The organism is Yaniella soli, from assembly GCF_054782375.1.
This window is the reverse complement of sequence record NZ_BAAGSP010000001.1, coordinates 172,655-214,255: the sequence shown is the minus strand read 5'-3', so window position 1 is coordinate 214,255 and position 41,601 is coordinate 172,655. Positions and strand designations below refer to the sequence as shown.

Sequence of the window (41,601 nt, the reverse complement as noted above, 5' to 3'; positions counted from 1 at the left end):
CACGTAATTCTTGAGGGTATTTATAATTGGCCATAGTCCAATCAGCTTATCCTTCCGGAATATCTGGCACACCCTCCATCAAACCAAGGACGATTCATTTGACGCGTTTATGGAACGCGTTGAATCCATGCACGGGTGAGAAACTTTTCCTCTGCTAGAGCTTCGGCACGTGCTAGTTCATCGTCTGTCACCTCGCGTGTTGTCGCACCATAGCGTTCGGTGAAGGTTCGAACCATGACATCCCAGATCTCGGCTCTGGCCATCCCCGTTTGTCTCCGGAGTGGGTCCACTCTGGATTGGGCTGAAGTAATGCCCTTGTCTGAGACTTTTTCTCGTCCGATACGCAGCACGTCAGTCATTTTCTGTGCGTCAATGTCATAGGACATGGTCACATGGTGCAACATCGAACCAGCGGCCAACCGCTTTTGTGCAGCACCGCCAATCTTGCCTTCCGGGGTCGAAATATCGTTCAACGGTTCATAGAACGCTTTGACTTGCATGCGATCGAGTGCCTCCATGAGCCAAGCGTCCAAAAACGGATATGAATCAGTAAAACTCATACCGTCGACTAAAGAGGTTGGTGTGTAGAGGGAATACGTGACTGCGTTATCTGCTTCCATGAACATAGCCCCGCCACCAGAAATGCGGCGTGCAACCTTGATACCGTGTTTTGCCACTGCATCGGCATCGACTTCGTTGCTATAACTTTGAAATGATCCGATGACCACTGAAGGGTCTTCAATCGGCCAACGCCATAAGCGCATAGCAGGCTGTGTACGACCAGCGGCCACATCTTCGGTGAGTATTTGATCCAAGGCCACCTGAGTGTAAATTGGGATCTGGGTTGGGAGGATAACCTCCCACTCGTGGTCTTCCCATCGCGTCGCAAATCCCGTCGCACGCCGTACAGCAGTCGCGATCGAATACGCGTCAAAACCAAACATGACTGTCGACTCGTCGACGGAAGCTTCTACAGCTTGCGTGATCGCGCCGTGTCCAGCATCATAATCTAGCCCGGTCAGTGCCCTGTTAATGTCATCGAGTGCTTCATCGGGTTCTAAGAAGAAATCGCCATTGATATTTGCTCGACTAATTTTTCCTTCTGTCACATCCAGGTCAGCGACCACGAGTTTCCCGCCGGGGACCTTAAACTCACCGTGTAATTGCTTGGCATCGAACGTATCTTGAGCAGTCATGTTCCCAGTTTACGTCTGCTAAACAGCTCGCTGTGCGTTTTTCTTCATACGAGTCAGCATCCACGTGAAGACGACGCCTCGGCATGTCATAGAGATCACGCAGCCGCTTCATCCACGGATCGTTCAGGCTACGCTAGGACTATGGGAGTTTCAGAACAGTCTGTTCCAACCGGCTTGCATAAAGTCGCGATCTATGGCGGCTGGGCTGCCACCTTTATACTGGCGGCTTGGATTGTCTTACCTCGGGTCATTATCGGGAACACCGTCCTCGTCGCTTGGGTTATGACGATCCTTTTGCCGTTGATTCTTATTGCAGTGGGATTAATCATTCTCGGGGTACCAGCGGCCAGAGGTCTCACACCGACAAAACGGTCTGTTGCCTGGCTGTGGATCGCCTTATTCAACGCGTTCATCGTAGGGCTCTTTTTGCCCGACGGGACCATCTTCTCCGCGGGCTCTCATGACCATGCGACGTCCTTGGTAGCGGTCCTGTTTGGCTCCGGTTGGGAAGGTGCAGGCTCTGCGATCGCGAATCCTGCAGCGATCATTATGAGCGTCTCCGGCATTATTGGAGCGGTGTTCTCCGTGCTCGATTCTCGCCAGGGCGGTCCGATCCGTACCGAGGACGAAGATCACTTTCAAGGACAGGGCTACTTCGGGATCTTAGGAGAAGACGAATATTACCAACGCTAAAAACAATCTCTTCGGTGCGCAGACTTCTCCACTCCGAAAGACCCGTCAATCCGCACTAGCCTTTGGGCCCCACGCTGGCGCACACCGCGTTGCGCTGCGTGCGGCGACCTCGATCGCTGTACCGCTGATCACTTTGTTCTTACTGGGTCGCATGGATTTGTCCATCTATGCGTCGTTCGGAGCGTTAGCCTCGCTGTACGGCCGTTTTCATTACTACGGTGACCGAATTCGTATGCAATTGGGTGCCGGCATCATATTCATTACTTCGATGTTGCTGGGGACCCTATTATCTGTGCTGGATACAGACATCACCGTGCGAATCATGGTGGTGGCACTGTTAGCCACGTTGGTGACCGGCGTGGTGAGTGGGTACAGGTGGCACCCAGGTGGGGCAACCTTCGCGGTATTTGCTGCAGGGGCCGTGGCAACTATGCCCGCTGAGTGGATCAATGTAGCCCAGGTACTTGTCGTGGCCAGCGCATCGGTGTTGTTCTCATTGCTGTTGACCGCTGTGCTTGGATTGCTTCGAACCCGAAGTTGGACGAAGGTCTTTCGGCCATTGCAACCGGCGGTGTTTCGTGCTGACTGGTCTGTCCCAGTAACCGTGGGAGTGGGAGCACTTTTAGCCGGACTCATCGGACAGACATTCGATGATGACCACTGGTACTGGGCCATGGTCGCGGCAAGCGTTGTGCTGGCGGGTGCAGCGATCGACTCACGGCTTATCCGCAGTCTGCAACGCTTTACGGGCACGTCGTTAGGCGTCCTGGTTGCGGCTGTACTGTTGTGGCTGGAGTTACCTACGTTGGCTATTATTGCAGCCGTAATACTGCTACAGGCCGCAGCTGAATTACTTATTGGGCGAAACTACGGCGTGGCAATGTTGGCAGTGACTCCCCTGGCACTGTTGACGGTCAGCCTTGCGAGCCCAACACCAGCCGAGATACTGGTGGTCGATAGGGTCTTTGAAACATTCATTGGTTCCCTGATCGGGACCATCGTGGCGTTGATTTCAGCAAGAACGCGTCGTGAACAAGAACAGCTGTAGTCCGTAGATCATCCCAACAAACAAACAGCGCCACACCAACAGGTGCGGCGCTGTTCTAAAGCTTAGATAGAAATACCCTTCAGGCTACTTCTTGCCACCGAAGCCTTTGAAACGAGCATTGAAACGCTCGACGCGGCCAGCGGTGTCCAAAATGCGCTGCTTACCGGTGTAGAACGGGTGCGAAGCAGCTGAAATTTCAACATCGATTACCGGGTAGGTGTTACCGTCATCCCACTCAGCAGTACGCTCAGAAGTCGCGGTGGTACGGGTCAGGACGCGTTCGCCTGATGCCAGGTCATTGAAGATTACGTAGTTGTAATCAGGGTGAATATCTTGTTGCATGTCTAGTTCCTTCGTTGGTGCCACTGGATTTTGCCAGCAGCACGAAGACAGAATGGTATATTTCGGTCTGGAGACCAAAGCTACATATTACATGTTTTTCGCCGAACTATCATCTCTTTGCTGCAGCGAGTCTACGCCAGGTTCTTACCCGTTGAGTAGTCGCAGCACCATGGTGAACAGCCCCGCCAGTCCAACAACAACGATGACCCCGCGTAGCAAGTTTGGCCTAATGCGACGTCCAATTCGGGCTCCTAGGGACCCACCGATGAGTGAGGACACCGCAATGAGCAATACCGCAGTCCAATCGATACGGTCGAAGGCAAACACCAGATAGCCGGCTGCAGCAATGAGATTCACGGCAAGTGATAACCACGTTTTGATGGCATTGGCGTGCACTAACGTACCCGATGTCAGGAACACGCCGAGAATGCCCATGAGCAGCACGCCTTGAGCGGCCACGAAGTAGCCGCCATAGATACCGGTCAGAAACACCAGAATGAACAGTGTGGGCGTTACAGGGCCGGTTGGGATTGGCGAGACCTCTGGATGGATCGGTTCATCGCCATCTGCCTCGCGACGTCTCCGGACCCACCCATTGAGTTTCGGTTGGAATACGACAAACAGGATTGCCGCCACGATCAAAATCGGTGCCACATAGTCAAATACCGTGGGCGGCAAGGACATCAGCAGCGTGGCACCAATCACGCCGCCGACAAGAGAGGCCCATGTGAGCCGCTTCGCTATAGAGCCGGCTTCGCGGAGCTCTCGTCGATATCCCCAGGTGCCTGAGAAACCGGCGGCAACTAAGCCAATGGCGTTGGACATTTGTGCGGTAACCGGTGGAAAACCGACTGATACAAGTACCGGAAACGTGACCAGCGTGCCTGATCCGACGACCGAGTTGATCGTCCCGGCCCAAAACCCTGCGAGCAGCACGAGCAGCGCCTGCCACCACTCCAAGCCCAAAAATTCCATGGGACTCCTTGAACGTGTTTAGGTGCGAGCAAATGCCGTAAAACGACCTTCGGCATTGCGAGACACGTTCAAGGGCAGACGGAACGCATCCGAGAGGGTCTCTTCGGTCAGCGCCGTCTCGATAGGTCCGGCAGAAACGACGTCACCGTCACGCAAGAGCATGGCGTGGGTAAAGTTGGGTGGCACTTCTTCAACATGGTGGGTCACCAAAATTTGCGTCGGCGAGAATGGGTCTGCTGCCAACTGCGACAACGAACGTACCAGTGTCTCACGTCCCGCGAGGTCGAGCCCTGCGCCTGGCTCGTCAAGAATCAGGAGTTCGGGGTCGGTCATCATCGCCCGGGCGATGAGACCGCGTTTGCGCTCACCCTCTGACAGGGTGCGGAAGCGGCGTTCAGCATAGTTGGCAAGCCCCCACCGTTTGAGGAGAAATTCGGCCCGCTGTAAATCCTCCGGTTCGTATGCTTCACGCCACCGACCGGTAACACCATAGGCGGCAGTCACCACCAAGTTGCGGATAGTTTCATTCCCCGGTACTTGCTCTGCCAGTAATGTGGAAGACAACCCAATAGATGGCCGTAAATCAAAAACATCCACAGCACCCAAGGTTTCGCCCAAGACCGCTGCATTACCGACTGTAGGATGAGAACGCGCTGCTGCAATATTCATCAGGGTGGATTTCCCTGCGCCGTTCGGGCCCATCACAATCCAACGCTGACCTTCTTCTACGATCCACGACACATCATTGAGTAACGTATTGGGGCCTCTGCGAAGGCTCACACGTGACATGTGTACGACAGAGTCTTCCATGGGTTCAAATTCGTGTGGTGAGACGATGGGGCGCTGTGCGATAGTTGCAGATTGGGTCAGATCGGGTGAACTCATACGATCCAGACTAGGCTAGATGCAGGACGATTTGGTGAAAGGAACCGGTATGCCGACAAATACAGCCAACATGAAGATCGGTGATCGTGTGGTGGTCTATAACAGCATGGGGTACGCACGGTTAGATGGTGTTCCTGCACATGCAGAAATCGTCGAAGGTGTGGGATTCACAGGTCATCGGTGGATCTCGGCGGCTCACCGCCTTAAAGACCTTCCGGAGCACTGGTTTTCGGCCATTATGTCGGCTCAACAGGTTGAAGTGTTTCAGCAACAGGTACCACTGGTCGTATTCGACGTCGATTCCACACTGATTCACGAAGAAGTCATCGAACTCTTAGCAGCGCATGCCGGGAAAGAACGTGAGGTAGCCGAGGTGACTGAACGTGCGATGCGTGGGGAATTAGATTTTGCCGACTCGTTGCATCACCGTGTTGCAACGTTAGAAGATCTTCCGGTCGAGGTACTTGACGAGGTAGCCTCCTCAGCGACCCTCCATGACGGTGCAAGAGAACTCGTCAGGGCCGTGCAAGCCGCTGGTGGTTATGTCTATGCCGTCTCAGGTGGTTTCACCCACGCATTGGAACCATTGGCCACACAACTTGGGCTCGACGGCTTCGCTGCCAATACACTCGAGATCGTTGAAGGAAAGTTAACCGGTCGAGTCACCGGCCAGGTTATTGATCGTGCTGCCAAGGCTGCTATGTTGCGCCGTTGGGCAACCGATCATGATATCCCGTTAGAAGCCACCGTTGCGGTGGGTGACGGTGCAAATGACTTAGACATGCTTGAACTTGCTGGCTATGGTGTTGGGTTTTGTCCGAAACCTATTGTTCGAGACCACGCAGATTGTATTGTTGAGGTTCCCACCCACGAAGTCCTTCGCGTGGTGCTTGGATTCTGACGACTGTTAAACGCTCAACGGCGCCGGCTAATATGTCCGGCGCCGTTGCAAGTGCGGTGATGGGCTAGTTCTTTTCGAGCTGTTCGAAGTAGTCTTTTGCCCCACCAACATATTCTGTGTGACCAACCTCGAGGTCGTCTCGACCCACGAGGGCAGCGATTTCTGTGGCGAATTCGTCTACTGTGTAGAGTTTGCCAGCTGCCTCACGACGTGATTCGATGGCGTCTGGATTCATTCGGTTGAGGAGTGTGGCTGTAATCGTGCCTTCGATCATGTCTGCGGTGACAACAACGAAACCGATCCCCTGCTCCGCTAGGTCGGGAATGCGTTCGCGTAGGGCCACCTCACCGGCGCGTTTGGACTTTGCGACTGGCTCGTACTCGGGCATGGTTGGAACATCATCTATGAAGTGCGCTTGGTGGCTGGTTACATACACAATTTGGGCGCCCCGTGGCATCACGGCTGCTGCCTCGTCCAGCATGGCGACCTGGGCGTCTCGGTTCAAGCGAAGCGCGTAGTCTTCGCCGAGGTCTGACTCCATGCCGCCTGAGGCATTGAGGACGAGCACATTGAGACCACCGAAGGATTCCTTCGCGGCGTCGATCATTGCCGTGCGACCTTCTTCGGTCGTGATGTCTCCACCAACAGCTACAGCCTGGCCGCCGGCTGCTTCGATCTGTTGGACGACTTTCTTGGCGCGGGGTGCTTTCTGACGATAATTAATGACGACGCCGGCACCACGTCCAGCTAATAACTGCGCGGTCGCGGCGCCGACACCGCGCGATGAACCGGTCACGATCACACCGGTCTGTGCTAAGTCTTGAGTCTGTGTCATGTGTTTAGTGTCCCATCCCTAGGCCGCCATCCACCGGGATGACTGCTCCTGAAATATAGCTAGCTTCATCCGATGCGAGCCAACGAACCACGTTGGCTACTTCGTCTGGATCCGCAAAGCGCCCGGCTGGAATAGCTTGCTTATATTGCTTCTGCAGATCCTCGTCCAACGCTTGTGTCATTTCCGTATTGATGTAGCCGGGAGCGACCACATTTGCGGTGATGTTGCGAGAGCCCAGCTCTCGTGTCAGAGAACGGGCCATGCCCACGAGACCGGCTTTTGATGCCGCGTAGTTGATCTGGCCAGGAGAACCGTACAGGCCAACGACGGACGAAATGAAGATGACCCGGCCCTTCTTGAGCCGAATCATCCCGCGAGTCGCGCGTTTCAGCGCGCGGAACGAACCCGTCAAGTTGGTGTCCAGCACCTGCTCGAAGTCTTCTTCGGACATCCGCATCAGCAATTGGTCGTTATTCATGCCAGCGTTGTTCACTAACACTTCGACAGGACCGTGGACTTGCTCGATCTGTTCGAACGCCTGGTCGATCGATTCCATATTTGTCACATCAGCTTTGACAGTGAGCGCCCCCTCGGGCCCGTCACCAGAACGTGACGTGACGGCCACTTGATCGCCTTCAGCAAGAAAGGCTTGAGCGATTGCTAAGCCTATCCCCCGGTTCCCTCCGGTCACCAATACACTTCGGCCTTGCGCCACATTTACTCCTCTAGATTGATCACGATGTTTTGCCCCTACTCTAGGCGGGAAAATGAGACAATGGAGACTGCAACCCCTAAATGCAACGAAAAAATTCGTGCCTGAAAACTAAGCGGCGTGAAAGGAGACGGTTTGACGGATCAATCGAAAACCTCCTCCCCGCACCACCGGCGAAGTCATCGTGGGTCTACCCGTCAGTTCAAAAAACACGATGATCAAGTGTATTTGATCACGGGCGCATCTGAATCCGTTGTAGCCGATGCGAAACGCAAGAACGGTTTCTACGCCATCACCATCGGAGTGCGGATTGCCTCGTTGTTCGTCGTACTCATAACCGATGGATGGTTGCAGATCGCCGTATTCGTTACCGGAATGATCGCCCCGTGGATCGGTGTGCAAATCGCCAATAATATTCGACAAGTGGATGGACGTTCTATTGAGCCGATTCCTCCACAGCAAGCCGCACTAGAGGCAGCCTCGCAAGACGCGGAGCCATCTGACGACGATACCGTCATTGTTGGCGATGTGGTGCATGACGATACCGACATCGGAACCTCGCCTTCCGCGGAATCGGATGCCCGAGCGGCCGATGTGGGCGAAAATGAGAAGGATAATGATGACACACGGTCCTGATCTTCTCGGTAACCTTATGCTAACCGGTTCTGCCACGGTCGAACCGCAGGCAACCGAACTGCAATGTTCGCGCAAGTCCTGCACCGAAGGCGCCGTGTGGCAGTTACTGTGGAATAATCCCAAAATTCACGACACAGAACGTCGTAAAATATGGTTAGCCTGCGACGAGCACCGTGAATTCTTGGCAGACTTTTTATCCTCACGAGCATTTCTCAAAGAGATCCAACCGTTATCAAGGTGACATAGTTTCCATGACAAATGAACACAACCCAGGCGCAGTGACAAAACCGAAGTTGAATTTCCGGTTTCTGTTGTCTGGTCCTTGGATCGGTGGATTTGTTTTTTGCATTATCTTTGCCATAGCCACCGTGTTCTTGGGCGAATGGCAAATGGATCGCCGCATGGACAAAGTCGACGAGATCAATACAATCGTCGCCAACTATGATGCCGAACCCATCTCGTATGCAGAGGGCGGTCACTTCTTTGATGACATGACCGAGCAACAGAAATGGACACCGGTGTCCGTTCAGGGTGAGTATCTCGAAGAAGACACGTTGGTTGCTCGAAACCGACCGCGCGCTGGACGACCTGGTTTCGAGGTTCTCGTCCCATTTGTGACGGATACAGGTGATCGGGTGATCGTAAACCGTGGTTGGTTGCCGCTCGGTGCGGATGCCTCGGCTCCGGAAAACGTTCCGGCACCTCCACAGGGCCAAACTCAGATCACCGTTCGGGCGATGCCCGGCGAAGAATCGCTTGATCGAGGTGCTCCTGATGGGCAGGTCGCCTCAATTAATCTGCCGATGATAAATGACCAGCTGGACTACGAGATCGCAGACGAGGCGTATGGGTTGATGGCTTCAGAAACCCCAGCTCCAGCTGAATCTCCGCAACAGATGCCTGAACCACAACGCGATGAAGGTCCGCACTTATCGTATTCAATGCAGTGGTTCACGTTCGGGCTTATGGGGTTTGTCGTGTGGGGCTGGTTGGCGTATCAGAAAGCCGTCCGCAATCGTGAAGACGAGATCTACGGCGAACGAGAAGAAGATGGCTTCATCTCGGCGCATCGCGTTGAGCGAGCCAAACCCGTCAAACGGCGTAAAGGCCGCATGACGGATGAGGAAATCGAAGACTCGATGCTCAACAGCTGACCGCTGTTGAATAGACGATGACTCTCGCCAGCTTTTAGGCGAGCTCTACTAGCTCCAGATAGTCGTCAGACCAGATATCTTCATCGGCATCAGGAAGAATGAGGACACGGTCTGGATCAAGTGCTTGAACCGCACCAGCATCGTGAGTCACCAAAATGATTGCTCCCACGTAACTACGAATGGCCGAGAGAATCTCTTCGCGGGACGCCGGATCCAAGTTGTTGGTCGGCTCATCCAAGAGGAGTACGTTGGCACCGGAGACTACCAGGGTTGCTAATGCGAGGCGGGTCTTTTCCCCTCCGGACAGCACACCTGCTGATTTATAGACGTCATCGCCAGAAAACAGGAACGAACCCAAGACGGTGCGTGCCGTTGTGTCATCGAGATTGGGTGCGGCAGACATCATGTTGTCCAGGACCGACTGGTTAATATCTAAGGTCTCGTGTTCTTGAGCATAGTAGCCAAGCTTGAGGCCATAGCCTGGTTCGACCTGACCAGAATCGGGTTCGTCTTGGCCAGCTAATAAACGCAGGAGCGTCGTTTTTCCGGCACCGTTGAAACCAAGAATCACAACGCGTGATCCTTGGTCGATGGCGAGGTCGACACCGGTAAATACTTCCGTTGAACCATACGATTTCGTGAGCCCGGATGCGGTAAGTGGCACCTTGCCACACGGTGCCGGCGTTGGGAAACGGAGGTTTGCGACCTTTTCTTCAACGCGGGCTTCGGACAGACCGGCCAGCATGCGGTCGGCCCGTTTGGCCATGTTCTGAGCAGCTACGGCTTTGGTTGCCTTAGCACGCATTTTGTCGGCTTGCGCATGAAGTGCCGCAGCCTTCTTTTCAGCAGACGCCCGTTCGCGGCGACGTCGGCGTTCATCAACCTCTCGCTGCTTCAGGTAGGCACGGTATCCCATCGAATATATATCGATGACCTGTCGTGTGGCATCAAGGAAAAAGACTATGTTGACGACCTCATCAATGAGATCAAGGTCGTGAGAGATGATCAGCAACCCACCTTCGTAGGTCTTGAGATAGTCTCGTAGCCATATGACGGAATCCGCATCCAAGTGGTTGGTCGGTTCGTCCAGGATCATGGTGTCTGGTTTTTCAAACAAAATCCGTGCCAGCTCAACGCGTCGACGCTGACCGCCGGATAAGGTGTCGAGCGAACGGTCCATGATGCTCGTTTCAAGACCTAGGTTTGATGCAATCGAGGCCGCTTCGGCTTGTGCCGCATAACCACCTGCTGCGATGAACTCTGCTTCTGCCGCTGGGTAGCGTCGCATGCCACGTTCCATGAGCTTTGTGTCCGTGGAGCTCATTTCTTCTTCGGCGCGTTGCATACGACGTGACAGTTCTGAAAGATTCCGCGCCGATAGGATACGATCTTGGACCGACTGTGTGAGGTCGCCGGTGCGCGGATCCTGAGGCAGATAACCAACGGTTCCAGAACGCATCACGGTACCAGTCGCTGGGATGAATTCATCCATGAGCACTTTGGTCAATGTGGTTTTGCCGGCACCATTGCGTCCCACGAGGCCAATGCGGTCGCCGGGGTTGATGTGAAACGTGACGTCGGACAAGAGCGTCCGGGAGCCGACCACAACAGACAGCTGTTGTGCTGAAATCATGTATGTACTACCTCAAAGAATATGGTTTAGAAGTTGGGCAACCTCAGTTTAGGCAAGCCCGGCGATTTTGACGATTCTGTTCACTCACCGATGCCGTATGTAGTTTTCATACCGGCTTGAATGAGCGCTGCGAGTTCTTGGTGTGGTGTCACGCCGCGTTGTTGAGCGCGTGTCACGATCTCATCGGCCAGCGATCGATCCAGGGATGTATGCACGGTGACCATTGCCGTTGAACCGGTTGATGTCGTGTCGGCGCGTCTATCTGGTTGAAGAGAAGGTTCGGAGTCATCAATTCGCTCGGCGAGGCCTTCTGCGTTGTTGTCCAGTGTGAGCCCCGGACCGGTTTTTACTGGCTTGCCGGCTTGGAACGCCTTGGCCGCCGCATTGGCTCGGGAGTCAGCAGCTTCATTCAGTGGATGACCGTCGTGCCCTTTGACCCACTGATACGTTATTTTGCGCCCGGCTGCTTTGGCTGCACTCATCAGTTCATCGAGTTGAATCATCAGGTCTTGGTTGTTCACCGGTTTACCGTCGGCTTTTTTCCAGCCCTTCTTCTTCCAACCGGGCAGCCATTTGGTAATGGAGTTGATGGCGTATTGGGAGTCGGCCAGAATGCTGAGGTCGTGGTCTGTGTCTGCGGTAGCTTCCAAGAGCTTGATGATCGCCGAGAGCTCGCCTCGATTATTGGTCGAATTCTCCCATCCACCTGCTTGCCAATTGGAGTCGTCGATGTACCAGGCCCAGCCTGCTGGTCCTGGGTTGCCGAGTGCCGAGCCATCTACGCCAACTGTCAGCATGAGTATCCCTTCAAGGTGTCGTGGTGGGCCGTATCTAGTGTAGGTGGTTAAACGACCAACCGGTCGCAAACCACCAGGTGGTTTGCGACCGGTTGGTAAAAACCGTTTGGTTTATATGTTGAAGCCGAGTGCGCGCATTTGTTCGCGGCCGTCTTCGGTAATCCGTTCCGGACCCCATGGTGGCATCCATACCCAGTTGAGGCGCCATTCATCGACCATGGTCTCAATTGCACGGCCAACCTGGTCCTCGATCACATCGGTGAGCGGGCAGGCGGCAGTGGTCAGTGTCATGTCCACGATGAGTGCGCCGTCGTCGGCGTAGTTCAGACCATAGAGCAAGCCCAGGTCGACGATGTTGACACCGAGTTCGGGGTCAATGACGTCTTTGAGGGCTTCCTCAACGTCTTCCAATGGTGTTTCTGCAACAGTATCGGTCATGGTACCTCCTGATCCGTGTGCTGTGCACAATATCAGAAATGACTTAGGCGGGTGCTTGAGTCGTTTCGTAGTTGACGTAGCCTTCGTCTTCTAGGCGGTCGGCAAGTTCTTCGCCCCCGGAGTCAACGATCTTTCCGTCGACGAAGACGTGGACGTAGTCCGGCTTGATGTAGCGCAGGATACGGGTGTAGTGGGTAATGAGTAGGCTACCCATGTTGTTATTTTCCTGTGCACGGTTGACGCCAGCAGAGACAATGCGAAGTGCATCGATGTCCAGGCCGGAGTCTGTTTCGTCGAGAATGGCGAATTTTGGTTTGAAGAGTTCGAGCTGCAGGATTTCAGCGCGCTTCTTCTCACCGCCGGAGAATCCTTCGTTCACGTTGCGGGTGGCGAAGGTTGAGTCCATTTCCAGCCAGTCCATGGCACCACGTACGTCTTTGGTCCAGGTACGGATCGATGGGGCTTCGCCGTCGAGCGCTGTTTTGGCCGTGCGCAGGAAGTTTGTCATTGAGACACCGGGTACTTCGACCGGGTACTGCATAGCAAGGAAAAGGCCGGCCTGTGCACGCTCGTTGACTTCCATTTCCAGCACGTCTTCGCCGTCCAACAGGATTTCACCGCTGGTCACGGTGTACGAAGGGTGGCCTGCAATGGCTTGGGCCATGGTGGATTTACCGGAACCGTTCGGGCCCATGATGGCGTGGGTTTCACCAGAATTGATGGTCAGGCTGACGCCTTTGAGGATCTCTTTTTCGCCCTGCTCAGTCTCGATGCTGACGTGCAGGTCTTTGATCTCAAGTGTTGACATTGTTGTCTAAGTCTCCTTGTTGCCCGCGGATCACGGGTCTTTCGTAATGGCTACAGGTGGGGTTTCTAGAACTCGAGTCCGGCGATTTCGTCTTCCATGACATCGGTCACGGATTGTTCGACGTCCTCGATGCCAATCCGCTGAATGACTTCGTTGAGGAAACCGCGGACGATGAGCTTGCGAGCAAGCGGCTCTGGGATCCCCCGAGCCATAAGGTAGAACAGCTGTGACTCGTCGAATCGGCCGACAGAGGAAGCGTGGCCTCCGGAGTCGATGATGCCGGTTTCAATTTCCAAGTTTGGAATCGAGTCTGCCTGGGCCCCTTCGCTCAGTAGCAGGTTTTCGTTCTTTTCGAAGGAATCGGTTCCCTGAGTATTGCTACGAATCAGTACGTCACCGACCCACACTGTGCGGGCACCCTGTCCCTGGAGTGCTCCCTTGTAGAGCGCATCGGAGGTGCAGTTATCGGTCGAGTGATCAATGAAGATGCGGTGCTCCAAATGCTGTCCTGCATCCGCAAAGTACAAACCATACATGTTCGTAGTGGCTCCGTCTCCTGCAAAGCGAGTGATTGGAGTCAAACGAACCAGTGAACCGCCATAGGTGATGACCACGTGTTTGAACGTGGAGTCTTTACCCAGGGAGGCCTGCTGTGAGCCAACATGGACGGCATCGTCATCCCATGCCTGGATGGAAGTGACGTTGGCATTTGCACCCTGGCCTACAGCGAATTCCATGTTCTGGTTCACGACTGCATTACCAGTTTGGTTAATTACCAAGTTGACTTTGGAATTTGCGCCAATAGCGACGTGGATGTGCTGTGCCGCGGGTTCGGTGGAGTTGCCTTCAACCGAAATGGTGATGGGTTCTTCGAGCTCCACGTTGTCTGCAATAGTCACAACGGTAGCCTCTTTGAATGAGGCCCATGCGGCAGCAGAAGTGCGATCATCCGGCACCATGAACGACCCGAGACGCTTGTCATCGCGTGCAACGGTCTCAAGTGAGACGCCTTCATGTTCTGTTACATTGACCGTTGGTGCTGGACCAGTCAGTAAATTGTCGTCACCTTCTGGAAGGTGTAAACCTGCAAGACGGTGCAGTGGCGTGAAGCGCCAATCTTCTTCTTCACCGGTGAGTACCGGGAAATCGGCAAGATCAAAGCTCGTCTTGCGATCGGCGCGCGACGTGCCGAACTTCTGCTCTTCTGCTTCGGCTGTCTGCTCGTCGGCCTGTTTGACGACGAGGTTTTCGCCCTCTTCACCCATGCCTGGGATCAGGAGGTCGGGACCGTCTTCAAGTGTAGTTGCGTCAGTGTTGGCCACGCTTAGCCCACCGATCCTTCCATTTGCAGTTCAATCAGTTTGTTCAATTCCATTGCGTATTCCATTGGCAGGTGACGCGAAATCGGCTCGACGAAGCCACGGACGATCATTGCCATCGCTTCCTCTTCCGAGAGACCACGGCTCATGAGGTAAAAGAGCTGCATCTCGGAAACCTTGGAGACGGTTGCTTCGTGCCCCAGGGTCACATCGTCTTCACGAATGTCGATGTAAGGATAGGTATCGGTACGCGAAATAGTATCGACCAATAGCGCGTCACACTCGGTGTTGTTGGTCGAGTTCTTGGCGCCCTCGGTGATCTGTACCAGTCCACGGTAAGCAGAGCGTCCGCCACCACGGGCTACGGATTTCGAAATGATGTTTGACTTGGTGTTTGGAGCCAAGTGCACCATCTTGGAACCGGTATCCTGGTACTGACCAGCACCTGCAAACGCCATGGTGAGGGTCTCACCCTGCGCGTGCTCACCGGTCAGGTAGACGGCCGGGTACTTCATAGTGACTTTCGAACCGATGTTGCCATCAACCCATTCCATGGTGCCGCCTTCTTCGACAACAGCACGCTTGGTGACCAGGTTGTAGACGTTGGTGGACCAGTTCTGGATGGTGGTGTAGCGAACTCGAGCGTCCTTTTTGACGATGATCTCGACTACAGCGGAGTGCAGGGAGTCGGTCTGGTAGATCGGTGCTGTACAGCCCTCTACGTAGTGCACGTAAGAGCCTTCGTCAGCGATGATCAGGGTGCGCTCGAACTGTCCCATGTTCTCGGTGTTAATCCGGAAGTATGCCTGCAGCGGGATCTCTACATGGACGCCTTTTGGCACATAGACGTAGGAGCCACCGGACCAGACGGCGGTGTTGAGAGCTGAGAATTTGTTGTCGCCGACAGGAATAACCGAACCGAAGTATTCACGGAACATCTCTTCGTGTTCTTTCAGCCCGGTGTCGGTATCGACAAACACGACACCCTGACGTTCGAGTTCGTCATTGATCTGGTGGTAGACAACCTCAGACTCGTACTGGGCCGCAACACCAGCAACCAGGCGCTCACGCTCGGCTTCAGGGATACCCAAACGCTCGTAGGTTTCCAGAATATCTTCTGGTAGATCTTCCCAGCTGGTGGCTTGACGTTCGGTTGAACGAACGAAGTATTTGATCCGGTCGAAGTCGATACCGGATAGATCAGCACCCCAGGTTGGCATTGGTTTGCGACCGAAGTAGCGCAGGCCCTTCAGACGCATCTTGAGCATCCACTCCGGTTCATCCTTGAGGGACGAGATGTTACGTACAACATCTTCGTTGATACCGCGTTGCGCGTTCTCACCGGCGTCGTTCTTGTCATGCCAGCCGAATTCGTATGCTCCCATGCCCTCGAGTTCTGGGTTTGCATCCAGAACATCTTGGATCACACCGGGATCGGCGGTTTCTTGACTGATTTGATCCGTCATTATCAACCTCTTTAAAACGGGTCGTGGTTTGTGATCATCGCGAAGGCCTCGTCGAGGCCCTCTATGATTTTGATTTATCTAAACTCGTCGGCTTATGCCTTTGTGCCGCCTGCGGCGATCAGCGACGCGTGTGCTGCCCGTCCTAATGGTACGTGCGTGTTGCAGACGTGGCCACCGGTAGGCATCGTTGACAGTCTTCGTACATCGACTTCTAGTAAACGCGCAAACAGGTCAGTTTCTTCCTCACAAAATTGGGGAAATTCTGCGGCAAGTTCTTGAATTGGGCAGTGACCCTGGCATATTTGTGCAGCCCGCAGAGTGGTGACTTTTGCAGCACGGCCGGCACGACGTGTCGTCGCGGCGAATCCAAGATCTGCTAAAACTTTGGTTAACGTCTGGATGCGTTCATTCAGGGTTGCCTCTTCACGAACTTGCTCTTTGAAGCGAGTTTCAATCGTACTAAAGTACGTGCGAGCGAAACCCCGCAGTGCTTCATCTCCCCCGAACTCAAGCAGTGTAGACATGGCTTCGGAAGCAACATCGAGATAGTCATCCCCGAGCTCGACTTGACCCTGTTGTGTGACAACGTACCTGCGCGACGGCCTGCCCGCGCCACGTTGTGATCCGGATACAACTTTGACTTCGACTAAGCTTTCATCTTCTAAAGCGTCAAGGTGACGTCGCACAGCTGCGGCTGTTAGATTAAGTTTTTTGCCGATGGTTGCGGCACTGACCGGACCTTGAGACACAACGACGTGCATGACTCTCTGCCGTGTCGTTTGCGGGGACCCCGAAGCAGAGGTTGACTTGTCGGATGGTGCATCAGCGAAATTAGTAACCATGGTATGTCCTAATTATAGACGAGTTCGTCGATTTGGCCAGCCAAAGGCCTATGTTCCTACTCACTGAACCCCCAGTTTTGCTGAAGGCCAACATTGCGTACTCGCGAACATGAACTTCAGACTTTAGATCTGTGGCTAGACTATAGCCCGTGTCTATGCCCAATTTTGCCCGAGCCTTTTGAGTTGTAGTTCATGCTGTCATTATTGAATGTTCATCGCGATGTCGCGGCGCGTCATGGTCGGTTTCATATCCTGAAAGGCATCAGTTTTGATGCGGAGCCCGGTGAAGTCACCGCGTTGTTAGGTCCCAATGGGGCCGGGAAAACGACGACGCTGTCTATCGCACAGGGCATTGATAAAGCCACGTCGGGTACGGTTCAGCTGTTAGGGGTTGACCCCTACCGAGCAGGTGCCGACCTTCGCAGTCAGGTCGGCGTCATGCTTCAAGGGGGCGGTTTGCCGATGGCGGTGACCGGTCAGCGTTTGTTACTCCACCTTCAGCGGCTCTACGAACAACCAGCCGATGTTGAGGACCTCATGGAGCGTTTACAAATACACGACTTTAAAGACCGGCAAATACGACGATTATCTGGCGGGCAACGTCAACGTCTGGGGCTGGCAGCTGCACTGGTGGGCCGACCGAGGGTTGTATTTCTTGATGAGCCCTCAGCTGGATTGGATCCGATATCGCGTTCCATCGTGTTTGACCTCATCGAGGAACTCAAGGCCGCCGGAGTATGCATCATCTTGACCACTCACCTACTAGAGGACGCCCAGCGGTTGGCCGATCAGGTGGTCTTGATACGAGATGGTCGCGTCGAAAACTCTGGGACAGTGGAGCAACTTACCGCAACTGACTTTCGGCCACCGTTTGTCTTCAAACTCTCTGCGCCACTGACCGATCGCCAGCGGGCCGATTTCCCGCAGCATTTGACGCTCGTTGACGAGATGGGGGCTTCGCGTCCCAATACGTGGCGTGTCAGCGGAATTGAAACCCCGGCGGATTTGCATGCATTAACGTCTTGGTGGGTGCAACACGATCTGATGCCCTGCGATTTCGGCATGTCCGGTAAGTCTTTGGAAGACGTGTTTTGGGAGTTGACTGCACATGACGAAGCTTAACCTGACCCCGGTCGAAAAACCGCACTCTTCGTCGCTGTTCTCTAAAGTGATGGCGCAGGGCCGCTACGAAACACGCATCACCATGACGAATGGTGAACAGCTTTTGGTCTCGATCATTCTTCCCTTGCTGGTGTTAGGCGGATTGCACTTCACCGGAATTTTTGACGAGGCGGGCGGGCCAGCAACCATTGATTTCGCGACCCCGGGTGTTTTGGCTCTCGCGGTGTTGTCTTCAGGACTCACTGGACAAGGTATCGCAACAGGTTTTGACCGGCGTTACGGTGTCCTGCAATATCTGGCTACCACTCCCCTGGGCCCATTCGGGCTTCTGCTGGGCAAGGTGCTTGCTGTGCTGATGGTACAAGTCACCCAAATAGTGGTCATCGGGGGCGCGGCACTGTTGATGGGCTGGTCTCCCGCGGTATCTGGTTTGGGTATTGCAATCGTGTTCATCGTGCTGGGTGCGTTGACGTTCACCGGACTCGGGTTACTCATCGCCGGGACCGTTCGACCCGAAGCAACCTTGGCGCTGACGAACTTACTGTGGGTCATGCTCGGCGCCGTGGGTGGTGTGGTATTCCCCCTAGCAAATTTCACGGGCAGCTTCCTTCTCGACTACTTACCCTCCTCAGCACTCGGAAACGGACTGAGAACCGCGCTAATATCAGGAACTTTCGACGGCGGAGCCGTTGTCATCTTGGTGCTTTGGGCAGTGATCTTCAGCTTGGGCACTATACGCTGGTTTAAGTGGCGATAACAGCATCGCCATTTCAAGAGATGCCGGACGGCATCTGGAACGAATAAGAGGAATCTTCTCATGACAACTTCAGGCGACCAGACAACTCGTCGGTGGTCGGATGTTCTAATGCCGCGTACCTTCACCTTATGGACGATGGTGCTCGGCATAGCCTCGGTGATATCTCAGGTCGGCATCATTGTGACCGGCGGGGCCGTGCGACTGACCGCATCTGGGTTGGGCTGTTCTGAATGGCCACGGTGTACACCAGAATCGTATGTCGCCACTCCAGAAATGGGAATCAACGGTGCCATCGAGTTTGGGAACCGCCTGTTGACCTTCGTACTTGCGGCAATTGCGGTACTCACCATACTTGCCCTGTGGCGGGTGCGAAAGACACATCGCAATCTCGTTATCATGTCCATTGTGCTGCTGTTCGGCATCCCGGGACAAGCTGTCATTGGTGGCATCACCGTCTGGACGGATCTGAACCCATGGATCGTGATGCTGCACTTCCTGCTGTCAGCTGGCATGGTGTCGATTGCTGCTCTGTTAGCCCACCGGATTGGTGCTGAACGTCGAGCTCGGATCACCAGAACGCCCGCGGTGAAACTTCAGGACGGTGCATCGACGAAGCTTACGAGCATTTCGGCCGTGGTCGTGTACATTGCCGGCTGGTTCACGTTGATCTTCGGGACAATCGTCACCGGTTCTGGACCTCACGGTGGAGACCCGAGTGCACCGCGCCACGACTTTGACCCGTTAATTGTGACCCGTTTTCACACGGCTCCTGTGTATCTCATGACGTTGATGGCACTGATATTGCTCGTCGTAATGTACCGCATCAACACCTCACAGCGTCAACGTCGCGCGGTATGGGGTTTCACCGCGGTCTTGGTGTTCCAAGCACTGGTCGGCTTCTATCAGCACTTTAACGGCTTGCCCATCGCAGTCGTCCTGCTGCATATGCTCGGAACCGGGCTAGTTGCGTGGATGATGACCATCGTCTTAGATGTGTTCAACTCCAAATATGCCACTCGACCAACCGAAACCGAGCTTCCAACCGGCGATGCAGCACCGGAGCAACTCACGAACGCTTAACCCGCAGAGTTGGTAACTGACCCAAGTCTCTCGTTGTGAGATGAAAGTGCTCCGCCCGCTCGAACATGGTTCGAGCGGGCGGAGCACTTTTGTTGATATGTTGTGAAGCTTGCGGAGCCTAGGAACCTAATCCGTCATTGGTCTCAGCGTCCTCGTCATCAGTGGCGGTCTCGCCTGAGTCGGCAGATTCAAGCTCCTCGTACCACAAATCAGTAATACGGCCGGTATCATCGATTTGAATGTGCAGATCAATCGGTCCCGCTGTCAGATCCGGGGTGAGCCGAGTGATGCCGTAATTTTCCTCGGGTTCCTCATAGTTGGAAGGGACATAAGGAAGTGAGGGCCGAAGCTCCGAATTGAGGGTGCCCACGAGTGAATCAACGGGAATCTCGTCACTCATCTCGGGAGCAACTTTCGGATACCAATCTTGTTTATTCATGGATCGGGTCGCGTTGATTTCGTCGACCACCCATTGCGATGTACGAGCTGCTTCCGTATCAGGGAAGTTCACTTCAGCAACGTGGGTCGGTGCCGAACCGCGATCCGGTAAATCATCGGCAGTTTCGGGGTCAGCCACGCAGCCTGTGAAGGCAAGAGCGGTTGCGGCGACTGCGGTCAGGACTGTGGTGCGTAGTTGTGGTCGTTGCATAGTTATGGTGCGGTCACCATATCACCCATGAGCGGGGAACCGACAAAAGGATCCACGGCTAGCGCGACAAAGATCAGGGTAAGGTAGGTAATGGAGAGATGGAATACTCGCATCGCTTTTTTGTCAGAAAAGTCCGGACGTTGCGAATCGCGGTATAAAATGTGTGCCTCATAGATGAACCAACCACCCGAGACTGCAGCGGTTGCCGTGTAGACGATGCCCGCCCAACCCATCGGGATGAGCAGCAATGAGAAGATCACGGTAGCCCAGGTGTAGAGCACAACTTGGGACGATACACGGCGCGACGTGGCAATCGCACCCAGCATGGGCACGTCGACTTCTTGGTAGTCCTCTTTGTATTTCAATGACAGTGGCCAGTAATGCGGTGGCGTCCAAAGGAAAATGACGATGAACAGCACCACTGCCGGCCACTCCACGGTGCCACGGACAGCAGACCATGCGATTAATACAGGGAATGCGCCGGCCAGTCCGCCCCAGATAATGTTCTGCTGGGTGCGTCGTTTGAGGATAAGCGAGTAGATGACCACATAGAAGAAGATGGCGGCGATACCGAAAGCCGTTGCCAGCCAGTTGGTGCCAAGTGCCAAAATACTGATCGCGGCGACAGCGAGAACCCAAGAAAATATCAGGGCCTCACGAGGGGTGACTTCACCGGTAACGAGCGGGCGGTTTTTCGTCCGCTCCATATACTGATCGATGTCGCGATCGATGTAGCAGTTAAACGAGCTCGACGCACCTGCGGCAAGAGCCCCACCGATCATAGTGGCAAACACTGTCAAAAGGTCAGGCCACCCGCGCTCAGCCAGAATCATGGTTGGTAGCGTGGTCACCAACAGCAATTCCATGACACGGGGCTTCGTCAGCGAAACATAGGCTTTCGCCTTGCGACGGAACCCGATTTTATGTCGAGTCGGTTCCGAAGCGGTATTGGGCGATGTGCCCTGTGCGGCGGACTCTAACGATGTTGACATCAATACTCTCGTGCTCTATGTAACAAGTAAGTAAACCTTTGGCTACCGAGACATGTCGGCACCCTCATCTAGTGTAGCTGGTGTATACCGCCCTGCGTGCAAATCTTGCCGCGTAGAAGGTTTTGCCCGGTAAGCTTAGACTGAGCTTTTGCAACAACCTCAGTGAATACTTCAGAACACCGCAACCTGTCAGGAAGGCAATTCGTGGTCCCCTCCGCTACACATCCATCAGATTCGACTTCTGCCCTCAATCGCCACCTTCCAGCCCGAGAGTATGTCTACTCTGATCAAGATCAACGCGCGGTGGATACCCTGCGGGTCCTTGCTGCCGATGCAGTCGAAAAAGTGGGTTCCGGTCACCCCGGTACGGCCTTCTCACTGTCGCCAGCGGCTTGGCAGCTGTTCCAAAATGTCATGCACTTCGACCCGAAAGACCAGCACTGGCAGGGTCGTGATCGGTTCGTGCTCTCCCCCGGCCATACATCGTTGACGTTGTACTTGCAGTTGTTTGCTGCCGGTGCAGGCATTGAAATGGAAGACCTGAAGGCCCTACGTACTTGGGGGTCCAAAACCCCGGGGCACCCGGAATATGGGGACACCGATCACGTCGAGATCACCACCGGCCCATTGGGACAAGGGCTCGCGTCGGCCGTAGGTTTTGCATACGACCAGCGGCGCATTCGCGGTCTCATGGACCCGGAAGCCGCGCCGGGCACGTCCCCCTTCGATCACCATGTGTTCGTGATCGCATCAGACGGAGACCTTCAAGAGGGCGTGACCGCCGAGGCGTCCTCGCTTGCTGGCACCCAAGAGCTGGGTAACCTGATTGTGATCTGGGACGACAACAAGATTTCCATCGAAGACGACACCGATATTGCCTTCACTGAGAATGTCGATAAGCGCTATGAAGCCTATGGTTGGCACGTGCAGCGTATTGACTGGCTGCAAACTGGCGACTACGTCGAAGACACCAAAGCCCTGTACGAGGCCATTGCCAATGCCAAACAGGAAACAGATAAGCCATCGCTCATTTCGCTGCGCACTATCATCGGCTGGCCGTCACCGAAAAAGCAGAACACCGGTGGCATCCACGGTGCGAAGCTTGGCACCGAAGAACTTTCCGGGCTCAAAGAAGTGCTGGGTTTTGATCCCGAACAGCACTTTGTGATGGATGACGAACTCCTCGCCCATGCACGCACGGTTGGTGAACGTTCCGCACAATATCGTCAAACTTGGGATGCGGCCTACCAATCTTGGCGCAGTCATAACCCCGAACGTGCCAAACTCTATGACCGATTGGTCGCCGGTGGGCTGCCTGAAAACTTTGCAGATGCGTTTCCGCGTTTTGAATCCACCGATGGCAACATGGCCACGCGTGCTGCTTCCGGAAAAGTGCTCAGTGCTCTGGCGGATGTCATGCCAGAACTCTGGGGTGGTTCGGCCGACCTCGCAGGTTCCAATAACACCACTATGGCCGGTGAACCATCGTTCTTGCCGGTGGATCGTCAAACGCAGTCGTGGTCGGGGCACCCATATGGCCGTACTTTGCACTTCGGGATTCGCGAACACGCCTCCGGATCGATCGTCAACGGCATCACGCTTGGCGGTCTGACGCGTGGTTATGCCGGCACGTTCCTAATTTTCTCGGACTACATGCGTCCTGCTGTCCGGCTGGCGGCGCTCATGGGTGTGCCGTCTATCTTTGTATGGACCCACGACTCGATCGGTCTGGGCGAAGACGGTCCAACGCACCAACCAGTGGAACATCTGGCTGCTTTGCGTGCCATTCCGAATCTCGATGTGGTGCGTCCGGCCGATGCCAACGAAGTCTCGGTGGCGTGGCAGACGATCCTGTCGCAACGTCAGCGCCCAACCGGCATGATTCTGTCTCGTCAGGGTCTGCCGATCTTTGACCGTGATCAAGAGGCATTTCGTTCAGCTGAAGGTGTGGCTCGCGGCGCCTACGTCCTGGCCGAGGCGACGAATGACTCGGGAGAAACGACACCCGACGTCGTGTTGATCGGTACGGGCTCCGAAGTCCAGCTAGCGGTCGCAGCCCGGCAAACTCTTCAGGGTCAAGGGATCGCCACGCGCGTCGTGTCAGCACCGTCATTGGAATGGTTTGATGCCCAAGATGAGGCCTACCGCAGCGACGTGTTGCCCAAGGATGTGCTCACCGTGTCTATCGAAGCCGGTGTGGAACAGGGGTGGCAGAAATACACGAGCGGTCAAGGTCATTCCGTGTCGTTGGAACACTTCGGTGCGTCCGCCGACTACCAGACGCTGTTCACGAAATTTGGCATTACGGCCGAAGCACTCGTGACCAAAGTCCAAAGCCTTTACAACGCCTAAGGATTGACCGTGACCCAAAATCAATACACCCAAGCACTCGAGACCGCAGGTGTGTCGCTGTGGCTAGACGACCTGTCTCGCGATCGTATTAACTCTGGTGACTTGCAGCATCTGATCGATACCAAAACGATTACTGGCGTCACCACCAACCCAGCGATTTTCGGCAAAGCGCTCACCAGTGGTGACGCATACACTGCACAGCTGGCAAATTTAGCTACTGCCGGCGCTGACGCTCAAACGGCAGTGGTCGAAATGACGACCGACGATGTGCGGGCCGCCTGCGACGTACTTGCACCCGTGTATGCGGCGACCAATGGCTACGACGGTCGGGTGTCGATCGAGGTCGACCCCCGTCTAGCCTGGGACACAGACTCGACCGTGACTCAGGCTCTCGAGCTAGCCCAGAAGGTCGGTCGTGAGAATGTGATGGTCAAGATCCCGGGAACCAGAGAAGGCCTACCAGCCATCTCTCGAGTCCTGGCGGAGGGTGTTAGTGTCAACGTCACACTCATCTTCTCGCTCTCCCGCTACCGTGAAGTCGTCAACGCCTGGCTTACTGGCCTTGAGGGCGCCCGGAGTAACGGTCATGACCTATCGAAGATCCACTCCGTCGCGAGCTTTTTTGTCTCCCGCGTAGACACTGAAATTGATGCACAGCTGGAGCGGTTGGAGTTACCGTCCCAGCAGGTATTGCAGTTGCGCGGTCGCGCTGGCATCGCCAATGCCCGGCTGGCGTACCGCATCTTCGAACAGTTCCAGGACACCGAACGGTGGCGACTATTGGCATCAGCGGGAGCTCGCCTGCAGCGCCCGCTGTGGGCATCGACCGGCACCAAGAACCCGGAATACTCGGATGTTCGCTACGTCAACGGACTGGTTGCAGAATATACGGTCAACACCTTGCCAGAAGAGACCCTGAATGCCGTTGCCGACCACGGTGAAATCACTGATAGTCGTATTCCGGATAACTACGCCATGGATGATGATCATCTGGATGATCTTGCCAGAGCCGGTATCGACTATAACCAAGTGGTCGCGACACTCGAGACTGAAGGATTGCAGAAGTTTGTGGATGCTTGGAATGAGCTGCTAGAGAAGATCCAAGAACAGCTCAACGCCCACAACTAGTCTGTGACGCCATGTTGAAATGGTGGGCAAACGTTAAACGGTCGGGCCGCCGCATCAAAGATGCAGCGGCCCGACCGACTACGTTAAAGCAATTGCTACTTTAGAGTGCGAGTTCCTGACCAGGGAAGATCAGTGTTGGATCAGAAATCTGATCGGTGTTGAGCTCGTAGAGAGCTCTCCAGCCACCATCGACGCCCTGTTCAGTTGCGATCTTGTTGAGGGTGTCGCCGCTTTGAACAGTGTAGGTTTCACCGCTGGCAGCTGCCTTCGGTGCAGTCTGAGTTGGCTGCTCGACTGGCTGCTGCTTTTCAACGGGCTGCTCAGCTGGTTGTTCAGCGGGCTGTTCTACCTGCTGCTCTTCAACAGGAGCCTGTTGTTGCTCTGGTGCCTGCTGCTGTTCCATTGGCTGCTCTTGTGGCTCAGCAGAACCGGAAGCGCCGATTTGCTGTGAGCAGGATGGCCAAGCGCCCCAGCCCTGACTATCAAGTACATTTTCAGCGACCGCAATTTGTTCCTCGCGGCTAGCGTCAGATGCACTGCCAGAGCCACCGTGTGCTTGCCAGGTTTGTGGATGGAACTGGAGACCGCCCTCGTAGCCGTTGCCGGTATTGATGCTCCAGTCACCGCCAGATTCACATTCCGCGAGCTGATCCCAGGTTGAATCTGGTGCAGCGTTTGCTGGAGCAGCAAAGCCGAAGAGCGGTAGAGAGATGGCGGCTGCTGCAGCGAGAGATTTGGCAGCCAGCTTGCCGCGTGACGGTTTGGTTACGGCGTGGCGTGGTTCATGCTTCACGTTCAAGTCAATCCTTTCCTTCGCAAAAAATTGCGATAGGGATATCTAGTCCAGGTCACGGCATCGCGTGAAATATTATGAGACATATTTTCTTTTCATTTTTTGGCGCATGCCATCAGGTGCAAAATGACCTGAGTTCGCCACAATACACGTTCTCGATTCGTTATCAAACCGTTATACAGCTATGGGTGCGTGTGGGTCGTCACGTTTTACTGACTTCGAATTTTCGGCTAGATCAAAACTCCAGGTCACAAGCTTATAACATTGCTTGAAAAATCGACCTTTTAATGGGCTGTGAATCATCTCAAAAAGCCCTCTGTGCCCGGATTTTGCCCATTTTCGTGCTGTTTTTCTGCGCGAAACACTCCGTACACGATTCGTGATTTCTCGGGCTTGTCTACCAAAGTGGCTGAAAGTTTGGCAGAAAAAATCCGGTAGAGCAAATGCTCTACCGGATGGGTTGGCTTGCTGGCCAATAAGCGCTTAAGGCGGGTTAGAAATCGCCTGAGAAGCGCGACATCAGTCCAAGTACGAGAATAATACCGCCCCACATGACCGCGAGCGTTACGGTAAGTCTGTTTAAGTTGCGTTCAGCGACACCTGACGAGCTCAAGCCGCTAGTGACACCACCGCCGAACATATCGGACATACCGCCGCCACGGCCCTTATGCAGGAGGATAGCGAAGACCATCGCAACTGACACGATCACCAAAATGATCTGGAGCACAAGTTCAAGATTCAACGGTTTGTTCCATTCTTCTACGACTAGTCTGTTAACAGGTGGTGTTCGAACCTGACAATATTAGCAAACTCTGCGTCGTCGAGGCTCGCCCCACCGACTAAGACACCATCAATATCGCGTTCACGCATGATCGTAGCAACATTGTCTGCTTTGACAGATCCACCATACAACACCCGAGTGCTATTCGCGGTTTCAGTGTCGTAGCGTTCTGCAATCTCGTCCCGCAACGCGGCGCTCATTTCTTGTGCATCGTCAGACCCGGCGACTTCTCCTGTGCCAATCGCCCAGACAGGCTCATAGGCAATGACAAGCTGGGCAGTCTGTTCTGCACTGATACCTTCGAGCGCTTCACGAAGCTGCTGTTTCGTGAACTCTACGTGTTGGCCCGCCTGGCGAGTTTCAAGACCCTCACCAACGCATAAAATCGGTGTCAGGCCATGGCGCAGTGCAGCCTGCAATTTCGCGTTGACGATCTGGTTTGTTTCAGCGTGGACACTACGACGCTCCGAGTGGCCTACGAGGACATAGGCGCATCCCAACTTCTTGAGGAAGTCCCCCGAGACATCGCCTGTGAATGCTCCAGTGTCGTGTGGTGACAGATCCTGCCCACCATAGGTGAGTTCAAGCTTGTCCGCCATAATGAGCGTTTGGACACTCCGCAGATCCGTGAACGGGGGAAAAACTGCAACCTGGACCTTATCAAAATCATGATCATTATCGGCCAGGGTCCACGATAGTTTTTGCACCAGCGACACAGCCTGGAAATGATCCATGTTCATCTTCCAATTGCCAGCAATCAGTGGGGTGCGGTCATATACACCGTCAGTCTTTGAGGCCAATGAAACTCCTGTCGTACTTCAATCGATAACTTAGTGGTATCGCATTAGTTGGTTAGGGCGTCGATTCCCGGCAGGGCTTTGCCTTCGAGGTATTCAAGCGAGGCTCCCCCACCGGTGGAGATATGGCCATAGTCTTCATCGGAGAAACCGAATGCCCGTACCGCAGCTGCAGAATCGCCACCACCGACAACAGATAAGCCATTGACCCTTGTCAGTGCCTCGGCAACCGTCTTCGTGCCGGTGGCAAAGTTTTCCATTTCAAAGACACCCATCGGTCCATTCCAGAAGACCGTGGCGGACGCCTCGATCTGCTGTGCATAGAGCCTAGCGGTTTCTGGGCCAATATCCAGGCCAAGCGCATCTGCGCCACCGGGACCGGTGGTCATAGCATCGACGCTGACCACGGCATGGTCAGCATCTTGATGAAACGCATCAGCGACAAAGGTATCGATGGGCACCACGATGTTCGCGGCCCCGGCTGCAGAACGTTGCAGATATTCTTTGACGACGGGTAGTTGGTCTTCTTCGAGCAGGGATGACGCTACATTGTGTCCTTGAGCTTTCAAGAACGTATAGGCCATCCCGCCACCAATGAGTAGCGTGTCCGCACGGTCGAGCAGATTATCAATCACGGCTAGTTTGTCGGAGACCTTTGAACCGCCCAGTACGACGGTGTAGGGCCGTTGCGGTTCAACGATGAGCTGGTCCAGCACTTTGAGTTCAGTGGCCACCAGTGGACCCTGATAACTCGGCAGGAAGCTGGCGATATCGTAGACGGAGGCATGTTTGCGATGCACCGCACCGAAAGCGTCGTTCACGTAGGCGCCCTGATCACCGGCGAGTGAAGCGATGGCGTGCGCAAGTTCTGAACGCTCGGTGTGGTCCTGAGACGTTTCGCGCGCGTCAAAGCGGACATTTTCTATGACCAGGACGTGTCCGGAATCGAGCTGCTGAGCGGCCTGTTGAGATGCTGGCCCGGCAACATCCTCGGCGAGGATGACGGGGTGGTCGGTCAGTTGACGCATTCGTTCAACGACAGGGGCCAAAGAGAATTCCGGGTTCATTGTGCCTTGAGGACGCCCTAGGTGTGCCAGCACAATGACTTTTGCTCCTGCTTGGGCGAGCTCGTTGATGACGGGTAAGGAAGCGCGAATGCGTCCGTCGTCGGTGACCCTTCCGTCATCAAGGGGAACGTTCAGATCAGAGCGAACAACAACCGTGCGTCCGGAAGCAGATGGCAGAAGGTCACGAAGGGTTTGGGCCGTCATCAATTTTCTCTTTGTGTCTCGAGTGTATGGTCCGACCGCGGCCGCGGCCGTTAACATCTTAGCCATCTACGCAGAAGTTTTGAGTTTAAAACACGAGGGATCTTTTGTCGTGTGACAAAAGATCCCTCGATGCGAAATACTGTTCTACCGTCTTACGCGGTAGATGGCCTTGTTACAGGGTGACAAGACCGGAAGCGCCGGAGCGGGCTGCTTCGAATCGTTTCTGGACGTCTGCCCAGTTGACGATGTTCCAGATAGCTTTGACATAATCTGGTTTCACGTTCTGGTAATCCAGGTAGAACGCGTGCTCCCACATGTCCAGCATGAACAGTGGGATGGTTGCTACTGGCACACCGTTTTGCTGGTCGTAGAACTGTTCGATGACCAGGTTGCCACCGATTGGTTCATAGGCCAGGATGGCCCAGCCGGAACCCTGGATGCCTAGCGCGGCAGCAGTGAACTGTGCCTGGAAGTTATCGAAGGAGCCGAAGTATTCATCAATGGCTGCTGCGAGTTCACCGGTTGGTTTGTCACCGCCGTCTGGAGACAGGTTGTTCCAGAAGATCGAGTGGTTGGTGTGGCCACCCAGGTTGAACTGAAGGTTCTTGGATAGCAGGTTGACGGTGGAGAAGTCACCGGCTTCACGAGCGGCTTCGAGCTGCTCAAGTGCGGTGTTAGCGCCGTTGACATACGTATTGTGGTGCTTGGAGTGGTGTAGCTCCATAATGCGACCGGAAATATGTGGTTCGAGTGCACCATAATCGTAGGGCAGTTCTGGCAGCGTATATTTAGCCACGTATTCCTCCTAATAGATTCGGATAGGGATCCGAGTGTAAATGCTGAAGCTTCATCATCAGCAAAAATATTGGTTCCATCTGATTGTGAACCACTACCACTATCTTAGGCTCTACCCCCTGGGTAGTGGTCAAGGTTTGAGAGCTTACCGCCTCGGAAACAGTGTGTGACGTTAGTTGCTATCGCGTAATTCGTGAGGCACTGCATCGTGGGTGTTTGGGATATCTAATTCCTTCGCCCGTTTGTCGGCCATGGCTAAAAGGCGACGGATTCGCCCGGCGATGGCGTCCTTGGTCATCGCCGGTTCTGCCATCCGACCGAGTTTGTCTAGAGAGGCGTGCTGGTGTTCAACACGTAGCTTACCGGCGTACTCGAGGTGCTCTGGTACCTCATCGGCCAGGATTTCCAAGGCTCTGTTGACTCGAGCACTGGCAGCCACCGCGGCCTGAGCTGACCGCCGCAAATTTGCATCGTCGAAGTTCGCAAGACGATTCGACGACGAGCGGACTTCTTTGGTGGTGTGACGTTGCTGCCAGGTTTTCACGGTCTGTTCTGCGCCCATAGCCGAGAGGAGTTTCGTGATGGTATCGGCATCTCGAATAATGACCCGGTCGGCCTGACGGACTTCCCTGGCCTTTGCGGTCACACCGAGGCGACGTGCGGCACCGACCAATGCCAGTGCGGCCTCCGGGCCCGGAGCGACAACTTCGAGGGCAGCCGAGCGGCCAGGCTCGGTTAGGATGCCCTGGGATAAAAATGCCCCTCGCCAAGACGCCGCGGCATCGGCAACACTGCCATTGACTACGGCCGGTGGCATGCCGCGCACAGGACGGCCGCGTGGGTCCATAAGGCCTGTTTTTCGTGCGAGTTGGGCGCCACCTTCCATGATGCGCAGCACGTAGCGCGACCCGCGGCGTGAGCCAGAACCTTGCAGGGTAATGAGGTCGCATTCCGTGCCAAATGTATCGCGCAAGGTATTGCGTAGTCTGTGTGCGGCACCTTCGTGGTCGAGCTCGGTTTCTATAATGAGTCGACCCGGGAGGAGTTGGAGTCCTCCGCCGAAGCGCAGGATACCGACAACCTCTGCTAAGCGTTCAGACAGTCGCGTAACCGAGACGCGTGCCAGTTCTTCTTTCGCAGTTGCGGTAAGTGCCATGGAGTGTTCACTGTTCTTTCTTCGCGCGTTGCGCGAGTAATACATGTTCCTTGGGTTAGGACGGGATGTGATCGAAGGCCTCAGAGAAGGCCACCGCAAGCCGCAAGGGATCATGGACGGTAGAGCGGTGTTCGTCTTTTACTTTACTAAACACCACGGTTGCCCCGAGTTTCTCGGCGGCCTCACAAAATTCTTCTTCATGCTCTGATGTGACCACGGTGGGATCTGCGATGATCACATCGATCCGAAATTCGGGAGCGTAGTAGTGCAGCACCGACAGATGCTCTGCGGCAGTCATACCTTGTGTTTCGGTCGTTGAGGGCTGCAGGTTCATGACAAGGCACCGTTTGGCGGTGGTTTGGGCCAGTGCGGCACGTTGTTCTTTCAAGAGCAGGTGTGGCAGGACTGACGTGTACCAGGAGCCCGGGCCGAGGATGACCCAGTCGGTGAGTTCAAGGGCTTCTAGCACTTGCGGCGTGGCTGGTGCCTCGGGTGGAGATAATTCGATGTGGCTGACGCGACCGTGGGCTGCCTGGTCGGCTAGCGCGGCCTGTCCGGTGACCGTTCTGCGGGTGAGTTTGCCGGTCTCGTCGCCGCCCAAGACGGTTCCAGAAATCGTCATGGGTGTCGTGGACATCGGCAACACAACACCGCGGGCACCCAGGAGTGCGCCGGCCCAGGTGAGCCCATCAACGGGGTCTCCCAGGAGTTCCCAAAGGGCAACAATCAGTAAGTTGCCCAGCGTATGGTTATCCAGGGTGCCAGGTTCGCCGTCACCGTTGGAAGTCTTGAATCGGTGCTGCATCGTGTCACGCCAGGTGCGGCCCCAATCAGTATCATCACACAGCGCGGCCAGGGCCATGCGGAGATCACCGGGCGGGATGACGTCCATTTCGCCACGAATCACGCCGGAGGATCCGCCATCGTCGGCGACAGTCACCACCGCGGTAATTTCGCCGGCGATCAGTCGTAGCGCAGACAATGTCGCATAGAGTCCGTGGCCACCACCGAGTGCAGTGACCTTGAGATTCGGCGAATAGTGACCAATCGTGGCACGTTCAGGACGGTTTGCCGTCGCTAATGGCAGCTGGCCAGTAAAGTGCATACTCATTCTCGCCCCATATCTCGGTGAGTGACTTTAACTTTCACCCCGGTGAATGTTGCCAAACGCTTGGCGATTTCTTCAGTGATGGAGACTGAGCGATGTTTTCCACCCGTGCAGCCGAAAGCCAGCGTGGCGTAATGCTTATTTTCGGCACGATACCCTTCGATGACGGGCTCCATCATGCGGACATAACTCTCGACAAAAGACGAAACGCCTTTTTGCTCTAATACATAGTCAGAAACCTCTGACTGTTGGCCAGTGTGGTGGCGTAGCCCTGGTACCCAGTGCGGGTTCGGGATGAAACGAACATCCGCCATAAAATTCGAATCTTGCGGAACCCCGTATTTGAACCCAAAGGAAAGAATATTCAACCGGATGACGATGGGGCCGTCTTCGGTGAACAGCTCAGTGGTCGCTGTTGAGAGGTCGTGGACGTTGAAATCCGAGGTGTCGAGCATCATCTCGGCTTCATCACGCAGCTTAACCATCAGGTCGCGTTCGGCTGCGATGCCATCCAGAATGGAGCCGTCACCTTGGAGCGGGTGTGGACGTCGTAGCGTTTCGAAGCGGCGAACCAGAGCTTCATCCGAAGCATCGAGGAAGAGCACGCGCAGTTCTGCTCCGTCGGTACGCAACTGGGCCATGGCCTCTTGTAACGACTGAAAGAATTCTTTGGAACGCACATCGACGACGAGCGCCAACTTCAGTGCCGTTTCTGGGTTTTTGCCGATGAGCTGGGCCATCGTGGAAAACAGTTGCGGTGGCAGGTTGTCGACGACATACCACCCGAGGTCTTCGAGCGAATGTGCAGCTGTTGTCCGTCCCGCCCCCGACATGCCGGTGATAATCAGGACTTGTGCGGTCTCCGGTTTGACCGGTTGCAGATCTGAGGTCATGACTGTAGCTTACCCTGTTCTGTCGCCCCAGCTTCGGCCGCCAGCGTATCGTAAATGGTCTGTGCGAGTTTGGGCCCGATGCCCGAAATCTGTTGAAGATCGTCCACGGATGCCTGCCGGACTTTTTTCAGTGAGCCAAAGTGTTTGAGCAAATCTTTACGTCGCTTTTCGCCTAGACCCGGCACTTCATCGAGAGCCGATTGGATCATCGATTTGGACCGTTTCGAACGGTGCGCCTGGATCGCGAAGCGGTGCGATTCATCGCGGAGTCGCTGCAGCAAGTAGAGCCCTTGGGAACTGCGTGGGAGCACCATGGGGAAATCATCACCCGGGATCCACAACTCTTCGAGCCGTTTCGCTAATCCTACGACGGGGATGTCATCAATGCCTAAGTCTAGAAGTGCTTGCTGTGCCGCGTTGACCTGTGCCAGTCCCCCATCTACAACCACCAGTGACGGCGGGTAGGAAAATTTCTTGGGGTCATCGACCGCATCGGCCTCATCGGTTTCTAATGCACCCGATAACACGACTGGTGCATCGGCTTGGTCTCTCAGAAAGTTTTTGAATCGGCGGGTTAGCACGTCATCCATGGCCGCGGTGTCGTCTCGTGCTGCGTCACCGGTGACATTGAATTTTCGGTAGTCGCGCTTTTTGGGCAGGCCATCTTCGAATACCACCATGGACCCGACCACGTTGGTGCCTTGAACATGCGAAATATCATAGGCCTCGATCCGCAACAGTGGTTGATCGAATTCGAGGGCTTCTTGCAGTTCACGCAGTGCCGCTGACCGCGCGGTGATATCCCCGGAGCGCTGGGATTTGTGTAAGCGCAGTGCGCCGTCGGCATTTTCTTCCACGGTGCCCAATAGCTGTCGTTTGGTGCCACGTTGGGGCACGCGTAAATCGATCTTGGCGCCACGGCGTTTGGTCATCCATTGCTCGACTTGTTCCGAGTTCTCGGGCAGCACCGGGACGAGGACTTCGTGTGGAATCCGTTCGGTGTCGTCCATGTCGCCATAGACCTGCAACAGCAATTGTTCGATCAGCTGTGGCTTGGTGGTATCTTCGACTTTTTCGACGACCCAGCCACGTTGACCACGAATGCGGCCGTCGCGCACGTGGAACACTTGGAATGCAGCCTCGAGCTCGTCTTCGGCAAAGGCAAAGATGTCGGCTTCGGTATTTTCTGGCAACACCACGGCGTTGCGTTCGAAGACCTTCTTCAAGGCTTCAATATCGTCACGGTAGCGAGCGGCATCTTCATAGCGGAGGTCGCTGACCGCCTGGCTCATGTGCTGTTCAAGTTCACGCAGGTAAGGACGCACGTCCCCGTTCATGAAGGATACAAAGTCTTCGGCGAGTGCGTAGTGGTCTTCCTCAGAGATCCGGTTGACGCAGGGGGCGGCACATTTGTCGATGTAGCCCATCAAACATGGACGGTCTGCCAGTTGGGCACGACGGAAGACGCCGGCGGAGCAACTGCGGATCGGGAAAACGCGCAGCATCCGGTCGACCGTCTCACGGATGGCTTTTGCGGGGTGGAATGGGCCAAAATACTTGACGCCTTTGCGTTTATCTCCGCGCATGACCATGACCCGCGGGTACTTTTCGTTCATGGTGACCGCAAGGTACGGATACGTTTTATCGTCGCGGTACATAATGTTGAACCGCGGCGTAAATTCTTTGATCCAAGTGTATTCCAACTGGATGGCCTCCTGTTCGGAGGCCACGGTCGTCCACTCCACGGCTGCGGCAGTATGGACCATTGTGCGGGTCTTGGGCGGCAGGGTGTTGGCATTGACGAAATACGAGCCCAGACGTGAGCGCAGGTTGTTGGCTTTGCCCACGTAGATGATCCGGCCGTGGGGATCTTTGAATCGATAGACGCCCGGATCGGTGGGGATGTCTGAGGATTTTGGCCGGTAGGAGGCGGGATCAGCCAAAGGGTTCTGGTCTCCTTAGGTGTTTAGGAGGCCGTTTCGTCTGGCCTCTTGTTGTATTCGTCGACGCGTTCTTGTTCAGTGAGCTCGGCGATTCTTTCCATAATGTCATCGGTGGTTTGGCGCCGTAGTTTCATCCCGTGCTTGGGCCCAAGTTTTTCGACCTGTACGGGTTCACCCACCCTGATCTCAAACTTGCGGGGCAGGACGATCCGTTTTCCGGGAGGTTGCAGCTTATCAGTGCCGATGAGTCCCACCGGAATGACGGGTATGCCGGTGGTGAGCGCCAACCATCCCACTCCGGTGCGTCCGCGATATAGGCGGCCATCTCTGGAGCGCGTGCCCTCCGGATAGATACCCACCCCGTCGCCGGCTTCGATAAAGTCCACGAGCTGCTTGAGCGCGGTGACGGATGCTGAGTGGTCGCCGCGCTCGACCGGGATGGATCCGACCGAGTCAAAAAAACCGCGCATGACCTTGCCCTTGAGCCCTTTTTGTGTCCAATAGTCGGCCTTTGCAAAGAAGCGGACTTGGCGTGGCAGTAAGGCCTGGATGATCACCGAGTCCAAGAACGACAGATGGTTGCTTGCGACAATAAAGCCACCGGATGCTGGAATGTTGTCAAAACCAGATGTTTCCGGGCGTGCCCCGAGACGAATCAATGTCCGTACGCCGGTACGCACGATCCCAGTTTCACCGATTGCCATTGGTTCCCTCCCTGCCTGATTCAGGCAGTGTTCTTGCTCGTGGACTCATTGATTCTACAACGTTACGGGTGTAGTACATCCGCTAAGAATCTGCCGGTATGACTCTCGGTCACTTGAGCCACATCTTCTGGTGTGCCCGTCGCAACGATCTGTCCGCCTCCCGAACCGCCTTCTGGACCCAAATCGATAATCCAGTCGGCAGACTTAATGACGTCCAGATTGTGTTCAATGATGATCACTGTGTTGCCCTTTTCCACGAGTCGATTGAGCACGACGAGCAGCTTGCGAATATCTTCGAAGTGCAGCCCCGTGGTGGGTTCATCGAGCACATATACCGACTTCCCGGTTGCACGACGCTGTAACTCGGTGGCGAGCTTGACGCGTTGTGCTTCACCGCCCGACAGTGTGGTCGCCGGCTGTCCGAGTCGCACATACCCCAACCCCACATCCACAAGCGTGTTCAGGTGGCGGGCGATGCGCTGATAGGGGGCAAAGAACTCAGCGGCCTCATCGATGGGCATGTTGAGTACCTCGGAGATGTTCTTGCCCTTATACTCGACCTCTAGGGTTTCACGGTTATACCGGGCACCATGGCACACTTCACACGGTACGAACACATCGGGCAAAAAGTTCATCTCAATCTTCAACGTGCCGTCACCCGAGCAGGCTTCACAGCGTCCACCTTTGACGTTAAAGGAGAAGCGGCCTGGCTTATAGCCGCGTACTTTGGCTTCCGGAGTGTCGGCGAACAAGTTCCGCATGTGGTCAAAGACGCCTGTGTAGGTGGCCGCATTTGAACGTGGCGTCCGCCCGATGGGTGACTGATCCACGTGGACGACTTTATCGAGCTGGTCAACGCCATTTACCCGTCGGTGTCGCCCGGGCACGTGTCGAGCATTGTTGAGCTCATTGGCCAGGACCTTATAGAGGATCTCATTGACCAGCGTGGATTTACCGGATCCCGAGACCCCGGTGATCGCGGTAAACACGCCCAGCGGGAATTTCGCGGAGACGTTTTGGAGGTTGTGTTCGCGTGCCCCAACAACTTCAATCTGGCGGTCGGTATCGACCGGTCGCCGTGTCGGCGGGATGGCGATGGCCTTACGTCCGGACAAATAGTCGCCGGTCAGCGAGTCGGTGTTGTCTAGGAGTCCTTGTACCGAACCCGAGTGGATAATGTGACCACCCTTTTCGCCGGCTGCCGGTCCGATATCGACGATCCAATCGGCTTCAGCAATGGTTTCTTCGTCGTGTTCGACCACGATCAAGGTATTGCCCAGATCCCTCAGGCGCAGCAGGGTTTCGATCAGTCGGCGATTATCTCGCTGATGCAACCCGATGGATGGTTCGTCTAACACATACAGCACGCCCACCAGCCCAGAACCGATCTGGGTGGCCAGGCGAATACGTTGAGCTTCACCACCCGACAGCGTGCCGGCAGGGCGCTCGAGATTGAGGTAGTCCAGGCCAACGTCCAGGAGGAATTTAAGGCGCGCATTAATTTCGACGAGTACCTGATCGGCGATCTTAGCGTCACGCTTTGACAGCTCGAGGTTGCGCATGAATTCGATGGAATCCTCCATCGGCATCTGGGACACCTCAGCGATGGAGCGTCCGCCCACCAAGACCGACAGCGACGTCGGGTTCAGGCGCGCTCCCCCACACGCCGGGCACGCGACCTCACGCATATAGGACTGGAAACGATCACGTGCCTGATCTGTTTCAGCTTCCTCGTGTTTGCGTTTCACATAGTCCATGACCCCTTCAAAACCAGTGGTGTAGCGACGCTCACGACCCCAACGGTTCCGGTAGGAGACCTTGACCTTGAAATCTTTGCCGTGCAGTAAGGCCTTCTTCGCTGCCTTCGACAGGTCCTGGAAGGGGGTGTCCATATCGAACCCAACTTCATCGCCCAGTCCAGAGATCAGGCGTTGCCAGTATTCACGGGTTCGTTTACCAATGTCCCACGGCGCAATCGCTCCCTCGGCCAGGGTGAGGTCTGGATCCGGGATAATCAGCTCTTCGTCCACCTGGAGCTGGGAACCGATGCCGGTACAGGTTGAGCATGCGCCAAAGGGATTGTTGAAGGAAAATGAGCGCGGTTCAATCTCGTCGATATTCAGGATGTGCCCGTTTGGACAGGACAACGCCTCCGAAAAGGACCGGTATTTGGCCCGACCTTCCTCGTCCACCGCTGCCAATTCCCCGGTATTGCGTACCTCGGGGCTAATTTCGGCGTCAATATCTACAAAATCAACGACGACGACACCCTCGGCCAATTCCAAGGAGGTCTCGATCGAGTCGGTCAGCCGCTGCCGAATCCCGTCGCGAATGACCAACCGGTCCACGACCACAGCGATATTGTGCTTGATCTGCTTGGTTAGTTTTGGTGGATCCGATAACTGGATCTGTTCACCGTCGACAATGGCTCGCGAAAAACCCTGTGCAGACAAGTTAGAAAAGAGGTCAACAAACTCGCCTTTACGACCGCGCACCACGGGAGCCAAGACCTGAAACCGAGTGCGCTCTTCGAGCTCGAGCAGCTGATCGACGATTTGTTGTGGCGTCTGTTGGGAGGCCGGTTCCCCACATTCTGGACAGTGCGGCACACCAATCCGGGCCCACAGCAGCCGCATATAGTCGTGGATTTCGGTGATCGTCCCCACGGTCGAACGCGGGTTTTTTGAGGTGGATTTCTGGTCGATCGAAACCGCCGGAGAAAGACCTTCAATAAAGTCCACCGATGGTTTATCGACCCGCCCCAAAAACATGCGGGCATAGGACGAGAGCGACTCGATGTAGCGTCGCTGGCCTTCGGCAAAGATGGTGTCGAATGCCAGCGATGACTTTCCCGACCCTGACAGACCGGTAAACACCACAAACGAGTCACGCGGAATGTTGAGGTTTACGTTTTTGAGGTTGTGCTCACGCGCCCCTTGAACCACGATCCGATCGGGTTCGTGGTCGCCTTCTATGGCATCGGCTTGGGCAGCGCCGTCAACATTATGTGTGGTGGTCAAGTACTCAATCCCTCGAGTCATTCAAGACAATAGAAAACTAGGCTTCCAGACTAGAGCAATTCTGGTGGTAGCACGGATTTTGGTAATACTACAGGTCACAGTCTTCGCCGAAAGCCAAGCATCCCAACGAGCATTGAGCCATTCGCAACAATTCGATCGAGCGTGTAAATTAGCGGTCATGTCCAAAACGTCACCAACTGTAGGCTCCATTAAGGTTTTGTATGACCTGCCCCAGGTCACCATCCGAACCCGTTCGGTTTCTGAGATGGACAATAATGTGTACCTGATTACGTCAAAGACCACCGGCTCGCAGGTGCTCATCGATGCAGCCGATGAGCCTGATGCCATTATGGAACTGCTCGAGTCGGCTGCTGATGACACCCCGTGTGATCTTGATTTGGTGTCATTAATCACCACGCATGAGCACTGGGACCACATTCGTGCGCTGCCGGACATTGTCAAACAGACCAAGGTACCGACGTCTGCCGGCGCGCCTGACGCCGAGGCGATTCAGGAAGCCACCGGCGTGACAGCCAAAGTGCACTTGCAACACGGGGACAAAGCACAGTTTCCAGGCATTGAGCTCGATGTCATTGGGCTTCGCGGCCATACCCCGGGCTCGGTCGCATTGGTGTACGTGCCAAATGGTGACGAACCGACCGTGATTTTTTCGGGAGATTCACTCTTTCCAGGTGGTGTGGGCAATACCTGGAATGATCCGCAACGATTTACATCCCTGCTCGATGACGTGACCACCCGTGTTTTCGGTGTCTATGACGACGACACCGTGGTGCTACCTGGGCACGGTGGCTCGACCGTGCTGGGTAACGAACGACCACATCTGGAAGAGTGGCGGCAGCGCGGTTGGTAACGCTGCCTTAGATGAAGTAATCCAATTCCTTATGGCCGACAACAAAGATTCGGCGGAACGGGTAGACGGTGACCTCTTGGCCATCGGGGCCAACATAGGGCGGGTAGGCGTCGGACATTTCTGCTTTATAGCGCTTGACGAACGCATCGTGCAGTGTCGTCCCGTTGGCCGCATCATGTTCGGTGAGTTTTTGCAATACCGGGCGTAGTGCAGCACCTTTGACCCAGTCAAACACCGGATCAGCACCTGAGAGCACCTGGTGGTACGTCGTTTCCCACACATTCGGACGAAAGCCGTGTGCCAGCAGCATGTGCGTGTACTCCTCGACCGAATGCACCGTTTCGCCGGTGTAGGCGGTATCGGCGACCACCGAGAACTTTTCTTCTGCCGCAAGTTCACCGATGTACTGGTGTGATCTCGCAATACTATTGCCCGGAACCTGCATGGCAAACCACGCACCGGGTTTCAGAGCCTTCAACCAGTCGCTGATCACCTCAATGTGCTGTGGTACCCACTGAAACATCGCATTGGAGACGATCGCATCGGTATCGGCAGGCGGCATCCACGACGCTGCCTCCTGTTGCGCGAAGGACACATTGTCATAGGTCCCATCCTGCTGCTGCTCGATAAGCTGCTGTGCGTCGTTGATCATCTCAGCCGAAGCGTCATAGCCGGTGATATCGGCCTCGGGCCACCGTTGGGCTAAGGTCACGGTCATATTGCCGGGCCCACAGCCAAGATCAAATACCTTTCGCGGCGCAGCGAGTTGCACCGCGTTGGTCAAATCGACGAACGGCCGCGCACGGTGGCCGGCGAAATGCGCATATTGGGCTGGGTCCCACACAAAATTTTCCATGCTCCCAGCCTAAACCCGAGGTGCGAGCTCACGACGGCACCGCGTTATGAATCGCAATGTTGGTGTAGGCCGCCCACGAGGTTTGGCGTACTAGGATGTATTGGGTGCAACTGACTGATTTTATTCCTGACCCTGACCACGGTGACGAGCTCGAACCGGTCCTCCTCTACGACCGGTTTATCGAATGGACGACACAGCGCGGCATCCAACTGTACCCAGCCCAAGACGAAGCCGTGACGGAACTGGTGGATGGGAAAAACGTCATCATGGCCACCCCCACCGGTTCCGGCAAGTCGATGGTGGCGCTCGCCGCGCATTTCTATGGCTTAGCCCAGGGGAAGACTAGTTATTACACGGCTCCAATCAAGGCGCTCGTCTCGGAGAAATTCTTTGACCTGATTGATATTTTTGGCGCAGAACACGTGGGCATGGTGACCGGTGACTCGGCGATCAACCCGGATGCGCCCATTATCTGTTGCACCGCTGAAATTTTGGCAATCCATGCGCTGCGTGAGGGTTCTGGACTCGAAGTCGGTCCCGTGGTGATGGACGAATTTCACTTCTATGCTGACCCGCAGCGTGGCTGGGCGTGGCAGGTCCCGTTGCTGGAACTGCCCCAGGCCCAATTTGTCTTGATGTCGGCAACCCTGGGCGATACGAGCCAGTTTGAAAAACCCATCACGGAGCGCACAGGGCGCGAGACCGTGACGGTGTCCTCGGCGTCCCGACCGATCCCGCTGTATTTTGACTACTCCGAGCTCCCCGTACAGCAGCAAGTAGAAGCGCTGGTACAAGCCGACATGTCGCCGGTCTACATTGTGCATTTCTCGCAGTTGGACGCGGTGGAGCAGGCGTCGAATTTGGCGTCGATTTCGGTCACCTCGCGTGACGAAAAGGATCGGATCGCCGAGATCATCAAAGATTTTCGCTTCTCGTCTGGATTCGGCAAGCCACTGAACCGGCTGATCCGTCAAGGTATTGGTGTGCACCACGCGGGTATGTTACCCAAGTATCGACGCCTCGTGGAACGCCTGGCACAAGAAGGACTGCTCAAGGTCATCTCGGGCACCGATACGCTTGGCGTCGGCATTAACGTACCGATCCGCACCGTGTTGATGACCGCGCTTTCAAAGTTCGACGGCACCCGGCAACGGCATCTCAATGCGCGAGAGTTTCACCAGATTGCGGGGCGTGCAGGACGAGCCGGTTTCGATACGGCCGGAACTGTTGTGGTGCAAGCGCCAGAACACGTTATCGAGAATGCACTAGCCGACCAGAAGGCGGCCGAAAAGTTCTCCAGCATCAAAAATGAGGAAGAGCGTGCCCGTCGCATTGCACAATCTTCCAAATCGCAGCCGAAGAAATCCCCGCCCAAAGGCTTCGTTTCCTGGTCCAAGGCCACATTCGACAAACTGGTCGAGGCCCAGCCAGAACCAATGGTCTCTCGGATGCGCATGACCCACTCCATCCTGCTCAACATCCTTGCCAGACCGGGCAACCCGATTGCCGCGGTGCGTCGGATGATCCTGCGTTCGGCGGAGACAAAGGCTTCCAAGGCGCAATTGCAACGCCGAGCCATCGGTATTCTGCGTGAACTGTTGGTCACCGACGTCGTCGTGGTCAATGACACCCCAGATGAGTGGGGGAACCGGCTGGAGCTGACCGTGGAACTCCAAGCAGATTTCGCGCTGAACCAGCCGCTCTCCCCCTTCGCGCTGGCCGCCTTCGAACTGCTAGATATCGAATCGCCGAGCTATGCGGTCGAAATGGTTTCGATCATTGAGGCCACGCTTGATGCACCTCGCCAGATACTCGCCGCCCAGTTGCGCAAGGTTCGTGACGAAGAGATGACT

Annotated in this window: 40 protein-coding genes (1 of these 40 running past the window's edge); 13 read left to right on the top strand and 27 right to left on the bottom strand. The window is 55.2% G+C overall.

Going from position 1 to position 41,601, the window contains the following annotated elements; all coding sequences use genetic code 11:
- Positions 1-107: 107 nt before the first annotated feature.
- A complete protein-coding gene (gene lplB, locus ACYVJT_RS01050) occupies positions 108-1,196 on the bottom strand; it encodes a lipoate-protein ligase small subunit (protein WP_343958907.1) in 1,089 nt (362 codons plus the stop codon).
- 141 nt (positions 1,197-1,337) lie between these two features.
- On the opposite strand from lplB, the gene ACYVJT_RS01045 reads away from it, so the two are divergent.
- Together ACYVJT_RS01045 and ACYVJT_RS01040 are read left to right on the top strand one after the other, a co-directional pair.
- Positions 1,338-1,889, top strand: coding sequence for a hypothetical protein (locus ACYVJT_RS01045; RefSeq protein ID WP_343958910.1), 552 nt, complete (start codon positions 1,338-1,340; stop codon positions 1,887-1,889).
- Between the two features lie 151 nt (positions 1,890-2,040).
- Positions 2,041-2,937 carry an FUSC family protein gene (locus tag ACYVJT_RS01040; RefSeq protein ID WP_343958912.1) on the top strand — a complete coding sequence of 299 codons (897 nt, stop codon included), beginning with the start codon at positions 2,041-2,043 and terminating at the stop codon, positions 2,935-2,937.
- Positions 2,938-3,021: 84 nt separating this feature from the next.
- Here the strand turns inward: ACYVJT_RS01040 and ACYVJT_RS01035 are convergent, their stop codons facing one another.
- The 3 genes from ACYVJT_RS01035 to ACYVJT_RS01025 form a co-directional block, all read right to left on the bottom strand.
- Positions 3,022-3,279, bottom strand: a complete 258-nt coding sequence (locus ACYVJT_RS01035; RefSeq protein ID WP_343958914.1) for a type B 50S ribosomal protein L31 — start codon at positions 3,277-3,279, stop codon at positions 3,022-3,024.
- A 144-nt stretch (positions 3,280-3,423) separates the two neighbouring features.
- Entirely contained in the window at positions 3,424-4,254 is an 831-nt protein-coding gene (locus ACYVJT_RS01030; protein ID WP_343958916.1) for a sulfite exporter TauE/SafE family protein, read from the bottom strand.
- An 18-nt stretch (positions 4,255-4,272) separates the two neighbouring features.
- The gene (locus ACYVJT_RS01025; protein WP_425579890.1) at positions 4,273-5,043 is read right to left on the bottom strand and encodes an ABC transporter ATP-binding protein; all 771 of its coding nucleotides are present in this window, start codon (positions 5,041-5,043) and stop codon (positions 4,273-4,275) included.
- A gap of 145 nt (positions 5,044-5,188) precedes the next feature.
- On the opposite strand from ACYVJT_RS01025, the gene serB reads away from it, so the two are divergent.
- Positions 5,189-6,040, top strand: a complete 852-nt coding sequence (gene serB / locus ACYVJT_RS01020) for a phosphoserine phosphatase SerB (protein ID WP_343958918.1) — start codon at positions 5,189-5,191, stop codon at positions 6,038-6,040.
- Positions 6,041-6,104: 64 nt separating this feature from the next.
- On the opposite strand, the gene ACYVJT_RS01015 is transcribed toward serB, so the two are convergent.
- Together ACYVJT_RS01015 and ACYVJT_RS01010 are read right to left on the bottom strand one after the other, a co-directional pair.
- Entirely contained in the window at positions 6,105-6,875 is a 771-nt protein-coding gene (locus ACYVJT_RS01015) for an SDR family oxidoreductase (RefSeq protein WP_343958920.1), read from the bottom strand.
- 4 nt (positions 6,876-6,879) lie between these two features.
- Complete coding sequence (locus tag ACYVJT_RS01010) at positions 6,880-7,590, bottom strand: beta-ketoacyl-ACP reductase (protein WP_343958922.1); 711 nt, start codon at positions 7,588-7,590, stop codon at positions 6,880-6,882.
- A 132-nt stretch (positions 7,591-7,722) separates the two neighbouring features.
- On the opposite strand from ACYVJT_RS01010, the gene ACYVJT_RS01005 reads away from it, so the two are divergent.
- Genes ACYVJT_RS01005 through ACYVJT_RS00995 form a run of 3 tightly spaced genes read left to right on the top strand, consistent with a single transcriptional unit; the run spans position 7,723 to position 9,377 of the window.
- Complete coding sequence (locus tag ACYVJT_RS01005) at positions 7,723-8,223, top strand: DUF3099 domain-containing protein (protein WP_343958924.1); 501 nt, start codon at positions 7,723-7,725, stop codon at positions 8,221-8,223.
- Positions 8,204-8,464, top strand: a complete 261-nt coding sequence (locus ACYVJT_RS01000; protein WP_425579887.1) for an acetone carboxylase — start codon at positions 8,204-8,206, stop codon at positions 8,462-8,464. Before ACYVJT_RS01005 ends, ACYVJT_RS01000 begins: the two co-directional genes overlap by 20 nt.
- Positions 8,465-8,474: 10 nt before the next feature.
- Entirely contained in the window at positions 8,475-9,377 is a 903-nt protein-coding gene (locus ACYVJT_RS00995) for an SURF1 family cytochrome oxidase biogenesis protein (protein ID WP_343958926.1), read from the top strand.
- Between the two features lie 34 nt (positions 9,378-9,411).
- On the opposite strand, the gene ACYVJT_RS00990 is transcribed toward ACYVJT_RS00995, so the two are convergent.
- The 7 genes from ACYVJT_RS00990 to ACYVJT_RS00960 all read right to left on the bottom strand — a co-directional run bounded on the left by ACYVJT_RS00990 (position 9,412) and on the right by ACYVJT_RS00960 (position 16,680).
- Complete coding sequence (locus ACYVJT_RS00990; RefSeq protein WP_343958928.1) at positions 9,412-11,010, bottom strand: ABC-F family ATP-binding cassette domain-containing protein; 1,599 nt, start codon at positions 11,008-11,010, stop codon at positions 9,412-9,414.
- Positions 11,011-11,090: 80 nt separating this feature from the next.
- Positions 11,091-11,807, bottom strand: a complete 717-nt coding sequence (locus ACYVJT_RS00985; RefSeq protein ID WP_343958930.1) for a ribonuclease H family protein — start codon at positions 11,805-11,807, stop codon at positions 11,091-11,093.
- Between the two features lie 111 nt (positions 11,808-11,918).
- Entirely contained in the window at positions 11,919-12,245 is a 327-nt protein-coding gene (locus ACYVJT_RS00980) for a metal-sulfur cluster assembly factor (protein WP_343958932.1), read from the bottom strand.
- Positions 12,246-12,288: 43 nt separating this feature from the next.
- Positions 12,289-13,053 (bottom strand): Fe-S cluster assembly ATPase SufC, encoded by a 765-nt coding sequence (gene sufC / locus ACYVJT_RS00975; RefSeq protein ID WP_343958934.1) that lies wholly within the window; start codon positions 13,051-13,053, stop codon positions 12,289-12,291.
- 65 nt (positions 13,054-13,118) lie between these two features.
- Positions 13,119-14,318, bottom strand: a complete 1,200-nt coding sequence (gene sufD / locus ACYVJT_RS00970; protein ID WP_425579891.1) for a Fe-S cluster assembly protein SufD — start codon at positions 14,316-14,318, stop codon at positions 13,119-13,121.
- A 59-nt stretch (positions 14,319-14,377) separates the two neighbouring features.
- Positions 14,378-15,838 carry a Fe-S cluster assembly protein SufB gene (sufB, locus tag ACYVJT_RS00965; RefSeq protein WP_343958940.1) on the bottom strand — a complete coding sequence of 487 codons (1,461 nt, stop codon included), beginning with the start codon at positions 15,836-15,838 and terminating at the stop codon, positions 14,378-14,380.
- Between the two features lie 92 nt (positions 15,839-15,930).
- Complete coding sequence (locus ACYVJT_RS00960; RefSeq protein WP_343958942.1) at positions 15,931-16,680, bottom strand: helix-turn-helix transcriptional regulator; 750 nt, start codon at positions 16,678-16,680, stop codon at positions 15,931-15,933.
- 192 nt (positions 16,681-16,872) lie between these two features.
- Between ACYVJT_RS00960 and ACYVJT_RS00955 the strand changes: the two genes are divergently transcribed.
- The 3 genes from ACYVJT_RS00955 to ACYVJT_RS00945 are packed head-to-tail and all read left to right on the top strand — an operon-like array spanning position 16,873 to position 19,639.
- The gene (locus ACYVJT_RS00955) at positions 16,873-17,802 is read left to right on the top strand and encodes an ABC transporter ATP-binding protein (RefSeq protein WP_343958944.1); all 930 of its coding nucleotides are present in this window, start codon (positions 16,873-16,875) and stop codon (positions 17,800-17,802) included.
- On the top strand, positions 17,789-18,559 hold the full coding sequence (locus ACYVJT_RS00950) for an ABC transporter permease (RefSeq protein ID WP_343958946.1): 771 nt from the start codon (positions 17,789-17,791) through the stop codon (positions 18,557-18,559). Before ACYVJT_RS00955 ends, ACYVJT_RS00950 begins: the two co-directional genes overlap by 14 nt.
- Positions 18,560-18,619: 60 nt before the next feature.
- Positions 18,620-19,639: a COX15/CtaA family protein gene (locus ACYVJT_RS00945; protein WP_343958948.1), complete on the top strand. Its 1,020-nt coding sequence runs from the start codon at positions 18,620-18,622 to the stop codon at positions 19,637-19,639.
- Positions 19,640-19,757: 118 nt separating this feature from the next.
- On the opposite strand, the gene ACYVJT_RS00940 is transcribed toward ACYVJT_RS00945, so the two are convergent.
- Complete coding sequence (locus ACYVJT_RS00940; protein ID WP_343958950.1) at positions 19,758-20,288, bottom strand: Cpe/LpqF family protein; 531 nt, start codon at positions 20,286-20,288, stop codon at positions 19,758-19,760.
- Positions 20,289-20,290: 2 nt separating this feature from the next.
- On the bottom strand, positions 20,291-21,280 hold the full coding sequence (locus ACYVJT_RS00935; RefSeq protein WP_343958952.1) for a heme o synthase: 990 nt from the start codon (positions 21,278-21,280) through the stop codon (positions 20,291-20,293).
- 204 nt (positions 21,281-21,484) lie between these two features.
- On the opposite strand from ACYVJT_RS00935, the gene tkt reads away from it, so the two are divergent.
- A complete protein-coding gene (tkt, locus tag ACYVJT_RS00930) occupies positions 21,485-23,632 on the top strand; it encodes a transketolase (RefSeq protein WP_343958954.1) in 2,148 nt (715 codons plus the stop codon).
- A 3-nt stretch (positions 23,633-23,635) separates the two neighbouring features.
- Entirely contained in the window at positions 23,636-24,760 is a 1,125-nt protein-coding gene (tal, locus tag ACYVJT_RS00925) for a transaldolase (RefSeq protein ID WP_343958956.1), read from the top strand.
- A 100-nt stretch (positions 24,761-24,860) separates the two neighbouring features.
- On the opposite strand, the gene ACYVJT_RS00920 is transcribed toward tal, so the two are convergent.
- The 11 genes from ACYVJT_RS00920 to uvrA all read right to left on the bottom strand — a co-directional run bounded on the left by ACYVJT_RS00920 (position 24,861) and on the right by uvrA (position 38,021).
- The gene (locus ACYVJT_RS00920; RefSeq protein ID WP_343958958.1) at positions 24,861-25,553 is read right to left on the bottom strand and encodes a transglycosylase family protein; all 693 of its coding nucleotides are present in this window, start codon (positions 25,551-25,553) and stop codon (positions 24,861-24,863) included.
- Between the two features lie 493 nt (positions 25,554-26,046).
- Positions 26,047-26,295, bottom strand: coding sequence for a preprotein translocase subunit SecG (secG, locus tag ACYVJT_RS00915; RefSeq protein ID WP_343958960.1), 249 nt, complete (start codon positions 26,293-26,295; stop codon positions 26,047-26,049).
- A gap of 23 nt (positions 26,296-26,318) precedes the next feature.
- On the bottom strand, positions 26,319-27,134 hold the full coding sequence (tpiA, locus tag ACYVJT_RS00910) for a triose-phosphate isomerase (RefSeq protein WP_343958963.1): 816 nt from the start codon (positions 27,132-27,134) through the stop codon (positions 26,319-26,321).
- Between the two features lie 44 nt (positions 27,135-27,178).
- Positions 27,179-28,402, bottom strand: coding sequence for a phosphoglycerate kinase (locus ACYVJT_RS00905; protein ID WP_343958966.1), 1,224 nt, complete (start codon positions 28,400-28,402; stop codon positions 27,179-27,181).
- 172 nt (positions 28,403-28,574) lie between these two features.
- Positions 28,575-29,198 (bottom strand): superoxide dismutase, encoded by a 624-nt coding sequence (locus tag ACYVJT_RS00900; protein WP_343958968.1) that lies wholly within the window; start codon positions 29,196-29,198, stop codon positions 28,575-28,577.
- Between the two features lie 171 nt (positions 29,199-29,369).
- Positions 29,370-30,353, bottom strand: coding sequence for a DNA-binding protein WhiA (whiA, locus tag ACYVJT_RS00895; RefSeq protein ID WP_343958971.1), 984 nt, complete (start codon positions 30,351-30,353; stop codon positions 29,370-29,372).
- Positions 30,354-30,408: 55 nt separating this feature from the next.
- Entirely contained in the window at positions 30,409-31,464 is a 1,056-nt protein-coding gene (locus ACYVJT_RS00890) for a gluconeogenesis factor YvcK family protein (protein WP_343958974.1), read from the bottom strand.
- On the bottom strand, positions 31,461-32,354 hold the full coding sequence (rapZ, locus tag ACYVJT_RS00885; protein WP_343958976.1) for an RNase adapter RapZ: 894 nt from the start codon (positions 32,352-32,354) through the stop codon (positions 31,461-31,463). The genes ACYVJT_RS00890 and rapZ overlap by 4 nt, the downstream gene beginning before the upstream one ends.
- Positions 32,351-34,297, bottom strand: a complete 1,947-nt coding sequence (uvrC, locus tag ACYVJT_RS00880; protein WP_343958978.1) for an excinuclease ABC subunit UvrC — start codon at positions 34,295-34,297, stop codon at positions 32,351-32,353. Before uvrC ends, rapZ begins: the two co-directional genes overlap by 4 nt.
- Positions 34,298-34,320: 23 nt before the next feature.
- Entirely contained in the window at positions 34,321-35,001 is a 681-nt protein-coding gene (locus ACYVJT_RS00875) for a lysophospholipid acyltransferase family protein (RefSeq protein WP_343958981.1), read from the bottom strand.
- A 62-nt stretch (positions 35,002-35,063) separates the two neighbouring features.
- Positions 35,064-38,021: an excinuclease ABC subunit UvrA gene (gene uvrA / locus ACYVJT_RS00870; RefSeq protein WP_425579888.1), complete on the bottom strand. Its 2,958-nt coding sequence runs from the start codon at positions 38,019-38,021 to the stop codon at positions 35,064-35,066.
- Positions 38,022-38,199: 178 nt separating this feature from the next.
- Between uvrA and ACYVJT_RS00865 the strand changes: the two genes are divergently transcribed.
- Positions 38,200-38,892 carry an MBL fold metallo-hydrolase gene (locus ACYVJT_RS00865; RefSeq protein WP_343958983.1) on the top strand — a complete coding sequence of 231 codons (693 nt, stop codon included), beginning with the start codon at positions 38,200-38,202 and terminating at the stop codon, positions 38,890-38,892.
- A 7-nt stretch (positions 38,893-38,899) separates the two neighbouring features.
- Here the strand turns inward: ACYVJT_RS00865 and ACYVJT_RS00860 are convergent, their stop codons facing one another.
- Entirely contained in the window at positions 38,900-39,748 is an 849-nt protein-coding gene (locus tag ACYVJT_RS00860; RefSeq protein WP_343958985.1) for a methyltransferase domain-containing protein, read from the bottom strand.
- A 95-nt stretch (positions 39,749-39,843) separates the two neighbouring features.
- On the opposite strand from ACYVJT_RS00860, the gene ACYVJT_RS00855 reads away from it, so the two are divergent.
- On the top strand, positions 39,844-41,601 hold the 5' portion of the coding sequence (locus ACYVJT_RS00855) for a DEAD/DEAH box helicase (RefSeq protein ID WP_343958988.1). The gene runs 885 nt beyond the window's last position; the window shows 1,758 of its 2,643 coding nt (coding positions 1-1,758); the start codon lies at positions 39,844-39,846; its stop codon lies off the right edge, out of view.

Bases quoted from the DNA above. Each gene is read 5' to 3' on its own strand.
- ACYVJT_RS00865 (WP_343958983.1), top strand. From the start codon at position 38,200: ATGTCCAAAACGTCACCAACTGTAGGCTCCATTAAGGTTTTGTATGAC.
- ACYVJT_RS00950 (WP_343958946.1), top strand. From the start codon at position 17,789: ATGACGAAGCTTAACCTGACCCCGGTCGAAAAACCGCACTCTTCGTCG.
- ACYVJT_RS00960 (WP_343958942.1), bottom strand. From the start codon at position 16,680: ATGGTTACTAATTTCGCTGATGCACCATCCGACAAGTCAACCTCTGCT.
- ACYVJT_RS01015 (WP_343958920.1), bottom strand. From the start codon at position 6,875: ATGACACAGACTCAAGACTTAGCACAGACCGGTGTGATCGTGACCGGT.
- sufC (WP_343958934.1), bottom strand. From the start codon at position 13,053: ATGTCAACACTTGAGATCAAAGACCTGCACGTCAGCATCGAGACTGAG.
- ACYVJT_RS01045 (WP_343958910.1), top strand. From the start codon at position 1,338: ATGGGAGTTTCAGAACAGTCTGTTCCAACCGGCTTGCATAAAGTCGCG.
- ACYVJT_RS00990 (WP_343958928.1), bottom strand. From the start codon at position 11,010: ATGATTTCAGCACAACAGCTGTCTGTTGTGGTCGGCTCCCGGACGCTC.
- ACYVJT_RS01035 (WP_343958914.1), bottom strand. From the start codon at position 3,279: ATGCAACAAGATATTCACCCTGATTACAACTACGTAATCTTCAATGAC.
- ACYVJT_RS00955 (WP_343958944.1), top strand. From the start codon at position 16,873: ATGCTGTCATTATTGAATGTTCATCGCGATGTCGCGGCGCGTCATGGT.
- whiA (WP_343958971.1), bottom strand. From the start codon at position 30,353: ATGGCACTTACCGCAACTGCGAAAGAAGAACTGGCACGCGTCTCGGTT.
- sufD (WP_425579891.1), bottom strand. From the start codon at position 14,318: ATGGGTGAAGAGGGCGAAAACCTCGTCGTCAAACAGGCCGACGAGCAG.
- ACYVJT_RS00995 (WP_343958926.1), top strand. From the start codon at position 8,475: ATGACAAATGAACACAACCCAGGCGCAGTGACAAAACCGAAGTTGAAT.
- ACYVJT_RS00940 (WP_343958950.1), bottom strand. From the start codon at position 20,288: ATGCAACGACCACAACTACGCACCACAGTCCTGACCGCAGTCGCCGCA.
- ACYVJT_RS01040 (WP_343958912.1), top strand. From the start codon at position 2,041: ATGGATTTGTCCATCTATGCGTCGTTCGGAGCGTTAGCCTCGCTGTAC.
- ACYVJT_RS01030 (WP_343958916.1), bottom strand. From the start codon at position 4,254: ATGGAATTTTTGGGCTTGGAGTGGTGGCAGGCGCTGCTCGTGCTGCTC.
- ACYVJT_RS00860 (WP_343958985.1), bottom strand. From the start codon at position 39,748: ATGGAAAATTTTGTGTGGGACCCAGCCCAATATGCGCATTTCGCCGGC.
- lplB (WP_343958907.1), bottom strand. From the start codon at position 1,196: ATGACTGCTCAAGATACGTTCGATGCCAAGCAATTACACGGTGAGTTT.
- ACYVJT_RS00980 (WP_343958932.1), bottom strand. From the start codon at position 12,245: ATGACCGATACTGTTGCAGAAACACCATTGGAAGACGTTGAGGAAGCC.
- serB (WP_343958918.1), top strand. From the start codon at position 5,189: ATGCCGACAAATACAGCCAACATGAAGATCGGTGATCGTGTGGTGGTC.
- ACYVJT_RS00890 (WP_343958974.1), bottom strand. From the start codon at position 31,464: ATGAGTATGCACTTTACTGGCCAGCTGCCATTAGCGACGGCAAACCGT.
- ACYVJT_RS00985 (WP_343958930.1), bottom strand. From the start codon at position 11,807: ATGCTGACAGTTGGCGTAGATGGCTCGGCACTCGGCAACCCAGGACCA.
- sufB (WP_343958940.1), bottom strand. From the start codon at position 15,838: ATGACGGATCAAATCAGTCAAGAAACCGCCGATCCCGGTGTGATCCAA.
- ACYVJT_RS01025 (WP_425579890.1), bottom strand. From the start codon at position 5,043: ATGTCACGTGTGAGCCTTCGCAGAGGCCCCAATACGTTACTCAATGAT.
- ACYVJT_RS01000 (WP_425579887.1), top strand. From the start codon at position 8,204: ATGATGACACACGGTCCTGATCTTCTCGGTAACCTTATGCTAACCGGT.
- rapZ (WP_343958976.1), bottom strand. From the start codon at position 32,354: ATGACCTCAGATCTGCAACCGGTCAAACCGGAGACCGCACAAGTCCTG.
- ACYVJT_RS00945 (WP_343958948.1), top strand. From the start codon at position 18,620: ATGACAACTTCAGGCGACCAGACAACTCGTCGGTGGTCGGATGTTCTA.
- ACYVJT_RS00935 (WP_343958952.1), bottom strand. From the start codon at position 21,280: ATGTCAACATCGTTAGAGTCCGCCGCACAGGGCACATCGCCCAATACC.
- ACYVJT_RS00905 (WP_343958966.1), bottom strand. From the start codon at position 28,402: ATGACGGCCCAAACCCTTCGTGACCTTCTGCCATCTGCTTCCGGACGC.
- ACYVJT_RS00875 (WP_343958981.1), bottom strand. From the start codon at position 35,001: ATGGCAATCGGTGAAACTGGGATCGTGCGTACCGGCGTACGGACATTG.